The sequence below is a fragment of the Mesorhizobium sp. CNPSo 4661 genome (genome assembly GCF_057784215.1).
On sequence record NZ_JBWGIO010000010.1, the window covers coordinates 1 to 57,020 of the forward strand.

Here is a 57,020-nt window from a genome sequence, read left to right on the forward strand (position 1 = left end):
TCGCGCACCAACTGACGTTCCGAGCGCACCCCGAACAGGTAGCCAACAAACAGCGCCTTGAACATCAAGGTCGGGTCCAGCGGCGGGCGCCCATTGTCGGCGCAGTACAACGGCGCCGTCAGATCGTGGATGAAGGAAAAGTCGATCGCGCGATCGATCTTGCGAAGCAGATGATCAGCCGGAACCAGCTGATCCAACGTTACCATCTCAAGCGCGGTCTGTTCGGGGGCGGGTCGCTTCAACATGACCCAGTGAATCAAAAACCCCCGGCTAACGCCAGGGGTTTGTCAGCAGTCTGAGGCGCGGGCTTGGCCCGCGCCTTTTTACTTGGGAGGATGGACCTTACTTCGCGATATCGAAGCGGTCGGCGTTCATCACCTTCGTCCATGCCTTGACGAAGTCCTTGACGAACTTGGCCTTGGCGTCAGTCGAGCCGTAGACCTCGGAGAGCGCGCGCAACTGCGCGTGCGAGCCGAAGATCAGGTCGGCACGGGTGCCTGTCCACTTGACCTGCTTGGTCTTGCGGTCGCGCGCCTCGTAGACCTCGTCCGAGCCGGGCTCGGAGCCGGCCGCCGGATCCCAGACGGTCGCCATCGAAAGCAAGTTGACGAAGAAGTCATTGGTGAGCTGGCCCGGCCTGTCTGTGAAGACGCCGTGCTTGGAGCCGCCGGCATTGGCGCCGAGCACGCGCAGGCCGCCGACCAATACCGTCATCTCCGGCGCCGTCAGCGTCAACAGCTGGGCGCGGTCGACCAGCATGGCTTCAACCGACATCGGCAGCTTGCCGCGGGCATAATTGCGGAAGCCATCGACTTTCGGTTCCAGCGCGGCAAAGGAGGCGACATCGGTCTGCTCCTGCGAAGCGTCCATGCGGCCTGGTGTGAAGGGCACCTTCACCTCATTGCCGCCATCCTTGGCCGCCTTCTCGACCGCGGCGACGCCGCCGAGCACGATGAGATCGGCCAGCGAGACCTTCTTGTCGCCGGTCTGGGCCGCGTTGAACTCCTTCTGGATGGCTTCCAGTTTGGCCAGAACCTTGGCGAGCTGGGCCGGCTGGTTGACCTCCCAGTCCTTCTGCGGCGCAAGGCGGATACGGCCGCCATTGGCGCCGCCGCGCTTGTCCGAGCCGCGGAAGGTCGAGGCGGAAGCCCAGGCGGTCGAGACCAGCTCGGAGACCGAGAGGCCGGAAGCCAGGATCTTGGCCTTGAGCGAAGCGATGTCGGCCTCGCTCACAAGCTCATGGTCGACCGCCGGGATCGGATCCTGCCAGATCAGCTCTTCCTTCGGCACGAGCGGGCCGAGATAGCGCACGAGCGGGCCCATATCGCGGTGGGTAAGCTTGAACCAGGCGCGGGCGAAGGCGTCGGCAAACTCACCCGGATGCTGGTGGAAGCGGCGCGAGATCTTCTCGTAGGCCGGGTCGAAACGCAGCGCCAGGTCGGTGGTGAGCATGGCCGGCGCGTGACGCTTGGAGGGGTTGTGCGCGTCCGGCACGGTGCCGGCGCCTGCGCCGCCCTTCGGCGTCCACTGATGCGCGCCGGCCGGGCTCTTCGTCAGCTCCCATTCGTAGTTGAAGAGGTTGTCGAAGAAATTGTTGCTCCATTTGGTCGGCGTCGTCGTCCAGGTCACTTCCAGACCCGAAGTGATGGCGTCGCCGGCGATGCCGGAGGCATATTTGCTCGACCAGCCGAGGCCCTGCGCCTCGATGCCCGCACCTTCGGGCTCGGCACCCACGAGCGAGGCGTCACCGGCGCCATGGGTCTTGCCGAAGGTGTGGCCACCGGCGATCAGCGCCACGGTTTCCTCGTCGTTCATCGCCATGCGGCCGAAGGTCTCGCGGATGTCGCGCGCGGCGGCGATCGGGTCAGGCTTGCCGTTCGGGCCTTCGGGGTTGACGTAGATGAGGCCCATCTGCACGGCGCCGAGATGGCCGCGAAGCTCACGGTCGCCCGAATAACGCTCGTCGCCAAGCCACTTGGCTTCGGAACCCCAATCCACGTCCTGCTCCGGCTCCCAAACATCGGCGCGGCCGCCGGCGAAACCGAAGGTCTTGAAGCCCATCGATTCCAGCGCGACGTTGCCGGTGAGGATCAGGAGGTCGGCCCAGGAGATCTTGCGGCCGTATTTCTGCTTGACAGGCCACAGCAGCCGGCGCGCCTTGTCGAGATTGGCGTTGTCCGGCCAGCTGTTCAGCGGCGCGAAGCGCTGCTGGCCCGCACCGGCGCCGCCGCGGCCGTCGCCGATGCGATAGGTGCCGGCGCTGTGCCAGGCCATGCGGATGAAGAGCGGCCCGTAATGGCCGAAGTCGGCAGGCCACCAGTCCTGCGAATCCGTCATGACCTTGTGCAGGTCCTTGACCACCGCATCGAGATCGAGGCTTGCGAACTCCTTGGCGTAGTCGAAATCCTCGCCCATCGGGTCCGACAGGTTCGACTGCTGATGCAGGACGGCAAGGTCGAGCTGGTTCGGCCACCAGTCACGGTTGGTCCGGCCGGCGGGTCCATGCGCCACGGGGCACTTGCCAGCGCTGTTGTCGTCGGTTTTGGCGTCCATCTTAGTCTCCGATTCTGCCGAGTTTTTTGCCGAGGTTGAATTTTGCCGAGGTTCCCGAGTTTCGGGAGGCAGCCATTGGCCGCGCCAATCTGGAATGATTCCAGACTAGGCCGGCCAGACGATAAAGACAAATTGCCTTTCCTGTTTCATTTGATAGGATTTTCTTATGATTGGCCTCACTGTCCGGCAGATGCAATATTTCGACGCGCTGGCGCAGACGCTGCATTTCGGCCGCGCCGCGAAGCTTGCCGGCGTCAGCCAGCCGGCCCTTTCCGCGCAGATCGCCGAAATGGAAGAGCGGCTGAACTGCCTGTTGTTCGAGCGCGGCGGCAAGACAGTGCGCATGACCGACGAGGCGCTTGCCCTGCAGCCGCGTATCGAACGCATTCTGGCCGACATACGTGACGTCGAGACGACTGCCCGGCGCGGCCGCCCGACCATGGAGGGACGCTTCCGGCTGGGCATCATCCCGACCGTCGCGCCCTACCTCCTGCCGCACGTGTTGCCGGAGTTGAAAAAGCACTACCCGTCCCTGCAGCTCGTACTGCGCGAGGCGGTGACCGCGTCGCTGGTCGAGGACGCGACGTCCGGCCGGCTCGACGCCTTCATCGCGGCCTTGCCGCTCGATCAGCCGGCGATCGTCACCGAAGGGCTTTTCCCCGACCGCTTCTTCCTCGCCGTTCCCGCCGGCGATCCGGCCTTCGCCTCGCCGCCGGTACCGCCCGAGAGCCCGGCGCTGGAGCGGCTCATGCTTCTGGAGGAAGGCCACTGCCTGCGCGAGCAGGCCTTGGCCGTCTGCGGCAATGTGCGGCCGGTGGCGATGGCAAGCTATGGCGCGACCAGCCTGACGACACTCCTCCAGATGGTGGCGCATGGGCTCGGCGTCACGCTGGTGCCGGAAATGGCGGCAAGTGCCGCCGGCGTCATGCCGGACCTGAGGATCGTGCCGTTCCAGGAGCCGATGCCGCAGCGCATGATCTGCATGGCCTGGCGGAAGAACAAGGTGCGGCAGGACGAGTGCGTGGAGCTGGCAAGGATCATACGCGGACTGGATCGGGCGGTGCTGGCGGCGTGAAGCCGACATCGGGCCGAAATCAAAGCACCCGAGACAGGAATTCGCGCGTGCGGGGCGACTGCGGATCGGCGATCATCTGGCGCGGCGCGCCGCGCTCGACGATGACGCCGCCGTCCATGAAGACAAGCTGGTCGCCGATCTCGCGGGCAAAACCGATCTCATGGGTGACGACGACCATGGTCATGCCGCTCTCGGCCAGGTCGCGCATGACCTGCAGAACCTCGCCGACGAGCTCGGGGTCGAGCGCCGAGGTCGGCTCGTCGAAGAGCAACACCTTCGGCTTCATCGCCATGGCGCGGGCGATCGCCACACGCTGCTGCTGGCCGCCGGACAATTCGCGCGGGTAGCGGTCGATCTTGTCGAGCAGGCCGACGCGCTTGAGCAGGATTTCCGCCTCGGCCTTGGCCTGGTCGGGCGCGATGCGCCGCACCTGCGTCGGCGCCTCGATGAGGTTCTCCATCACGGTCATGTGCGAGAACAGGTTGAAGGATTGGAACAGCATGCCGATCTCGGCGCGCCGCTGGCAGAGCAGATCGTCCTTGACTTCGTAGAGCTTGTCGTCCCGGAGGTCGTAGCCGACGAACTGGCCGTCGACGAGCAGGAGGCCGCCGCTGATCTTCTCCAGATGGTTGATGCAGCGCAGGAAGGTGCTCTTGCCGGAGCCGGACGGGCCGATGATGCAAGCAACGGAGCCTGCCGGAACATCGAGATCGATGCCCTTGAGCACTTCCAGCTGGCTGTAGGATTTGCGCACGCCGCGCGCAAACACCATGGAATCGGCGGGCACGCCGAAGCGGGCGCGGTTCTCGGACTTCACATCGCTCATCGGGCAATGCCGCGCAGGCTGATGGCGTTGCGTAGCGTGCGCATCGAGAGCGGCTCGCGGCGCGTGTCGCTGCGGCCGAAATGACGCTCGAGGAAATGCTGGCCGACCGACATGATGCTGACCACCGCAAGGTACCAGAACGCCACCACGATCAGCAGCGGGATCGTCTCGAAGGTACGCGCGTAGATGCTCTGGGCCGAATAGAACAGATCGTCGACCGCGATGAAGGTCACCAGCGATGTCATCTTGAGCAGGTTGATGGCCTCGTTGCCAGTCGGCGGCAGCACGAAACGCATGGCCTGCGGCAGCGTGATGCGTTTCAGGATCATTCGATAGGGCATGCCGAGCGCGCTCGCCGCCTCCGCCTGGCCCGACGGCACCGACTTGATGCCGGCGCGGATGATCTCGGCCATATAGCCCGCCTCGCAGAGCGAAAGCGCGACGACGGCCGAGAAGAAGGGCGTCATGAAATCGTTGGTGCGAACGGAAAAAAGCGTGCCCAGGAACGGAACGGTCAGCGAGACCTCGCGCACCAGCAGCGACAGGTTGAACCAGAAGATGAGCTGGATCAGCGCCGGCACGCCGCGGAAGAACCAGACATACACGCCGGCAAAGCCGCGCAGCACCGCGCTCGGCGACACGCGCATGATGGCGATCACGGTGCCGATGACGATCGCCAGCGCCATGATCACCACGGTGAGGATCAGGGTGTTGGCGAGGCCGCGCATGATCGAAGGATGGAAGAGATAGCCCCCGGCCGTGCCCCAGGCGAAGGCCGGGTTGCTGGCGAAGGCCCTGACGACGAGGAAAGCCAGCAGCAAGGCGAGCGCCGTGCCGACCCAAATGCCATAGCGGCGCTGCGGCACGACGGTGAGCCGGGCCACCGCGGCGGCGGCGCCTTGCTCGATGCTCATCTCGGTCGGGTGGGCCGCGCCCATCGCTCAACTCCTGATCATGTCAGGCATCCGGCTGACCGGATGCCGATGTCCCGTTCAAACGCCGGCGCGCCCTGCCGGGCGCAAACACGTTGTGCTGATTTTGCGCATGGTCCTTCGCGAAAATCGATTCCGATTTCGGATCGATTGCCTTAGTCCGCGCGCAGCGCATCCATGCTGTTGACGAAATAGGGTTCCTTGATTGCGTAGGCGCCCATGCCGTATTTCTCGAGAATGGTCTTGTAGGTACCGTTCTTGAACAGCTCGGAAAGCGCGGCGACCATCATGTCGGCGGTGCCCTTGTCGTCCTTGGCGATTGCCATGCCGAGCGGGGCAACCTCATAGAGCTTCGGCAACACGACGAGCTGGCCCTTGCTGGTCACCTCGAAGTAGCTCGACGCGGTCGCGTCGTCCATACGGGCGTCGATGCGGTCGGAGAGCGTCGCCTGGGTGCTGTCGGCGGTCGAGTTGAACAGCGACTTCTGGATCGCCGCCTGCCCTTTGTCGGTGCAGTCCTTGCTCAGCTTGTCGATCAGGAAGTCCGAAGCGCTGCCGCCGGTGGCGCCGATGCGCTTGCCGCACAGGCCGTTGTCGGCGGACAGGCTGTCCTTCTTGTCGGGCGTCGTCGAAACGGCGATGCCGGCCTTGAGGAACATGATGAAGTCGACCTGCTTCAAGCGCTCGGGCGTCGCCGAGAAGGTCTCCCAGGCGATCTTGAAGCGGCCGGCGGCGAGGCCGGGGATCATCGATGGGAACGGAATGCGCTGGACGTCCAGCTTGGCGTCGAGGGCTTTCGCCACCTCGCCGGCGAGGTCGATGATGATGCCGGTTTGCTTGCCGTCGGCGTCGAGATATTCGAACGGCGCGAAGTCGACCGTGTTGGCGACGGTGAGCGCGCCCGACTGCTTGACCTCATCCGACTTCGGAATTTCGGCGGCCTTGGAAAGGCCGCTCCAGGCCGTGGCGAAAGCAGCCAGCGCAAGGCCGGCCATGCGTAGATTTGTTCTCATTTTCGTTCCCCTGTTGCTCATTCTTCATTGCCCCGGCGCGCCATGAACAGGTCGACGCAGGGGCGGACCGTCCGATCGCCTACGCGCTCGCCGCCTCCGCGGTCTTCTTCTTGCGGTAGTGATAGTTCTTGTCGATGCGCTCCATCAGGTAGTCGCCATAGAGCACCGGTTCGTATTTTGGGCTGGCGCCGGCGGGCACGCAGACGGGCAATGCCGCGATCGTCTCGTCCATCGACGGGTCGAAGAAGAAGGGCTGCGAGTAGCGCTCGCGCCCCGACCGGTTGATGACGCGATGCGGCGTCGAGACGAACTGGTCGTTCGACCAGCGCGCCAGGATGTCGCCGACATTCATGACGAAGGAATCCGGGATCGGCGGCGCCGGCACCCATTCGCCAGCCTTGTTCTTGACCTCCAGGCCGCCCACGTCATCCTGCGCAAGCAAGGTGATGAAACCATAATCGGTATGCGGGGCGGAGCCGAACAGCCCCTCCTCGTGCGGCTGCGTCGGATAGTGCAGCAGCCTGAGGAAGGTTGTCGGCTGATCGAAATAGCGATCGAGGCTACCGGCCGGAAGGCCGAGCGACAGCGCGATGGCGCCGACCATCTTGCGGGCAAGCGTGCTCATCTCGCCGACATAGTTCTCGATCGTTTCCCGGAAGCCGCCCAGCGCGGCCTCGTCCGGCCACTGGTTGGGACCTTGCAGCGGCTTTTCGGCGAGAGCCCGAGGATCATCTTCGCCGACCTCATGCATGAAGAAAATCGACTCGCTCTGGTTGGGCTTGCTGACGGTCGCGACCGACGAGGTGACGATGGTCGAACCGGCGAAGGGCAGATAGCCGCGGAAATTCCGGTCGATCTTGAGCTTGAGCTTTTCATCCTCCGGCAAGGCAAAGAAGCGCTTGCTTGCCTCGCGCACCGCCTCGACATCGGCGCGCGGGATCGGATGGCCGACGACGTATAGGAAGCCGACCGTCTCGAGATAGCGGCGCAGCGTCGCCGCCGTCGCCCGGATCGCATCCTGGTCGGCGCCGTAGAGAGCCGACACGTCGAGGATCGGAATTTCGGAAAAGTCGCCGCGCTCTCGTTCGCCCATTTTCGATCATCCTGTCTTGAACATAAGATACAGTACTGTATTTCTACACATCCAGACGGGCTCATCAATAGGCTTTCGAAAGCAGGCACGACATGGCACCACGCAAGATCATCATCGACACCGATCCCGGCCAGGACGATGCCTTCGCCATTCTGTTCGCGCTCGGCTCGCCGGCCGAGATCGAGGTGGTGGGCATCACCACCGTCGGCGGCAATGTGCCGCTGCCGCTGACGTCGAAGAATGCGCTGAAAGTGGTCGAGCTTGCCGGGCGGCCCGACGTGCCGGTTTACGCCGGCTGTCCGGGGCCGATGGTGAAGAAGCTGATGACCGCCGAATATGTGCACGGCAAGACCGGGCTCGACGGCGCCGATCTCCCCGAGCCGGTAACGCCGCTGCAGAGCGAGCATGGCGTCAATTATCTCGTCCGGGCGATCATGGACGCGCCGGAAGGCGAGCTGACCGTCTGCACGCTCGGACCAATGACCAATCTGGCGATGGCCATGACCATGGAGCCCAGGATCATCCCGCGCCTGCGCGAAGTGGTACTGATGGGCGGCGGCTTCTTCGAGGGCGGCAATGCGACACCCGCCGCCGAGTTCAATATCTTCGTCGACCCGCACGCGGCGCACAAGGTGTTCGACAGCGGCGTGCCGCTGACGATGGCGGGCATCGACTGCACCTACACGGCGATAATGACGCTGGAGTGGCTCGACCGCCTGCGCGCCACCGGCAGCAGGGCGGCGATGGAGGCTGCCAACCTCGCCGACTTCTACCGCCAGTATGGCAGCCACAAATTCGGCACCCCGGGGCGGCCGATCCACGATGCCTGCGTAACCGGCTATCTGCTGGCGCCGGAGATCTACGAAAAGCGCCAATGCGCGGTGACGGTGGACATCGTCTCGCCCGAGACGATCGGCATGACCGTGGTCGACTGGTGGCATGTCACCGGACGGCGCAAGAATTGCAACGTGCTGCGCCGCATCGAGCCGGCGCCGTTCTTCGAGCTCATGCTGCAGCGGATCAGCGCATTGCCCTGAGCCCAGAAAGCATGGCGGTTTCGCTCGAGAACGACATGCATGGGCCAGGAGAGACAGCGTTCCACGGTGGACGGCGACGGTTGCGGGTTGCGAAGCGGGCAAACATCGGATTGATCAGGGATGGCCGGGCGAATTGCCACCGGCCGCCACGGAGGCCTGGAAGCAGTTGAAAGCGGATGCCGCCTCGGCGAAGACCAAACGATCGTCCCGGGCGCGCAGCGGATCAGCAGCACGGCAGACGCTGAGCCGCGAGGCGTGGATCGCAGCGGCGCGCAAGGTGCTGGAAAAGCGCGGCATCGCCGAGGTCAAGATCGACCGCCTGTCCAAGCAGCTCAAGGTCACGCGCGGCAGCTTCTATTTCCACTTCACCAGCCTCGCCGACCTCCGCGACGGGCTGCTGCAGGAATGGCGCGACATCAACTGCGCGCCGTTCTGGGCGATGCAAGAGACGCATGACGTGGACGGCCTGCGGTTCTTCACCGACATCGTGCATGTCTGGGTCGACGAGGCGCCCTTCAGTCCCCTGCTCGATCTTGCCGTGCGCGACTGGTCACGGACATCGCGGAAGCTGGCGCAGGAAGTGAAGGACATGGACGATTTGCGCATCGCGCTGCTCGACCGCTCCTTCCGTGCGATGGGCTATTCGCCCGACGAAAGCCTGGTCAGGGCGCGCATCACCTATTTCCACCAGATTGGCCAATACGCGCTGTCCTTCAAGGAGGATCCGGCCGTACGCCGCAGCTATCAGCCGCTGTTCGGCGAAGTGCTGCTCGGTCCGCTCGTCCAGGAACCAGGCTCGGCGCCAAGGCCGTCAGAGATGAAGGCAGGCCGGCGATCGTAGAGCGGCCATGCGTCGGGTTACCTGCCAGCCGTATCTATCCTTGCCGGCTTCCACCAAGCCTTCACGGCACAAAGATCAGAAACACAGAGAGCACCTGTCACGGGCATCCTTGCCCGCCAAGCCGGTCGGTCAAAATACGATTGAGGACTGGGCGCGATTTCTAGCGTCGAATACATCAATGGCCTTGCGAACCGCCCCACAGAATCTTTCCAGAAGCTCCGGCTCGTTCCCCAGCCGACGGCGCAGCGACAGGGGCACTTCCAGCTGTGCGCCTTTCCCCGTCAGTCCTCGGTTAACGATGTTCGAATCCTGGATACCTGGAAACGGATGATTGTCCTTTTTCGTCTGGAAGCCGGTCTCCTGCAGACGCCATGCGATCTCTGAAACCAACGCGGCGTCCTTGCCGCCCAGGTAGACTGTCGCGGGATCGTCCCGATCCTGGCGGCCGTGGATGGTGACGACAGTGGACTTCGTCCGCAACAGTTCCAGCGCGGTTGCCTCGTCGAAATTCCTGGACGTTATGTGCAGCTCCCGGTTGCTTTCCGGCATGAGCCCTTCAAAGCAATACATATCGAGATCGCGCCCCGCTATCGTCTCGGTGATCAGGGAGGTGCGGGGCTCGATCTTGCCGCCATGCGGGGCCATGACGATCGCGCCGCCGGTTCGCTCGCCGCGCCGGACGACTATGCGATAATCCATGTTTTCGATTTTGGCGGCTTTCAGCGCCGCGAAATTTGGAAACTCGTTGTCCATAAATGCCGTTTCAAGCCGTTTTCTGCGCCACCAATCCCAATTCCTCCACCATCGCCTCGCGCATCAGGAATTTCTGCGGCTTGCCGGTCACCGTCATCGGCAGCTCGGCGCGGAAACGGATGTGGCGCGGCACCTTGTAATGCGCGATCTGGCCGGCGCAGAAGGCCTTGATCTCCTCGGCGGTGGCGATCTGGCCGGGCTTCAGGACGATCCAGGCGCAGAGCTCTTCGCCATATTTGTCGTCCGGAATGCCGAAGACCTGCACTTCCTTGATCTTGGGATGGCGGTAGAGGAATTCCTCGACTTCGCGCGGATAGACGTTCTCGCCGCCGCGGATGACCATGTCCTTCACCCGGCCGACGATGTTGCAATAGCCCTCGGCGTCGATCGTCGCGAGGTCGCCGGTGTGCATCCAGCCGTCGGCGTCGATCGCCTCGCGGGTCTTGTCGGCGTCGTCCCAATAGCCCTTCATCACCGAATAGCCACGCGTGCAGAGCTCGCCAGGTTCCCCGACCGCGACGGTGGCGCCGTCGGCGCCGGCCGCCTTGACCTCGACATGCGGGTGGATGCGGCCGACGGTGGAGACGCGCTTTTCCAGTGGGTCGTCGACGCTGCTCTGGAAGGAGACGGGGCTGGTCTCCGTCATGCCATAGGCGATGGTCACTTGCGACATATGCATGAGCGAGACGACCTTCTTCATCACCTCGATCGGGCATGGCGAGCCGGCCATGATGCCGGTGCGCAGGCTGGAGAGATCGAAGCTGGAAAAATCGGCGTGATCGAGCATGGCGACGAACATGGTCGGCACGCCATAGAGCCCGGTGCAGCGCTCCTGCGCGACCGCTTTCAGCGTCGCGCCGGCATCGAAGCCTTCGCCCGGGAAAACCATGGTGGCGCCCTTGGAGACGCAGCCCATCGTGCCCATCGACATGCCGAAGCAATGGTAGAGCGGCACCGGGATGCAGAGCCGGTCGTCGACAGTGAGCCGGATCGCCGAAGTGACGAAATTGCCGTTGTTGACGATGTTGGAATGCGTCAGCGTCGCGCCCTTCGGCGCGCCGGTCGTGCCTGAGGTGAACTGGATGTTGATGGCATCGCCGGGCTTCAGGCCTTCGGAGATGCGGTCGAGGCTGTCATGCTCGTCGCGGCCGGCCATGGCCAGAACATCGCCGAAATTGAACATGCCGGGCGAGTTGTCTTCGCCCATGCGGATGACGATTTCGAGCGCCGGCAGTTTCTTCGCCTTGAGCTTGCCGGGCTCCGCCTTGGCGAGCTCCGGCGCCAGCGTCTCGATCATCCCGAGATAGTCGGAGGTCTTGAACTGCGCGGCGGTGACCAGCGCCTTGCAGCCCACCTTGTTGAGAGCGTATTCCAATTCGGTCAACCGGTAGGCCGGGTTGATGTTGACCAAGATCAGGCCGATGCGCGCGGTGGCAAACTGCGTCACCAGCCATTCCCAACGGTTCGGCGACCAGATGCCGACGCGGTCGCCTTTTTCCAGCCCGAGCGCCAGGAAGCCAGCAGCCAGCGCGTCGACCGTGTCCGACAGCTCGCTCCAGGTGAAGCGCTTGTCCTGTCCTACGAAGACGGCGGCGTCGAGCGTGGCGTATCTGCTCACCGTGTCGGAAAACAGCTCCGGAATGGTCTTGTCGAGCAGGGGCACCGAGCGGTCGCCCGACACATGCGCCTTGCCGCCAAGCGGAGCGACGAAGGCGCCGCTGGCGCCGCGCCGGCGCAGATTGGTGGCGTTCATGAGTTCGTCGAGTTTGATCGCCATCGCCGTCTCCTCCCGGGATGGGCCCAGCCTATCAGCCTGTCGGGATGGTGGAAACCCGCCGAAGGTATGGGGGTTTACGCGACCAGCCCGGCCATCTTCGCGGCGATTTCCCGCAACCCCGCCTCGTCCGCGGCATCGCGCTGCTTCTTCGAAGCGACGAGGCAGGCCTGCGACTTCAGGATCGTACCGTCGCCCAGCACCTTGAGATGGTTGGCGCGCAGCGTCGAGCCGGTGGTGGTGATGTCGACGATGACGTCCGCCAGGCCGGCAGCCGGGGCGCCCTCGGTGGCGCCGAGGCTTTCGACGATGCGGTAGACCTGGATGCCGTGCTTGAGCGAAAAGAACTGCTGCGTCAGCCGCCAGTATTTGGTGGCGATCCTGAGCCGCCGGCCGTGACGCTGGCGGAAATCGGCGGCGACATCGTCGAGGTCGGCCATGCTGTCGACGTCGAGCCAGATGTCGGGCACGGCGACCACGACATCGGCATGGCCGAAGCCAAGGCGGGCGACGATCTCGGCGCGCGCTTCCCAATCGGCAAGATTCTCGCGCAAAAGGTCCTCGCCGGTGATGCCGAGATCGACCGCACCCTGGCCGATCTCGCCGGCGATCTCGGACGCGGACAGGAAGGCCACCTCGACATTGTCGAGGCCGTCGATGCAGGCGCGGTATTTGCGATCGTCCTCAGGCAAGGTGACGGCCAGGCCGGCCTTGGCCAGCACTTCGAGGGACTGCTCCTTGAGACGGCCTTTCGATGGGATCGCCAGCGTGATCATCGCGCGCCCTCCCGCAAAGCCTCGATACGGTCGAGCCAGACTGAAAAGCCGACGCCGGGGATAGGCTTTTTCGCGCCGAGCAGCGTCAGCAGCCGATCGTAGCGGCCGCCGCCGGCCAGCGGACGGTCGCCGTCACCCGCGGCAATCTCGAAGACCAGGCCGGTGTAGTAATCGAGCGGGCGGCCGAAGGCGGCGTCGTAGCGGATTTGCGCCGAGGACAGGCCATGCGCCTCGATCGCCTTGGCGCGGGCGGCAAAATTCTCCAGCGCCGGTCCCAGCGACAGGCCGGCATCGGCGGCAAATTTTTCCAGCGCCGCGGTCGCGCCGTCGAGCGCCACGTCAATCTCGAGAAAACCCTTGAGCGCCGAAAAGGCGTCGTCGGACAGCCGCACGCTGCGCAGTTGCGCTTTCTCGATCAGCCGGCGGGCGATATCGGCCGGGGCGCGGCCGGACGACGCCGACAGCCCCGCCTCCTCCATGCCTTCGGCAATATGCGCGGCAAGGCCTTCCGCATCGCCGTCGAGCGCCAGCAGGGCGACTGGACCGGCAAGCTGGCTGTTGCGCGGCGGATTGGCGAGATCGGCAAGGGCTGCTTCCAGCATCGGCGCCGAGCCGAAGGCGCGGGCAAGACGCATGCGCCACCCCCGCGGCAGGCCGAGCGCCGCCAGCACCGCCTCGAACAGGGTCTGGTCGCCGAGCGTGACGGCAAGTGGCTGGCCGGGCAGCACCAGCGAAAGCAGCGCATGCGCGTCGGCCAGTGAACGGGCGTCGGCGGCGGCCGTATCGCGATCGCCAAGATCCTCGATACCGGCCTGGAAGAACTCGTTGCCGCCGTCGCGGCGCTGGCGGAACACCTCGCCCAGATAGGAATAGCGGCGCGGCGTGCCGGCCTGGCTGGCGATGTGGTCGAGGCAGACCGGGATGGTGAATTCGGGCCGCAGGCACAGCGTCTTGCCGGTCTCGCTCTCGGTGAGGAAGATGCGGCGGCGCAGGTCCTCGCCGGCCATGTCGAGGAATGGATCGGCCGGCTGCAGCACGGCGACCTCGACCGCGTGGGTGTCGCGGGTGGCGAAGAGTTTGACGATGTCGACGGCGATGTCGGGGCGGGTGGTCATTGATAGGTCGGGCGCGAGGCCCCCCTCTCTGTCCTGCCGGACATCTCCCCCACAAGGGGGGAGATCAGCAGCTCGAAGCGCGGCGCCTTTCTTTCGGCGCTGGAGATTGGCGAAAGCGTGCGCGACGTCCAATCTCCCCCCTTGAGGGGGAGATGGCCGGCAGGCCGGAGAGGGGGGCTCAAGCGCCACCCTTCGTGCGATCGGCTGCCTGCGCCGCAAGTATCTTCTTCACCTCGCCAACCAGCTCGCTCTCCGCCACCGTCACCTGGGCAGGCCTTGCAGCGCGCCATTCGGCATTGTCGGTGATCTCGGCCGACATACGCGCGCCTTCGATCAGGTCCTTGATCTGCAGCTCGCCCCTGGCGCGCTCGTCGCCGCCCTGGATGATGGCGACCGGGCTGCCGCGGCGGTCGGCATATTTCAGCTGCGCCTTCATGCCGGCGCCGCCGAGATACATTTCGGAGCGGATGCCGGCGGCGCGCAGGTCGGCGACCATCTTCTGGTAGCGGCCGAGGCTTTCCGTATCCTTGTCCATCACCAGTACCACGACCGGCGCGATGACATCCGAGGCGTCGAGCTTGCCGAGATTCTTCAGCGCCGTCATCAGCCGGGAGACACCTATGGAGAAGCCGGTCGCCGGCACCGGCTCGCCGCGGAAGCGCGACACCAGCCCGTCATAGCGCCCACCGCCGCCGACCGAGCCGAAACGCACGATCTGGCCTTCGTCATTGGGGATCTCGGCGAGCAGTTCGGCCTCGAAGACCGGGCCGGTGTAGTACTCGAGGCCGCGCACGACGGAGGTGTCGATGAGCACGCGGCCCGCGTAACCGGCGGCATCCACCATAGCCGCAATCGCCGCCAATTCCTCGACGCCTTCGCGGCCGGTGTCAGCGAAATAGTCCAATGTCTTCAACCAGCGGATCTGGGCTGCGTTCGGCGAGATGTCGGTTGCCACCTCCAGCTTGCGCCATTCGCCGGCCGCCGAACCCGGTTCGTAATTCATGAAATAGAGAACCGTCTCGATCGCCTTGCGTTCGAGACCGGCGCCTTTGGTGAAGTCGCCGCTTTCGTCCTTGCGGCCGGCGCCAAGCAGCTGCGCGATGCCTTCGGGGCCGATCTTGTCGAGCTTGTCGATGGCGCGCAGCACCGTCAGCCGGCGCCCGGCATTCTCGTCGCCGCCGAGGCCGATCGCCTCCAACACGCCGTCCAGCACCTTGCGGTTGTTGACGCGGATGATGTAGTCGCCGCGCTTGATGCCGAGCGCCTCCATGACATCGGCCATCATCGTCGCCATCTCGGCGTCGGCGGCGACGCCCGCCACGCCGTTCGGCGTGCCGATCGTGTCGGCGTCGAACTGCATGAACTGGCGAAAGCGACCGGGACCGGGCTTCTCGTTACGGAACACCCAGCCGGAGCGGTAGCTGCGATAGGGCTTCGGCAGCTTGTCGTAATTCTCGGCGACGAAACGCGCCGTAGGCGCGGTCAGGTCGTAGCGCAGCGACAGCCACTGGTCGTCATCGTCCTGAAAGGAAAAGACGCCCTCGTTCGGCCGGTCCTGGTCAGGCAGGAACTTGCCCAGAGCATCGGTGTATTCGATCATCGGCTGGTCGGCCGGCTCGAAGCCGTAAAGCTCATAGACCGAGCGGATCGTCGCCATCATCTTCTCGACGGCGCGAATGTCTTCGGCGCTGCGGTCGGCAAAACCGCGCGGCAGCCGCGCTTTCGTCTTTTCCGATTTGTCGGCCATGGGATGATCTTCTCTGGTAATGGGCGCGCGTTTCCTAAACGATGCGGCTTGGAGCAGCAAGGGTTAGCAGGCTCTGCTTCTCCCTTCGCGGGAGAAGGAGAGGCGCGCCTGAAACAAAACCGCGCCAAAAACGAAACAATTCCGCCATCGGCGCGGCATGCTGCCGACACAATCGGCGACCATAAAGCGCACCGAAACAAGGGGTTCGGGGCCATGACGACGGCTAACGACATCATCGAGAGCGGCAGATCGGCCAGGCTGCGGCCCGCCGGCAACGCCGCCGTCAAGCCGGCGCAGCAGCCGGCCGGGCCGTTTGAGGTTGCGGCGGCCAAGCCGAGTGCGCGCGACGCGCTGGTGACGGGGCTTCTGGTCATCTACCCGGCCTTCGCCGCGGTGGCGGCGATCCTCGCCGGACTGTTCCTGGCCGGCGCCAGCAGCGTTTGATCGTGCACCCTTGCCTTCTCCCCTTGTGGGAGAAGGTGGATCGGCGCGGTAGCGCCGAGACGGATGAGGGGTGTTCCAGCGGAGTGAGACGTTGGCAAACTTGCCGTCTCGTCCGGCGGTGCCAAGCTGGAGCACCCCTCATCCGACCGAGCTTCGCTCGGCCACCTTCTCCCACAAGGGGAGAAGGAAGAAGGCGCCTACTTCGGCCTTTTGAGCTTCTTTCGCTCCTTCTCCACCTCCGCCCTGCAGTAGCAGCCTTCGAGATGGTCGTTGACCAGGCCCATGGCCTGCATGAAGGCGTAGACCGTGGTCGGGCCGACAAAGCTCCAGCCGCGCTTCTTCAATTCCTTCGATATCCTGACCGACACCGCCGTGGTCGGATTGGCGCGCAGATGCGCCAGGTCGACGATTTCGGGCCGCTCTTGCGGACCCGGCTCGAACCTCCAGAACCAGGCGGCCAGGGAGCCGAACTCGTCCACCATCTCGCGGGCGCGCTTGGCGTTGTTGATGGTCGAGACGATCTTGCCGCGATGGCGGATGATGCCGGCATTGCCGAGCAGGCGCTCGACATCCGCGTCGGTGAACGCCGCCACCTTGTCGAAATCGAAACCGGCAAAGGCCTCGCGGAAATTCTCGCGCTTGCGCAGGATGGTCAGCCACGACAGACCCGACTGGAAGCCTTCCAGGCAGATCTTTTCGAACAGCCGGCGATCATCCGTTACCGGCCGGCCCCATTCATGGTCGTGATAGTGGAGATAGTCCGGCAGGTTGCCGTGCCAGAAGCAGCGCGCCTTGCCGTCGGGGCCGTCGAGAATACCGGCATTTTCAGTCGCCATCGCTCGCAAATCCATTCGTTAATGCGCTTCAGCGCCGCTTTTACCGTGGCTTTACCAGATTCCTGAACCGGCCGGTAACCACACCAAAAGGTTTACTGACAAAGCGGCATTTTACGCATTCCGATTCATGTTTTGCTTGCCGCTCCGCGCCAAGGATCGCGAAACCGAGGGCGTCCTCTCCGCCCCGGGTGAGTTCGACGATCAAGGTGCGTTCCGATGAAGACAGCGTTTTGCTCCCTGCTAGGTGCTGCGGCGATCCTTGCCGCCGGCGCCACGACCTCCCTTGCCAATGACCGTTATGCTGACCGGCCGCCGGTGATGGTGAGCCCCGACCTTTCGGCGCCCTGGGTGCTGCAGCTTGGCCAGGCACCGGGCATCGTCAAGCCCGCTCGCCAGGCAACGCAGCAGCCGCTGCGCCGCCTGTTCCAGGCGCAACCCGACGGGCAGCGCACGGCCACCGTGCAGCAGCCGGCCAAGCGCATGGTGATGCGGCCGCAGATCAATCCGGTCTACCTGCCGCAGGAAGTCGCCTATGACGGGCCGGCGAAGCCAGGCACCATCGTCATCGACACGCACCAGAACTTCCTCTTCCTGGTCGAGAAGAACGGCAAGGCGAGGCGCTACGGCGTCGGCACCGGCAAGCCCGGCTTCGAATGGTCGGGCACCCACAAGATCACCGACAAGAAGGTCTGGCCGGACTGGCGCCCACCGGCGGAGATGATCAAGCGCGAGGCGGCCAAGGGCCGTTACCTGCCGACCTATCTTGCGGGCGGCATGGAGAACCCGCTCGGGGCGCGCGCGCTCTATATCGGCACCACCGAATACCGCATCCACGGCACCAACCAGCCCTGGACGATCGGCGGCGCGGTGTCATCCGGCTGCATCCGCATGCGCAACGAGGACGTCGTCGACCTTTACGAACGCGTGAATGTCGGAACCACGGTCGAGGTGATATAGTCACAGCGAATCAGCCGGTTAGACGGCGCAACACTTTTAGTCTCCTGCTGTTGCAGCCAAGTCATAGTGCGATCCCACGGGATGTGCTTAAACCGGTGACAGAGTTTACGGGGGACGGGCCGTGTGGGGATACGGTCGGTCACGAAAGGGCAGCGCGGGCAACCGCGCTGCCCTTTTCAATTTGATTTTTCCTTTGATGCATGGCGCGGCAAGTCGCCCGGGAAGCAGACGGTTTCGCTTTCGGGGCTGATTTCCCGGCGATCCTCTGCTATTGCACTGCACAAAATCTCAGTTGTTTCGCAATTCCAGACAGAAAGCCGCTCCCGCGCCTGTCCCCTGAATTGCTCCTGAAGGCAGAGGTGCCAGCCATGACCCGGACCGACGACAGCCGCTACCTGAAAGGCGGCCCGGTCGCCCAGCGCATCATCGCTTCGGTGCACGAAGACGCGGCGATCGCTACGGCCGAAGGCTTTCCGCCGAAGCTGGTTTCAATCACCGTCGGCGATATAGCGGCGGTCGACGTCTATGTGCGCAACCAGCGCGCCAAGGCGGCTCTTGCCGGCATAGGTTTCGAGGAGCGGCGCTTCGCCGCCGACATCACCGCCGGCGAGCTGGAAGCGGCGATCCACGGCCTCAACGCCGACCCGCGCGCCACCGGCATCATCATCCAGCGTCCGGTGCCGGCGCATATCCCGATCAAGACGCTGCAGGCGGCGGTGCATCCGCTGAAGGACGTCGAAGGCATGCATCCGGCCTCGATCGGCAACATCGTCTACAACCAGCTCGACCTGGCGCCCTGCACGGCAGCGGCCTCGGTCGAACTGCTGAAAGAGACCGGCCTTGAGCTCAAGGGGCTCGAAGTGGTCGTCGTCGGCCATTCCGAGATCGTCGGCAAGCCGATCGCCTTCCTGCTGATGAGCGAGGGCGCGACGGTGACGGTGTGCCACCACATGACGCGCTCGCTGGCCGCCCATGCGCGCCGCGCCGACGCGCTGTTCGTCGCCGTCGGCAAGCCGCGGCTGATCAAGGCCGACATGGTGAAGCCCGGCGCCGCCGTCATCGACATCGGCATCAATTCCGAGATCGGGCCTGACGGCGAAACCCGCATCGTCGGCGATGTCGATACCGACAGTGTCAAGGAAGTGGCCTCCTGGATCACGCCGGTGCCCGGCGGCGTCGGCCCGCTCACGGTGGCGATCCTCTTGCGCAACACCATGGTGGCGCTCAACCGCCAGCGCGCGCTCTACCGCGCCACCTACGGCGTGCCGGATCAGATCGCGGCGGAATAGTCATTCGGCAGCGATCAAACCGCTGTCGGAAACGCCTTCCGGCCTCGGACCGCCATAGGCCCAGTCGAGCAGCTTGATCGTGTGCACGACCGGCAGCCTGGCGGCGGACGCGATCTGCGTGATGCAGCCGATATTGCCGGTGGCGACGATTTCGGCGCCTGTCGCCTCGATGTTCTTCACCTTGCGGTCGCGCAGCTTGGCCGAGATCTCCGGCTGCAGGATGTTGTAGGTGCCGGCCGAGCCGCAGCACAGATGCCCTTCGCGCGGCTCGCGCACGACGAAGCCCGCCTTGGCCAGCAACTCCTTCGGCTGGCGCGTGATCTTCTGGCCATGCTGCATGGAGCAAGCGGAATGATAGGCGACAATCGTGCCCGGCTTGCGCACCGGCTCGGGCAGGTTGAGGGCGGCGAGATATTCGGTGACGTCCCTGGCCAGGGCAGAGACGCGCGCGGCTTTTTCGGCATAGGCCGGATCGAGACGCAGCATGAAGCCGTAATCCTTGATTGTGGTGCCGCAGCCGGACGCGGTGATGATGATGGCATCGAGCCCGCCCTGCTCGATGGCGCGTGTCCAGGCGTCGACATTCTGCCTGGCCGAAGCAAGGGCGGCCGCCTCGCGGCCCATATGGTGGACAAGCGCACCGCAGCAGCCTTCGCCCTCCGGCACCACGACCTCGACGCCGAGCCTGGTCAGCAGCGAGATGGTCGTGTCGTTGATGGCTGGATCGAGCACCGACTGCGCGCAGCCGGTGAGGATGGCGACGCGACCACGCTTCGCGCCCTGCCCGACATGCGTGCCGGGTTTCGCCATTGGCGATGCCAACGGGATCGAGGATGGCGCGAGCTTCAGCATGGCGGCGACCGGCTTCAGCACCGCCAATTTCTCGAACAGGCCGATGAACGGCCGGCCAAGCCCGGCCAATTTCAGCGCGGTGCGGAAGCGGTTCGGATAAGGCAGCACGAAGGCCAACATGGCGCGCGTCAGCCGGTCGAGCAGCGGCCGCTTGTAGGTCTCCTGGATATGGGCGCGGGCATGGTCGACCAGATGCATATAGTTCACGCCCGAGGGGCAGGTCGTCATGCAGGCAAGGCAGGACAGGCAGCGGTCGATATGGGTGACGATCTCCTTGTCGGCCGGCCGGCCATTCTCCAGCATGTCCTTGATGAGGTAGATGCGGCCGCGCGGCGAATCCAGCTCGTTACCAAGCGTCACATAGGTCGGACAGGTTGCGGTGCAGAAGCCGCAATGCACGCATTTGCGCAGGATCTTTTCCGATTCCGCGACATGCGGGTCGGCAAGCTGGGCAAGGGAGAAATTGGTCTGCACGCAAAAATCCTTACTGTCCCAGAAACCAGCTTTGCGGGTTCCTGACCGGCTCGCCGCGTTGCAATGTCTGCAGGCCCAGGATGCAACGGGCGATGAACCAGACGGCGACGGCGAACATCAGCAGGAAGCCGATCGCCAGCATCATCAGGACCACCGAGATCAACGCGTAGAGAAGGCCTATCCAGAACGTCCTGATCAGGAATGTATAGTGGCTTTCGACGAAGCCGCCTGCCTTGCCGCGGTTGATGTAGGCCAGCACGATGCCCACAATGCCGGTGACGCCGATGACCAGGCTGGCGAGGTAAAGAACATAGATGACCAGCGCGTTGGTCTGGCCCGGCTCGAGCCAGCGGTCGGTTTGGCGCGGTGGGCTGCCAGGTCCTTGATCGGTATTGCTCATGATGCTGCTCCCTCCGTTGATCGGGCAAGAGTAGCAGAGCCGGCATCCGGCGCCATGCGGCCAGGGTTGAGAATCCGCTTCGGGTCGAACTCGGCCTTGAGCCGCGCCGACAGCGCCGCCAGATGCGGCGGCTGCGGTTCGAAGACTGGCACCGCCGCGCGATGCGAGGGCGAGGCGCGCACCAGCGTCGCGTGGCCGCCACCATGCTTGCTGATCAGCCCACGCAGCAGCTCGGCTTCGGGATCGTCCTCGCGCATCGACAGCCACACCAGGCCGCCCTGCCAGTCGTAAAAGGCGTCGACCGCCGCGTGCATGCGCAGCGCCATCACCATGTGATGCGCCTCGGACGGCGCCATCGACACGCGCCAGACCGGCCGCGCGCCGCCATCGGCGAAAGGCACACAATCGCGGATCTCGCGCCAGATCGTCTTCGACGCCTCGCCTGCGATCTCTTGGAGCGCGCCGGCCTTGCCGAGCAGCTGCTTCAATGCCTCGATGCGATAGACGACCGACGGGCCGAAACCTTCGACGCGCAGCAGCGTGGCGGCATGGCTGCCGTGCCTGCCACCGGCGACGCGCGCGGCGATCCGCTGCGGCAGATGCGCGGCGCTCGACACTTCAGCGCTGGAGCCGAGCGCCAGGCTCATCGCGGCGACGGCGGCATCGTCGAGCAGGCCGCGAATGGCCAAGGTCACTTCCGTTTCGGCGGCCGGCAGGACCTTGAAGGTGACATCGGTCAGAACGGCAAGCGTGCCCCAACTGTTGGCCATCAGCTTGGAGAGGTCATAGCCGGTGACGTTCTTGACCACGCGGCCGCCCGACTTGAACGCCTCGCCGCGTCCGGAGACCGCGGCAACGCCAAGGATGTGGTCGCGCGCAGCACCCGCCTTGAGCCGGCGCGGGCCGGACAGGTTCGAGGCCAGCACGCCGCCGATCGTGCCTCTGCCCGCCTCGCCGCTGAGCAGCGGGCCATAGTCCATCGGCTCGAAGGCGAATTGCTGGCCGTTTTCGGCGAGCAGCTTTTCGATTTCGGCGAGCGGCGTCCCGGCGCGCGCCGACAGCACCAGTTCGGCCGGCTCGTAGAGGGTAACGCCGGTGAGCTTCGACAGGTCGAGCGTATGCTCGGTCTGGAGCGGGCGGCCGATGCCGCGCTTCGAGCCGTGGCCGAGGATTTCGACGGGCGTTTCTTCCGCCGCAGCCCATTGGACGGTGGAGAGGACTTCGGCCGAGGTGGATGGGGTGAAGGTGGTCATAGGAACACCTGGTTCCTCGCCCCCGCAAAGCGGGGGAGAGGTGGCTCGGGCGAAGCCCGAGACGGAGAGGGGGCCATCATAGAGCGCTATCTCCCGTCTTCTGGGCGGCGAAAACGAACCTGAGGTCGGCAGCAGCCACATCTTCAGCAAGCCGTCCTTCAAGGGCTGCGAGGATCGTCTCGCAAACACTTTTCTTGTTCTTCAAAACATCGAAGTTCCAGAACCGCAGCACCGAGAAGCCTTCGCCACGCATGAATTCGTCACGTCGCCTGTCGTATGAACTCTCCGCGTGCTGGCTGCCATCCAGCTCTACGATCAGCTTTTGGTTCCTGCACGCAAAATCCGCGAAATATGGACCGATGGGCATTTGGCGAACGAATTTGTAGCCGCCTAGCTTTCTCGCTTTTAGCTCGTTCCAGAGAGTCGCTTCCGCCTGATTGTCTCCGTGACGAAGCTCGCGCGCACGGGCGATCTTTTCCGGCGAGCGGCGGCTTGGTTGAGAGGCCGCCCCCCTCTCCGTCTCGGGCTTCGCCCGAGCCACCTCTTCCCCGCTTTGCGGGGGCGAGGAACTTTGATCCCAAGCCCCCATCAAAACCTCGGAATATCCGGAAACGCCACCTGGCCGCGGTGCACGTGCATCCTCCCCAGTTCGGCGCAGCGGCGCAGTTGCGGAAACACTTTTCCCGGGTTGAGCAGATGGTTGGGATCGAAGGCGCATTTGACGCGCATCTGTTGGTCGAGGTCGATCTGGTTGAACATCTCGGGCATCAGGTCGCGCTTCTCGACGCCGACGCCGTGCTCGCCGGTCAGCACGCCGCCGACCTCGACGCAAAGCCGCAAGATATCGGCGCCGAAACTCTCGGCCTTGTCCAGTTCGCCCGGCACATTGGCGTCGTAGAGGATCAGCGGGTGCAGATTGCCGTCGCCGGCGTGGAAGACATTGGCGACGCCGAGACCGTATTTCTCGGAGAGATCGCGCATGCCGGCCAGCACGCGCGGCAGTTCCTTGCGCGGGATGGTGCCGTCCATGCAGTAGTAGTCCGGCGAGATGCGGCCGACCGCCGGGAAAGCCGCCTTGCGCCCGGCCCAAAAACTCAGCCGCTCCTGCTCCGACTGCGAGATGCGGCAGGTGGTCGAGCCGTTCTTGTAAGCAATCGCCTCGACGAGGCCGATCAGGTGGTCGACCTCGACGCCTGGACCATCGAGCTCGACGATCAAGAGCGCCTCGACATCGAGCGGATAGCCGGCATGGACGAAATCCTCCGCCGCGTGGATCGCCGGGCGGTCCATCATCTCCATGCCGCCGGGGATTATGCCGGCACCGATGATGTCGGCGACGCATTGGCCGCCCTGTTCGCTGGTCGGGAAGCCGATCAAGAGCGCGCGCGCGGTCTCCGGCTTCTTGAGGATCCGCACCGTGACCTCGGTGACGACGCCGAGCAATCCTTCCGAGCCGGTCATGACGCCGAGCAAATCGTAGCCTTCCTGGTCGAGGTGGCTGCCGCCGAGCCGAACCACCTCGCCATTCATCAGCACCATCTCGATGCCGAGCACATTGTTGGCGGTGAGCCCGTATTTCAGGCAGTGCACGCCGCCGGAATTCTCCGCGACATTGCCGCCGATCGAGCAGGCGATCTGGGAGGATGGATCGGGGGCGTAGTAAAAGCCCTCCTGCTCGACGGCGGTGGTGATGCCGAGATTGGTGACGCCCGGCTGGGCGACGACGACGCGATCGGGATAGTCGATCTGAAGAATGCGGTTGAAGCGGCTCATGACCAGCAGCACCGCATCCTCGAGCGGCAGCGCGCCGCCTGACAGCGAGGTGCCGGAACCGCGCGGCACGACGCGGATGTTGCGCTCGTTGCAGTATTTCAGGACGCGGGAGACCTGCGCCACCGTTTCCGGCAGCACCACGACCAGCGGCAGTTGCCTGTAGGCGGTCAGGCCGTCGCTTTCGAAGGCGCGCATTTCATTGGCCGCGTCCACGACGCCCTCGCCCGGCACGATGATGCGCATGTCGGCGATGATCTCGGCGCGCCGGCGCAGCGTCCCGGCATCTGGCTTGGGCATGGCTAGGCCGGACATCGGGCGGGCCTCATCTCGATTGACTGGTCAAAATCTTTTACCAGCCTGACGGTTTTGTTGCAAACGCTGCTTTGGTCCCACGCGACGGCGAGCGTAATGCCAGGCTTCCGCAGCGGCAATCTGCCGCTGGCCTCGCAACCCATCGAGGAGGAAGGTTATTCGCCCGGATGCTTCGCCGGCTCGGAATGCATTTTCCGCACCCGGCGCACGCCCCACCAGACCAGCAGTATGGCGACCGGCACGGACGCCGCGGTGACGACCTCGGGCGCAAAGGCGTGACCAAAGATCGAGGCGCCCTTGGCGACATAGCCGATGAGGCCGACGACATAATAGGATACGGCGGCCACCGACAGGCCTTCAACGGTCTGCTGCAGGCGCAGTTGCAGCCGGGCGCGATTGTTCATCGACGCCAGCAGGTCACGGTTCTGCTTCTCGACCTCGACATCGACCCAGGTGCGCAGCAGCGTGGTGGCGCGCGTGAGTTTTCGCGACAGGTTGGCCTGGCGCTCCTCGACCGAGCGGCAGGTGCGCATGGCCGGCGCCATGCGCCGCAAGAGGAAGCCCGCCCAGGTGTCAAAACCCTGTACAGGCTCTTCATCCAGCGCTTCGAGCCTTTCGGTGACGATGCCGTCATAGGCGCGGCTGGCGCCGAAGCGATAGAGGCTGGATGCGGCGTCGGCCTCGAGTTCGGCGGCGAGTTCGGTGAGGTCGGCGAGCAGCGTCTGGCTGTCGCGGGTTTCGACCGCCTTCATTTCCAGCGTGGTCTGCGCCAGGCGGTCCTCTATGCGGCGAGCGCGGCCAGACAGCGTCAACGCCAGCGGCAGCCCGAGCATCGCGAGCGTACGATAGGTTTCGATGTCGATCAGCCGCTGCGACAGGGCGCCGGTGCTGGCCGGCGTCAGACCGCGATCGAGCACCAACATGCGGGTCAGACCGTCGCCGTCCTGCCGGAAATCGGTGAGGATGGCGGCGGCGCCCCGCTCGACGAGCGAATAGCACAGGCTGGTTGGGTCGAAGCCGGCGATCAGCTTTTCGCTCGCCTGCGTCCATTTGCGGATCTCCAGGCGGATGCCGGAAATCACCGTGCCGGGTGGCGAGAAGCCATTGCCGAACGGCGAATCCTCCTGCCCCCGGCCGTTTTCGGCCAGTGGCCCTTCCCAGAGATAGGTCGAGAATTCCGTATGCCGCTCCCAGCGCAGCGTGCCCTTGCCCCATTTCATGGCATGGTGACGGGCTTGGCGGTCGGGCGCCGCGATGCCGAGGCGGCGCGACAGTTCGGACAGCACGGCATGATCGACGGCAGCGCCGCCTTCGGTCATGAAGGAAAGCTGGATGAGCACGCGCGGTTTTTCGATCAGCGGGTGCGGACGGGCATGGACCTCGCCCAACGCGCCAGGCCGCCCCTCATGCGCCGGGAAGCCCATGACACTGCCTTGGGCGCGCGGCTGGAACTCGATGTTGGACGTCTCGTCCGACACGGCTGGCCCCCTTGGTTTCGACCTTTCGTGCAATCGAGCCCTCTTGCGGCAATCGCCAACGCACGTAAACAGCAAATATTAGCGCTCGGGGATGGTGACGCATGACGGGTAATGCGACCGGGTCGGACGAATTGGATAAATAATTTGACCAGTTGGCGACAGACGCTTTAATCTGGACCACATCCGTCCCGTTCCCCAGGCGTCCCTTTGAGCGACATTTTCTCCAGGATCGAGCATTCGCGCACCGCCGACGAGGTTGTGCAGCAGATCGAGAGCCTGATCCTCGAAGGCGTGCTGCGCACCGGCGACCGGCTGCCGGGGGAGCGCGAACTGGCGCGCCAGTTCGACGTGTCGCGGCCGATCCTGCGCGATGCGCTGAAGGCGCTCGAAGGCCGAGGACTGCTGACGACCAAGGCCGGCGGCGGCACCCATGTCGCCGACGTCATCGGCCAGCTCTTCACCAAGCCTGTCACCGACCTCATCTCGACGCACCGCAAGGCGGTGACCGACTATCTGGAGTACCGGCGCGAGATCGAGGCGGTGGCGGCCGAATATGCGGCGCGGCGGGCGACGCCGGAAGACCTCGCGCTGCTCGACCGCATCATGGCGCGCATGGACGAAGCGCACCGGAACGGCGATTTCGACGACGAGGCGGAAATCGACGTCGAGTTCCATCATGCGGTCTGCGAGTGCGCGCACAACATCATCCTCCTGCACACGCTGCGCTCCTGCTACCGGCTGCTCTCCGAAGGCGTGTTCCAGAACAGGCTGCTGGTGTTCAGCGTGCCCGGCGCGCGCGAGGCGCTGCTCGAACAGCACCGGGCGATACATACAGCAATCAAGGCGGCAGACCCGATCGCGGCGCGCAAGGCCGCGATGGACCACATCACCTATGTCGAGCGCTCGATGGCGGAAGCCGAGCGCAGCGGCGACTGGCAGCGCGTGTCCAGGCTGCGCCTCAGGCAACGCTCGGACGACATCGAACCCACACGCAAACGCTCCTAGCCATCAGCGGGGAACCCATCATGAGCGAAATCCTCACCATCGCCGACCTCAAGGACCTGGCACGCCGCAGGGTGCCGAAGATGTTCTTCGACTATGCCGATTCCGGCGCCTGGACGGAGAGCACCTACCGGGCCAATGAAGAGGACTTCGCCAAGATAAAATTCCGCCAGCGCGTGCTGGTCGACATGAGCAACCGCTCGCTGGAAACGACCATGATCGGCGAGAAGGTGGCGATGCCGGTGGCGCTCGCGCCCACCGGGCTGACCGGCATGCAGCATGCCGACGGCGAGATGCTGGCGGCGCAGGCGGCGGAAGCGTTCGGCGTGCCGTTCACGCTGTCGACCATGAGCATCTGCTCGATCGAGGATGTCGCCTCGGCGACCAAGAAGCCGTTCTGGTTCCAGCTCTACGTGCTGCGCGACAAGGATTTCGTGCTCAACCTGATCGACCGCGCCAAGGCGGCGAAATGCTCGGCGCTGGTACTGACGCTCGACCTGCAGATCCTGGGACAGCGCCACAAGGATATCCGCAACGGGCTTTCGGCGCCGCCCAAGATGACGCTGGCCAACATCGTCGACCTGGCGCTGAAGCCGCGCTGGTGCCTGGGGATTGCCGCTACCCCGCGCCGCACATTCCGCAACATCGTCGGCCACGCCAAGGGCGTCGGCGACGTCTCTTCGCTGTCGTCCTGGACGACGGAGCAGTTCGATCCGCAGTTGTCATGGAAGGACGTCGCCTGGATCAAGGAGCGCTGGGGTGGCAAGCTCATCCTGAAAGGCATCCTCGACAAGGAAGACGCGCTGATGGCGGCCAAGACCGGGGCGGACGCGATCGTGGTCTCCAACCACGGCGGGCGTCAGCTCGACGGCGCCGCCTCCTCGATCTCGGTGCTGGAAGAAATCGCCGATGCGGTCGGCGACAAGATCGAAGTCCATATGGACGGCGGCATCCGCTCCGGCCAGGACGTACTCAAGGCGCTCTGCCTTGGCGCCAAGGGCACCTATATCGGCCGACCATTCCTCTACGGCCTCGGCGCGATGGGCAAGGACGGCGTCACCAAGGCGCTCGAAATCATCCGCAAGGAAATGGACGTCACCCTGGCGCTCTGCGGCAAGCGCCTCGTCACCGACATGGGCAAGGAGCAGCTCCGGCGGTAGGGTACAGCAAGCGCCACTATCGCCAACAGGGGGCAAGGACCGACTCCGCCGCTAGGGCGATGTTCACAGATCGGCGTTAGGTTCGGTCACAGCCTCGTCCCGGAAAACGCCACCTTGACCGAAACCGGCATCCATTACCTCGACGCGCGCGGGCCTGACGGCATGCGGCTCTACGCCATTGGCGACGTGCATGGGCGCCACGACCTGCTTGCCGCCATGCACCGGCGCATCGAGAGCGAACTGGAACACGCGCCCGGGTCGGACTGGCGCATCATCCATCTCGGCGACTATGTCGATCGCGGGCCGGATTCAAAGAGTGTCATCGATTTCCTGATCGAGTCGCAAAAGCGCGATCCGCGCAACATCATGCTCGCCGGCAACCACGATATCGGCATGCTCGAATTCCTCGCCGATGCCGAGCCGGACGGCCTGTTCATGAATTATGGCGGCGTCCAGACGGCGCAGTCATATGGCGTGGATTTCACGCGGGACATGCATTGGTTCGGCAAGGCGGAGGCCATCGCGCGGGGGCACATGGCCCTGGTGAAGGCGGTGCCGCCCAGCCATGTCGACTTCCTGCGGTCGCTGCCGTTCTCGGTCAGTTTCGGCGATTTCTTTTTCTGCCACGCAGGGATCCGCCCCGGTGTGCCGCTCGACAGCCAAAGCCGGCAGGACCTGATCTGGATCCGCGACGCGTTTCACGACCACCCTGGGCTTTATCCCAAAGTGATCGTGCACGGACACACGCCCGTGCCCGAAGCCGAGGTGAAGGCCAACCGCGTCAATGTCGACACGCTCGCCTGGAAATCGGGGACGCTGAGCGCGTTCGCCGTCAACGGCAGCGACAAGCAGATCATCGACGTGCAAGGCAAAGCGCTCTAAGGCGCATTGATATTCAGGTGAGGCCGGCCTGCGAATGACAGCTTTCTGCGCTTCCGGTGCTCACGTACTTCAGTACGCTCCGCTCCGGCCTTCGCCGGCCGAAGCTCTCACAAGTGTATTCGCTCTATGAAGGCTACGGCCGGCGTAGGCCGGTTCTCGAGAGCCGTCATTCTCGACTCGGCCTGACCTGAATCTCAACACACCTTCGGCGCGATCCCGGCTCGGACGTGCTGCCGATTTTGATGGAGGCTTAGTTCAGCGAGGCGGTGACGCCGTAGCCGTCGACGGCCCGGTGGTTGGTCGCTGCGTCGGCGGCATAGATACCCAAGCCGCAGAGCACGATGGCAGACAGCATGACAAAAGACAGGAGAGCTGCTTTCACGGACGTCATCTCTGGTTAAGCTTTCTGCATCTGGGCACGAGGCGGTTACCAATGCGTTGAAACGATAAAATGCGTCTCAATGTTTCGACGATTTCGCGCTTCTAAGCAGATTCTGTATCGCCGGTGTGTCGGCTGGATCACACAAAAGGTTCATGGCGGTTGCACCGGCGATACAAAGCGCGCCCTCTTAGGCGAGCAGCCGGACACAAACCAAGGAAGAAGAATGTTGTCCCCAAGCAGAAGCCCGCAGGCGTGCCAATTATGCCACGCTGCGTGCCAGGGCCGGCGCCGCTTAGGTGTGTTGAGGCCAGGCCGGCATCACCTGAGTATCGGCAAGCCTTTAGATCGTCGCCACCCAGGCGCGGGCGATCGCCAGCCCGGCGGCGTCGGCGTCTGCGCCATTGCGGGCCAGTTCGTCGTCGAGCCGGTCGTTCCAGTCGGGATGGCGCTCGGCGATCATTGCCGCGAAGGACGTGCTCCAATCGCGCACCATCGGCGTATCCGCCTCGAAGTGGAACTGGAAGCCGTAGACGGCGCGGCCGAGGCGGAAGGCCTGGTTTTCGGCTACCGCGCTTCCGGCCAGCCGCACGGCGTTTTCCGGCAGGCCGAACGTGTCGTCATGCCATTCGAAGATCGGGAATTTCTCGGGCAGCGCCGCCAGGACCGGGTCCGATTTGGCGGCCGGCGTCAGCGACACCTTATGCCAGCCGAACTCGGTGGCGCCACCGATCTGGTTGGTGCCGCCGAAGGCGCGCGCCACAAGCTGGCTGCCGAGGCATATGCCGAGCACCGCGCGATCCTTGTCGGCGAAATCGCGGGTCAGGTCCAGCAAGGCGGGGAAGTAGGGGCAGATTTCGTCGTCGAGCGCGTTCTGGGCGCCGCCCAGCATGACCATGGCGTCATGCTCGCTGCTGTCCTGCGGCAGCGTTTCGCCGTGGTAAGGCTTGCGCAGATCGATATCGGCGCCGGCCTCCACCAGCGCCGCGCCGATCTGGCCAAGGCCCTCATTATCGAAATTCTGGACGACCAAAACCCGCATCGAAAACCTGCTGACATGAAAATGCTGGGGCGAGCGATATCATGCGGCTCGCATTCCAGCCAAGATACGCAGCGGAGAGAAAGCTATGCCACTGCAGAACCGGGTCGATCCCTTCGGCGCCATCCATGCGGTGCCGGAACGTGGCTTGTTCACCGGCAATCGCGGCATCATCCACGATCCAGAGACCAGGACGCTGCTGAAGAAGCGCTGGGCCTTGCCGGCCTGGATCATCTGCGTGTGCCAGTTCCGCGATGTGCGGCGCGAGCCGATGGGCCGCAACCGGCCGGGCGGCAAGGCGGGCTGGACGGAATTGTTCTTCCTCGACGAGGTGAGCGCCTTAGCCGCCGGCCACCGGCCCTGCTTCTTCTGCCGGCGCGAACGGGCGACCGATTTCGTCGGCCGCTTCGGCGAGGCGTTCGGTATTGACGCGCCGCGCGCGCCGATGGTCGACAAGCGGCTGCACAAGGAGCGACTGGCTTCGGGCGGGAGGCCGCCTAGTGCGCACGTGGAAGACCTCGACAGCTTGCCAGACGGCTCCATGATTGCCAGTGGCGATACCGCCTATGCGATCCGCGCCGGCAAGGCACTCGAATGGTCGTTCGCGGGCTACGCCGCTCCCCTCACCTTCGAGCGCCTGGCAGGACAGAAGCTGCGGATGCTGACACCGGCGACCAGCGTTTCCGTATTGAAGCATGGTTTCACGCCGGTCTGGCATCCCAGCGCCGATACTTGACGCAGCCCGTCGCCTCACTCATTCCTCAGCGATGCGCGCCAACTATAAAATGCAGCGGCTGTTCGTGCCGGATGATCTTGAACCCGGCCTCGAATTCGACGCCGGACAGCAGCAGAGCCATTATCTCGCCCATGTGCTGCGGCTCGGCGAAGGCGCCGAGGTTCTGCTTTTCAACGGCCGCGACGGCGAGTGGTCGGCTGCGATCGCCGCAAAGTCCAAGAAGGCGGTCCGGCTGAAGGTGCTCGAGTTGCAGCGGCCGCAGCCGCCGTTGCCGGACCTCGTCTATTGCTTCGCGCCGCTGAAGCAAGGCCGGCTCGATTACCTGGTGCAAAAAGCGGTCGAGATGGGGGCCGGTGTGCTGCAGCCGGTCATCACCCAGCACACGCAGGTGGCAAAACCCGGCATCGAGCGGCTGCGCGCCAACGTCGTCGAGGCGGCCGAGCAATGCGGCATCCTGGCGGTGCCCGAGGTGCGCGAGGCGGAGAAACTGGAACGGCTGCTTGCCAATTGGGACAAGGAGCGGCGGCTGATCTTCTGCGACGAAGATGCCTCGACCAACAATCCACTGCCGGCCCTGCAAGCGGTCAAAGAGAAGAAACTTGCGCTTCTGGTCGGTCCGGAAGGCGGATTTTCCGACGACGAGCGCAAGATGCTGCGGGCCTTGCCTTTCGTCACCGCCATCCCGCTCGGGCCACGCATCCTGCGCGCCGACACAGCGGCGGTGGCAGCGCTTGCCGCGATCCAGGCGACGATCGGCGACTGGTGATCAAATCCTGTTGAGGCCTGGCTCAGGATTTTTTGCTTGATCGGCTGCTAACATTTCGTCCATCTAGCGCCGGCGGCCGTCCGGCCACTGCAGCACCGCGCCTCCTTTTCGTGGAGCAAGGGCCGCTGTAAAATTTAAAGTCTTGCGCAGGACCTCCAGCGGAAATCGATGCCGGTTTTCGGGGATCATGCGCACGGAGGGGCGAGATGGCGCGCGACACAACCGATACCCAGCCCATCGAAGGCATCGACGAACTCGTCGACTATCTGGCCGCGGGAAACAAGCCGCGCGAAAAATGGCGCATCGGCACCGAGCACGAAAAATTCCCCTTCTATGTCGACGGCAACGCGCCGGTGCCCTATGGCGGCGAGCGCGGCATCCGCGCCATCCTGGAAGGCATGCAGCAAAAACTCGGCTGGGATCCTATCATGGATGCCGGCCGCATCATCGGCCTCGTCGAGCCGACCGGCCAGGGCGCGATCTCGCTGGAGCCCGGCGGCCAGTTCGAGCTTTCCGGGGCGCCGCTGGAGTCGATCCATCAGACCTGCCGCGAGGGCAACGCGCATCTGGCGCAGGTGCGCGAGATCGCCGAGCCTATGGGGATCCGCTTCCTCGGCCTCGGCGGCAGCCCGAAATGGTCGCTGGCCGACACTCCGAAAATGCCGAAGTCGCGCTACGAGATCATGACGCGCTACATGCCGAAGGTTGGCACCAAGGGCCTCGACATGATGTACCGCACCTGCACGATCCAGGTGAATCTCGACTTCGAGAGCGAAACCGACATGCGCCGCAAGATGCAGGTGTCGCTGAAGCTGCAGCCGCTTTCGACGGCGCTGTTTGCCAATTCGCCCTTCACCGAGAGCCGGCCGAACGGCCTGCAGAGCTGGCGCGGCGACATCTGGCGCGATACCGACAACCAGCGCTCAGGCATGCTCGAATTCTGCTTCTCGCCCGATTTCGGCTTTGCCGACTATGTCGAATGGGCGCTCGACGTGCCGATGTATTTCGTCATTCGCGACGGCCACTATCACGACATGACGCGCTACACCTTCCGCCAGTTCATGGCGGGCGCGGCCCGCCACGAAGTCCCCGACGGCCTGCCGACGATGGGCGACTGGGCGAACCACCTCTCGACCCTGTTCCCCGACGTGCGCCTGAAGCGTTTCCTCGAAATGCGCGGCGCCGACGGCGGGCCGTGGCGGCGCATCTGCGCCCTGCCCGCCTTCTGGGTCGGGCTGCTCTATGACGAGCAGGCGCTTGACGCCGCCGAGACGCTAACCGCGAGTTGGACCTACGAGGAAGCGCTGGCAATGCGCAACGCCGTGCCGGAGCTGGGCATCGCCGCGCCGTTCCGCAACGCCACCTTGCGCGATGTCGCCCGCGACGTGCTCGCCATCTCGCGCACGGGCCTGAAGAACCGGGCCAGGAAGAACCGCGACGGCTATGACGAGACGTCCTTCCTCAACACGCTCGACGAGGTCGTGGCGCGCGGCACCACCAGCGCCGAGGAGATGCTGTCGGCCTACCACACGCGCTGGGGCGGTTCGATCGAGCCTGTGTTCATGGAATATGCCTATTAACCCGTCCGGCATGCGCCGAGCGGTTGGGCAGCAAATGCCGCTTCAATCGGTGATGGAAACGAACTAGGCTCTCCGACGAGGATATTGTCGGAGGAGAATCCAATGCCGTCCCTGTTCGACATTTTCGCCCAGGCCCAGAACGGCGCCGGCATGCAGGCGATGGCCCAGCAATACGGGCTTTCGATGCAGCAGACGCAGGCAGCGGTCCAGGCGCTGCTGCCGGCGTTTTCGCAAGGACTGCAGCGCAACACCGCCGATCCCTACGGAATGGGCGCCTTCATGACGGCGATGGCAAGCGGCCAGCACGCCAAATATTTCGAGGACGCCACCAGAGCCTTTTCGCCGCAAGGCATCGATGAGGGCAACGGCATTCTCGGCCATCTGTTCGGCTCGAAGGACCTGTCGCGCGCCGTGGCAGCCCAAGCCGCGCAGGCGACGGGACTGAGCCAGCAGGTGCTGCAGCAGATGCTGCCGGCAATGGCTTCGATGATGATGGGCGGGCTGTTCAAGCAGACCAACAATCAACTGAGTGGGGGGCAGATGCAGGCCGCCGGCGGCTTCGGTGGCGGCGGCAATCCACTCGGCGAGATCATCGGGGAGATGATGCGGCAAGGCGGCCTCGCGCCGACGCCGCAGACACGCCAGGCGCCGCAGCCGGCGCCCAATCCTTATGGCGAAAATCCACTCGGCAAAGTGCTGCAGGACATGTTCGGCGGCGGCGCGGCGCAGCAGGAGCCGCAGAGCCAACCCCGGCAGACGCCCAATCCCTACGGCGAAAACCCGCTTGGCAAAGTGCTGCAGGACATGTTCGGCGGCAGTGCGGCGCGGCAGCAGACTCAACCGCAACAGACGCAAAGCCCGTATAGCGACAATCCGCTCGGCAAGATCTTCGAGGAGATGCTGCGCCAGGGCGGCGGCGGTTTCGGCCTGCCTGGCGGACAGCCGGCGCCGCAGCCGCAACAGCGGCAACCGCAGCAAAGCGCGCCGCAACAGCCGCAGACCAACCCGAGCGGCCGGCCGCGAAACCCGTTCGACGACATCTTCGGCAAGATGTTCGAGACCGGCGCGCAACAGCGCGACGACTACCAGAAGGGCGTGGAATCGATCTTCGACCAGTTCAAGCGCGACATGGACCGGCGTTAGGTCTCAAACACCTCAGAGCGCCTTCCGTAAAGCATGACGGACAAGCTTGAATACCCTGTCGTCATCGCACCACTCTCGACTGAGGACGGTGGCGGGTTCTCCGCTTATGTCCCGGATCTTCCCGGTTGCATGAGCGATGGCGAAACTCCCGAGGAGGCCATCGCGAATGTTCAAGATGCTATCGCGGCTTGGATAGAAGCGGCGAACGAGCTTGGTCGATCGGTGCCAAGACCATCGAGAAAACTGGCTTTCGCCTGATCCCCTGAAGCAATACTCGAAAAAGGCACAGCCTAAAAAAATGCCCGTCCTGGAGGAGGAACCGGGCAATGTGCAGGCTGGCCGGCGGGGAACCGGCAGGGAGTGTGGGAGCCTGCATGAGACTTGGTCGCGCCGAGCCGTGAAAAGGTTCAACGCGACCGGAAATCCAGAGCAACGCGGCCGTTCAGGCGACCTGACGAGCAAGATCCTCGATCGTGTCGGCGCGCTCGCTGGCGATCGCGCGCAGCTTCACGGTCGGGTCGCGGCCGAAAGGAATGGCGACAGCGACATGAAGGTCGGCGCGGGTCAGACCGATATCGGCAAGCTCGGCATCCGACATCTCGCCCAGGCGATAGAAGGCGCGGCGATTTTTCCAGGCGACATAGGTATTGGCGAGAGCATTGAGCACGCGCGTCGCAACGGCCGGACGCGTGGTGATGCGCGGGGTCTCGGAAGCGAATTCAATCGTGGTCATGTCAGTCTCTCCTTCCAGGAGTCGAGCGGACGAAACCATGCAACCGGCGCCTTGGGAGAACCGCCGTTCCGGTTTCGATACTGTTAAAGTGATGCATGTCGTTGTCCCCAAAACCGGGGCCACTTTTGGGCGACATGCATTGCCTTCATGTGGACAGTGCCAATTTGCCATCACGCGATTGATTAATCCAACGAATGTTTTTAATCTCTAGCATCAACATCAATGATGGGTTGGACCGATGAAAGCGCCGCTCGACCTCGATCAGTTGCAGACCTTCATCTCGATTGCCGATACGGGAAGCTTCACTCGCGCCGCCGAAGAGGTGCACCGGACGCAGTCGGCCGTGTCGATGCAGATGCGGCGGCTGGAGGAGCGGATCGGCAAGCCGCTGTTCGAAAAGGACGGCCGCACCAACAAGCTGACCGAGGAGGGGGACAGGCTGCTTTCCTATGCGCGGCGGCTGATCTTTCTCAACCGCGAGACGCTGGCCGCCTTCGACGACCAGCGGCTCGAAGGCACCATCCGCATCGGCACGCCTGACGATTATGCCGACCGCTTCCTGCCCGAGATCATGGCGCGCTTCTCGCGCTCCAACCCGCGCGTCGAGCTGACGGTGGTCTGCGAGCCGACGCCGGGGCTGGTCGAGCACATCAAGCGCGGCAATCTCGACCTGGCGTTGGTGACGCATAACGACACGCGCGGCCAGTCGGAAGTGGTACGGCGCGAACCGCTTTTGTGGGTTACCTCGGCCAACCACGCCACGCATGAACAGGAAACCCTGCCGATGGCGTTCGGCCGGCCGAACTGCATCTGGCGGCGCGCCGCGGTCGATGTGCTCGACCGGCAGGGCCGCGACTACCGCGTGCTGTTCTCCAGCTTCTCGGCTACCGTGATCACCGCGGCGGTGCTCTCCGGCCTGGCGGTCTCGGTGCTGCCGGAATGCGCGCTGCGGCCAGGCATGCGCGTGCTCGGCGAGGCCGATGGTTTCGGCCAGTTGCCGGACTGCCGCATCGGCATCATGCGCGGCCAGACCTCGCAGCCGGAGATCGTCGATGCCTTGGCCCGTCACATCGCCGAGAGCCTCGACAACATTTCCGTGCCGGTCAGCGAGGAGGCGGGAAGTTTCGACTTCGCCGCGCTCGCCTTCGCCAAGATGAAGCGGGTCAAGGCGAACCAGATCATGCCCGGCTGGTAGACGTCAGGCGCGGGCCACGGAACGTTCCCGGTCGGCGGACGAGAGACCCGGCAGCGCAAGCAATTGGCCGGGCTCCAGCGGCGGCGACAGCAGATAGCCCTGCAACTGGTGGCAGCCCATGCCGACCAGCAGGGCCTTTTGCGTGTCGGTCTCGACGCCCTCGGCGGTCACCTCGACCTTGAGCGCCAGCGCCAGCTCGATCAGCGTCTTGGCGATTGCGCGGGCGCTTTGGTCCTCGTCGAGCAGACGCACGAAGGACCGGTCGATCTTCAACTTGTCGATTGCCCGACGGCGCAGATAGCTGAGCGAGGAATAGCCGGTGCCGAAATCGTCGAGCACGATGCGCACGCCGGACTGGCGCAGCGCGGCAATCACCGCGCCGATCGTGTCATTGTGCTCGAGCAGCACGCTTTCGGTGGTTTCGAGCTGCAGGCGGGACGGGTCGAGCCCGGTTTCTCTCAGGATCGCGGCGACCTCTTCGGCAAAGCCGACGTCACGCAGCTGCATCGGCGAAATGTTGACGGCGATCCACGGCAATTCGGTCGCGACGGCAAAGCGGCAAGCCTCGCTCAGCGCCCATTTGCCGAGCTCGCCGATGAGGCCACGCTCTTCGGCGATCGCGATGAATTGCGCCGCCGGCAAGGCGCCATGCACTTCATGCCCCCAGCGGATCAGCGCTTCGGCGCCCAGTATGCCGCGGCCGTCGGCGGCGAAAACCGGCTGATATGCGAGCTTTATGCCACCTTCGCCCTCCAGCGCCTTGCGGAGCTCGGATTCGACCTTGCGCTTGCGCAACAGGAGATCGTCCATGTCGCCGGCAAACACCTCGTAGCGGCCGCGACCGTTCTTCTTGGCCTCGTAAAGCGCGATGTCGGCCTTGCGCAACAGGTCGTCCGCGTCGGTATCCGATCCAGACGACAGCGCGATGCCGACGCTGGCGCTGACGAAGACCTGGTCGTCGATCAGCCGGAACGGCTCGCGCAGCTTCAAGAGCAGCCTTTCGGCGATGTCCTCGGCACTGCCGACGTCGGGAACGTCGAGCAGGATGATGGCGAACTCGTCGCCGCCGAGCCGCGCGACGGTGTCGACTTCGCGGATCGTGTGCTTGAGCCGCGCCGCCGTCTGGCGCACGAGCTCGTCGCCGGCCGGATGGCCGAGCGTGTCGTTGATGTGCTTGAAGCGATCGAGGTCGAGGTAGAGCAGCGCGACGCGCGTTCCCTCCTGGCTGGCGAAGAGCAGCATGCGCCGCAAGCGGTCTTCGAACAGCGCCCGGTTGGGCAGGCCGGTGAGCGTGTCGTGGAAGGCAAGATATTGCGCCTGGTCCTGGCTGGTTTGCAACGCGGCCGAGGCGCGACGCAATCTGCGCAGCAGGAACATCAGGACGCCACCTCCCAGAAGCAGCGCGATCGCCAAGGCCGGCGCAGTCTGACGCACCAAAGTGAGGCCGGGCCTCAACTGGTCCCAGCTGATGTATCCGAGGATGACGCCGCGGGAATCGATCAGCGGTACGGCTGCGGCGCCCGTCGGCTGCGACAGCGGTACCAGCCGCGCCCCCTCGAGCAGGTATTTTCCGGCGATCCTGCCGATGACGGCATCATTGATGAACTCGGCCGAGACATGCAGATATTCTGTGCCAGTCGCCTGGGTGACACGATCCGTGCTCGGCACGAGCGGCATGATGCTCAGGATCGCGGGCTTCCCCTGGAGCGAGACAAGATCCTGCGCGACCATCTTGGCCGACTGCCCGGAGACGCCGGCCTTGGGCGGCTCAGCCAACATGTGGCGCAGCCTCTCTATGGTCGGCCGCAATTCCGGCTCGTCCTCGCCGAAAGCCGACGCCTCGACGACCTTGCCTTCCCGCATCGCATGGATCGCATTGTTGGCTGCGTCGAGAATGTAGACCCGGTTGTGGCCGTAGTAGGTGTACATCCACGTGCTGAGGTTTTCCTCGATCCAGGCCTGATTGCCCGCCCTCACATTGGTTACTGAATCATCCCAGACGGTCACGCTTTCCTGTTCGCGCTGGACCGCAGCGATCTGGTCCTTCAGGCCATCGGCTATGAAAATCTTCTGTCGTTCGAGCGAGGCCTCATCAGCCTGATTGGCGGCGTAGAAGCCGAAGCCGACGACGATGGCCAAAGCGAAAGCGGCGAGCGTCAGCACGGTCAGCGTGACCTGACGCGTCAACGGGCTGCTGTTGTGGCGTGCGCTCATCACGTCCCCGGCCGGCTCTCCTGGCGCGCCAGTCAAAGCAAATCGGGCTTAAAATCGCGTTATAATATTAGCGAGGTTTGTCCCGGCTTGACGGGCGCCGATAAGCGTTCCCCAATCGCCAAATGAGTGAAACAGCAACCGAATCACGCAGCAACGCCACCGAATACACGGTGAGCGAGATTTCCGGCGCGCTGAAGCGCACTGTCGAGGACGCCTTCGGCAATGTACGGGTGCGTGGCGAGATTTCCGGCTATCGCGGCCCGCATTCGTCCGGCCACGCCTACTTCGCATTGAAGGACGACCGTGCGCGGATCGATGCCGTGGTCTGGAAGACCACGATGGCGCGGCTGAAATTCCGTCCCGAGGAAGGCATGGAGGTGATCGCCAGCGGCAAGCTGACGACCTATCCCGGCAAGTCCAACTACCAGATCGTCATCGACAATCTGGAACCGGCGGGCGCCGGCGCGCTGATGGCGCTGCTTGAGGAGCGCAAGCGCCGGCTGCAGGCCGAAGGCCTTTTCGATGCCGGCCGCAAGCGGCGGCTGCCGTTCATGCCTCAGGTCATCGGCGTCGTCACCTCGCCGACCGGCTCGGTGATCCGCGACATCATCCACCGCATCAAGGACCGGTTTCCGCTTCATGTGCTGGTTTGGCCGGTGAGGGTGCAGGGCGACACGACGGCCAAAGAAGTGACCGCGGCCGTCAACGGTTTCAACGCGTTGACATGGGACGGACCCATCCGCCAGCCAGACGTTCTGATCGTGGCGCGCGGCGGCGGCAGCCTCGAAGACCTCTGGGGTTTCAACGACGAAGGACTTGCGCGCGCCGTTGCGGCGTCCGGCATCCCGGTGATCTCGGCCGTCGGGCACGAGACCGATACGACTTTGATCGACTTTGTTGCCGACATGCGCGCGCCCACGCCGACGGGCGCGGCCGAGATCGCCGTGCCGGTCAGGGCGGACCTGGAGGCCACCTTGGCCAGCCTCGGCGCGCGGCTCAACGCCTGCGCCTCGCGGCATCTGGAGCGCAAACGCCAGGCAGTGCGCGCCGCGGCGCGCGCGCTCCCCTCGCCCGACCAGTTGCTGGCGCTGCCGCGCCGCCGCTTCGACGATGCGACAAGCCGGCTGGGCCGCGGGCTGACGGTGAATATCGAGCGCAAGCGGGCAACGCTGGAACGGCAAAGGCTGACGCCGGCGACGCTGTCGCGGCGCCTCAACGAAGCGCGCACTCTGACCGGCCGCGACATTGCCCGGGCGCGAGCCGCGTTCTTCGCCATCGTGCGCGAGCGACGCACGCGCTTCCAGCGCACATCGACGCGCCTGTCGCCGGCGCCGATCGTGCGGCGCCAGAAGCAGCAGGCCGACATGCTGGCCGCGCTGACACGCCGGCAGGACCAGGCGACGGCGCGGCGGCTCGACCGGCTGCGCGCGGCGCTGACCCAGGCGGACCGGCTGCTGTCGACGCTGTCGCACAAAGCCGTTCTGGCGCGCGGCTTCGCGCTGGTCAAGGACGCCGACGGCACCGTCATCAAGCGGGTCGCGGAGCTGGCGCCGGGTGCCGCGCTGCAGCTGGAATTCGCCGACGGCAATGCCGAAGCCATCGCCACCGGCGGCGGCGCGCGGCCGAAGCTGGCCGCTAAGTCTACAGCGAAGGCCAAGGAGCCGGGCAATCAGGGCTCGTTGTTCTGAGGTTTCCATGAGCAATCACGACCCGCATCTTCGCACCCCTTCGGGCAAGCCGCGCCTTCGTTCATTCGGTATCGCGCCGGACGGCACGCCTGGACGCTTCAATGCGATCACCGACGTTCCGGGCGTGTCGGTGGGCTATACGACGCTGATTTCAGGCGACGGTCCCTTGCAGGTCGGCATCGGCCCGGTGCGCACCGGCGTCACCGCCATCCTGCCGAGGCCGGTTCAAGACCTCGCCACGCCGGTGTTCGCCGGGGTGTTCAGCCAGAACGGCAATGGCGAGCTGACCGGGACGCATATCATCGAGGAAACCGGCGCCTTCAATTTTCCGGTCACCATCACCAACACGCATTCCTGCGGCGTCACCCGCGACGCCACGCTGCGCTGGATGCACAAGGCGCTGCCAGCCGCGCTCGACAGCGCCTGGGGCCTGCCGGTGGCGGCAGAGACCTATGACGGCTTCCTCAACGACATCAACGGCCATCATGTCGGCTTCGAGCATGTCGCCGCAGCGCTCGAGAACGCCGGTGGCGGGGCCATCGAGGAAGGCAGCGTCGGCGGCGGCACCGGCATGATAACCTTCGGCTTCAAGGCCGGATCCGGCACCGCCTCGCGCATCGTCGAATGGCAGGACAGGCGTTATACGCTTGGCGTGTTCGTGCAGTCGAATTTCGGCAAAAGGCAGAATTTCACCATTCGTGGCCGGCGCATCGGGCCGGAGCTTGCCGACCCGGCGATCCGCGAGGCCACGGCCCGCGCCGAAAAGGGTTCAATCATCGCTGTCGTCGCCACCGACGCGCCATTCCTGCCGCATCAGATGAAGCGGCTCGCCCGGCGCGTGCCGCTCGGCATCGCCATGACCGGCGGCTTTGGCTACCACAGTTCGGGCGACATTTTTCTCGCCTTCTCGACCGCCAATCCGGAGGCCGCGCTGGGAGCTTCCGGTCGCATCGCCAGCGCGCAGTTCATCCCAGACGTCGACATCGACCCGTTCTTCGACGCGGTCGTGCAAGGCGTAGAAGAGGCGATCCTCAACGCATTGGTGGCGAATGAGGATATGACCGGACGCGACGGCAACTTCGTGCCGGCGCTGCCGAAGAAATGGCTGAAGGAAAAATTCGGATAGAAATGACCGCCGGCCTGTCGCAGGCGGGTATTTATTCCGCCGGCTTGTCGGGCTTCGCTTCGCCGGTGCTCTCTTCGGCGGCTTCCTCGAGGCGCGACGCGATCAACTCCTGGATGTCGCCGACCTCTTCCTGGATGTCTTCCAGGAGAATGCCTGCCTCGGCAGCCTTGGCGCAGCACTCCTTGGCGAGGGTCTCGGCCTGCTCGATCTTGATCGGCGAATGCTGGCATTGGACTTTCTCGCCAATCCATCCGCGCAAGAACTCGATCGCATGTTCACTCATACTGCTTCTTCCCTGGCGGCTAAGCCGGTTGGTAGCTATGAACGTCCACATCCCGCAAAGGATGCATGCCCCATTCGAACCGAGTCGGCCTCGACCGGCAAGACGTCTTGCCCGCGGGACAAGAGATCTTGCCCGTTGTACGCGAAACCGAAGGAATGGAAGGGTTCAAGGTGCACGTTCAGATCGTTGAGAATGATGAGATCGTTGACTGGGGTCGATAGAAGGGCCGCTGTTGTTTTTGCTTGCTTTTTTCTATCTCTGACAACGCATTTGTATCACAAACCGTATCATGGCTTCCCGGTCAACGTTGCCCCGGCCTCAGCCTGAGCAGGCGCTATATAGTGATATCCTGATGCAATGTCGACTCGGGGTCCGACATCCGGGCGATTACCTCCCCAGAAGATTGCGCTCGACCGTCCTCAGATGCGTCAGCATCGCGTTGCTGGCGCCTTCGGAGTCGCGCGCCAGCAGCGCATCCAGAACGACCTGGTGCTAGCTGCAATAGGTGGCGCGGCGTTCCTCCGAGAAGGTACGCTTCTTCATCTCGAACCACGGCCGCTGATTGCGCAGGATGCGCATGAGATTGTGGATCTCCTTGAGGACAGGCGATCTTGTGCGCCTCGCGCACGGCGTTCAATTCGCCGGCGCTTGCATTGGTCGCGGCGCAATCGAAATCGCAATTTACGGCGATAAACCAGCAATCCAAATCGATGGTACCGTTGGCTGGGATCGAACCAGCGACCTCCGGATCCACAATCCGGCGCTCTAACCAGCTGAGCTACAACGGCACGCTTGCCTGAGCTTGATCGAGGATGCTTCCTTCTCCGTGATCCGCTCTGTCGTTCGGCGATGCGTCAAATACGGGCTATCGGATTCTAATTCAAGGGCTTTGATAAGGGAAAGGACGGGTTTCCTCATCCGCCTGCGTCAAGGCAAAAGAAAAGGCCGGCGGGAGGAGGTGCCGGCCTTTTCCTGTTACGAGCCAGCGGGAGGAGGTGCTGGCTGGTCACCCCGGAAACGGAGGGAGGAGGTTCCATTTCCGGGTATCTGGTTGTTCAAACCATCGCATCTCTATTTGTCTGATGAAATGCGGCGTTTTGATGCAGCGCAAAATTGAGCGCTGAAATTAGGCAGCCTTGACGTCCTTCATCGCCTTCTCGAAGGCGCTCTTGACCGGCTTGGAGACGTCCTCGACCGCCTTGGTGGCAACGGTCTGGAACTCCTTGGCCTGCTCGACGGCCATTTCAACGCGCTTGCGCAGGAAGGAGGTCTGCAGCTCGACGACTTCCGAAAGGGTCTTGGCACCGACCAAGGCTTCGAGGTGCGAGAAGCCGGCCTCGGCATTGGCGCGCAACGCGGCGATGGCCTTCAGCGAAACGTCGCTGGAAACGGTCTTGGCGGTCTCGTAGGTCGACTCCAGAACCTTCTGGGTCTCCTCGGCGCCGGTCTTCAGCTTGGCATAGGCTTCCTTCGACTGCTCGACGCCCTTCTCGGCGAAGGCGCGGATCTGGTCGGTGGCCTTGGAAGCGTCGAAGCTCGGGAATTCAACGTTTTCGATGGTCTCTGCGGTCTTGGTGGTGGTCTTGGACATTTTCCAACCTTTCGGGGCAGCGGCTTTGACAGAAAGCCGTCTCGTTCATGTATGATGGCAATATAAAGGATTTTTTGTGCATTGCAATATCTTTGTTGCACTGCACCATAAAAATCTTCCCATACGTTAGGTACCAAGGCGTTAGCCACAGGGCCGTTAACCAAGAGCCCAGAGATTTCGACCGATGCAAGCCCAGGCTTGTGGACCTTGGGGCCACAGGCTTTTATTAACAAAGCGTTAACTGAAAAATGCCCGCTCCGGAGGGTTGGCCAGCGCATGCCGCCTGAAAACTACTCCTTCCTCGACGTCGCCGTGCTCGACGCGGTGCGCCAGCGCTTTGCCGCGGGCGATGCCTTGGCCATCCTGTCGGTCGACCTCGAACAGGTGATCTGGGCGAACGGCCCGGGGGCGTCGGCGTTCGGCTATCCGGATATCGAGGCCATCATCGGCGCCTCGGCGCGGCTGCCGCTGATCGCCCGGCGGCAGATCATGGCGACCAGCGGGTTTCCGGACATCGGCAGCGACCGCGCCATCACGGTGAGGCTGGCCACCGGCATGGTGAGCCGCGCCGTCGGCTTCCTGGCCAGCGCCGTGACGATGCCGGATGGCGAGAAGGCAATTCTGCTCGCGTTACCGGCGGCGCGGACCAGTTCGCGCAGCGCCGGCGAAATCGCCAGCCGCGCCATCGGCGGCTTTACCGAGACGGGGCATTTCATCGCCTTCGTCGACGCGCAAGGCGATGTCGAGGCAGCCTCGGACGGCTTTGCGGCGCTCGGTATCGAGCCGCGGACGCTGGCCGCCCTGGTCGCGGATGTGGCAATCAGCGGCGACCGCGTCGTCAAGCGCCTGGTGCCGGGCACCAATACCTCCTACCCGGCCGGTTTTGCGCAGCTCACCGACACGCGCCATCTGCTGGTGGTGATCGACGAAAACCAACTCGACGATTCGGATGGCGGGCAAGACGATCGGCCGGCCGCCGAGCTGGACGATCAGGCCGGCGACCAACAGGGTGCAGCGCCAGAGGCCGTTGTCGCTACGCCGCCGGGTGAAAGCCCGGTCGCGCCCGCACCCCAGTCCGCGCCGGAGAACCCGGTGCCGGTCGTGGCGGCTGGCGAAGAGGCCGAGCCAGTCCAGGAGGCTCCCGACGGCGATGCACCGCCTGACGCGGAGACCTTGGCCGACCAGCAGCCCACCCGGACCGAGCATCAGGCAAACGCCGCCGACTCCAGCAGGCAGGCCGCCGATGCGGGCGCCGGCCAGCACGACCATTGGTACTTCAATGCCGGCAACGAAGATGCCGCGCATGCTCAACCGGCAGCGCCGGCGAAGGGCGTGCCGGAGGGGGAAGCCACGGCTGAAGGCCAGGATGGCCGCGACGTGGCCGCACGCGAAACCACCACATCGGCCCAGCCGGCCCCGCCCCGCGACATCGACCGCTCCGCGCCGCCGCTGCGCTTCGTCTGGCGCACCGACGCCGAAGGCCGGTTCAGCGCGCTGTCGCCCGAATTCGCCGACATCGTCGGCCAGCCTGCCGCCGATGTGATCGGCCGCCGCTTCAGGGACGTCGCAGCCACGTTCGGCCTCGACGCCTCGGGCGAGATCGCCGGCCTGCTCGACCGACGCGATACCTGGTCCGGCCGCTCGGTGCTGTGGCCGGTGGCCGGAACCAGACTGAAGATCCCGGTCGATCTGGCGGCGCTGCCCGTCTATGGCCGCAGCCGCGCCTTCGAGGGTTTTCGCGGCTTCGGCGTCGCGCGCAGTGCCGACGCCGTGGTCGATCCGGAGGCGCTTGGCATGGCCCTGGTGCCGAATGCCGCGCCTGCCGGGGCCGAGCCGCCAGCCGAACAGCCACGCTCCGAGCAGACGGCGCCGGAACAGCCAACGTCTGAAGACCCCTTCCAGGGCGAAGTGCCGGCATTGACGATCGTGCCGAAGCCGGAGCGGCGCTTCGCCGACAAGGTGATAAGGCTGGCCGAGCATCGCCAGCCGGCCAACGACAAGCAGCCGGGAAGCGACACGCCGGCAAATCAAAGGAGCCTGTCGATCCTCGAGCGCAGCGCGTTCCGCGAGATCGGCGAGCGGCTGCGCAAGGACAGCGCCACGCCTGCCGAGGAACGCGCCGCCGAAGCCGACAAGCAGCCCGACGCGGCGGAGCACGACGGTTCGGTGAGGGAAGCGAGCCCGGCATCCGCAGCGCAAGCCCCGGAAGCCGATGACGCAAAGGCCGATGCGGAGGCCGTGGAAGCGGAGACCGAGGCGGAAGGCCAGGAAGATCTGGCGCGACTCGACGGCATCGACGATGCCCCCGAGACGGCCGACACCGGCCAGGCCGAGACCTCGGCCGTTTCCGGCTCGCTGCTCAGCTATGCCGACGGCGAAGAACCCACGGAAGAAGCCGGCATCGCGGCCGTTTCCGAGAGCGAGCAAGCGGAGGGCGCCCGGCAGGCCGCCGAACCTGCCGCCACGGAACCGCAGCAGCCGGTCGAACAGCCTGCGGCGGGGCCGGTAGCGGCCACGCAGTCCGCCCCTGGCGGGACGGCCGACGACGACGACATGACGGCGGACGATTTCCGCGACGCGCAAGACAATGAGGATTGGGCAGGCTCCGACGCGGATGCCACCGCGGCCGCGGAAGAACAGCCGGAAGAAGCGCCGGCGCGGCCACGCCTCGACGTGCCGCCGCTCAAACTCTCGGGTTTCGTGCCGTCCGCTCTTTCGACCGGAGAGGAAGCCAAGGCGCCCGATACGTCCATCCTCGCCAGGCTGCCGGTGCCGCTGCTCATCCATTCGGGCGACGTACTGCATTATGCCAACGAAGCCTTCCTCGAACTCACCGGCTACGATGCGGTGGACGACCTCGCGGATGCGGGCGGCCTGGGCGCGCTCTTCGCCGACCCATATGCCGAGGACACAGCGACGGACGAAAGCGACCACTCGCTGAAGCTCAAGACCCGCAACGGCCAGGAATTCCCGATCGACGCGCTGCTGCGCTCCGTGCCGTGGCTCGGCGGCAAGGCGCTGATGCTGGTGGTGCGGCGTTCCGGCGAGGACGACGGGGCGCATTTCACCGCCGCCAACGACGAACCGGCGCTGCAGCCGGACGTGCCGGAACTGAAGTCGCGCATCGCGGAGATGCGCACCATCATCGACACCGCCACCGACGGCGTCGTGCTGATCGGCCGCGACGGCAACATCCGCTCGATCAGCCGGCCGGCGGAAGCACTGTTCGGTTTCGACAGCGACGAGGTCGCCGGCAAGCCCTTTGCCTCGCTGTTTGCCATAGAAAGCCAGCGCGCGGCGCGCGACTATCTCGCCGGCCTTTCGGAGCCGGGCGTGGCGAGCGTCTTGAATGACGGTCGCGAGGTCATCGGCCGCGAGGCGCAGGGACGTTTCATCCCGCTGTTCATGACCATCGGCCGGCTGCCCAACGACAGCGGCTTCTGCGCCGTGGTGCGCGACATCACGCAATGGAAACGGGCTGAGGAAGACCTGACGCAGGCGCGCGCGGTGGCCGAGCGCGCCTCCTCGCAGAAGACGGATTTCCTGGCCCGCATCAGCCACGAGATCCGCACGCCGCTCAATGCCATCATCGGCTTTTCCGAGCTGATGGTGGACGAGAAATTCGGCCCGATCACCAACGACCGCTATCGCGATTACCTGCGCGACATCAACCGGTCGGGCAACCATGTGCTCGACCTCGTCAACGACCTGCTCGACATCTCGAAGATCGAGGCCGGCCAGCAGGAGATGGATTACGAAGCGGTGTCGCTCAACGACACGCTGGCCGAGACGGTGGCAATGATGCAGCCGCAGGCCAATCGCGAGCGCGTCATCATCCGCTCCAGCTTCGCCTCGCGGTTGCCGGAAGTGGTGGCAGATCTGAGAAGCGTGCGCCAGATCGCCCTCAACATCCTGTCCAACGCCATCCGCTACACCCAGGCCGGCGGCCAGGTGATCGTCTCGACCGCTTACGAAGCCTCGGGCGATGTCGTCATGCGCGTGCGCGACACCGGCATCGGCATGACCCCGGCCGAGATCGAGCAGGCGCTGAAGCCGTTCAAGCAGATCAATGCGTTGAAGCGCGGACGCGGCGACGGCACCGGCCTCGGCCTGCCGCTGACCAAGGCCATGGTGGAGGCGAACCGCGCGCGTTTCGCCATCACCTCGACGCCTGGCGAAGGAACCCTGGTCGAGGTCGCCTTCCCCTCGACCCGCGTGCTTGCCGAATAAACATCGCAGGACAAGGCGCGGCCAAAGAAAAAGGCGTCCAAGAGGACGCCTTGAGAAATGGGATGCTGTCACAACGGGGGCTTGAGCTGAACCTCAGGGGACGAGGAACGGGATTTCTCCCTCAAGTTACACGCGACTATCGGGGTCGTCCCTTAACAAGTCCTTACCGGGCCGCCAAAAAATTTACGAATGTGTACCACCCGTGAAATCTAGGTAAATTCACCGGACAGATTTCGTTAGCCATGTCGGGGTTCCATCTCGAACGGCTAGCTGGCCAGTTGCGGCAGGTCGCGAAACAGCTCCAGCGCTTCCGGGTTCGCGAGCGCTTCCTTGTTCTTCACGGCGCGGCCGTGGACCACGTCGCGTACCGCGAGCTCGGTGATCTTGCCGGACTTGGTGCGCGGGATATCGGTGACGGCGACGATCCTGGCCGGCACATGACGCGGGCTGGCGCCGGTGCGGATCCTGGCGCGGATGCGCTTTTCCAGATCCTCGTCCAGTCTCACGCCGGCGGCCAGCCGCACGAACAGCACGACACGGACGTCATTGTCGAAATCCTGGCCGATGCAGAGCGCCTCGAGGATTTCCGGCATCTGCTCGACCTGGTTGTAGATCTCGGCGGTGCCGATCCTCACGCCACCCGGATTGAGCGTGGTGTCTGAGCGGCCATGGATGATCATGCCGTCATGGGCCGTCCACTCGGCGAAGTCGCCATGGCACCAGACATTGTCTAAACGCTCGAAATAGGCCGCGTGATACTTCTTGCCTTCAGGATCGTTCCAGAAGCCGATCGGCATCGACGGGAAGGCTTTGGTGCAGACGAGCTCGCCCTTCTCCTGCCGGACGGGCTTGCCGTCGTCGTCCCAGACGTCGACCGCCAGGCCAAGGCCGGCGCCCTGGATCTCGCCGGTCCAGACCGGCTCGGTCGGCACGCCGAGCACGAAGCAGGAGACGATGTCGGTGCCGCCCGAGATCGAGGCCAGATGCACGTCCTTCTTGATGCCCTCATAGACGAAGCGGAAATCCTCCGGCGAAAGCGGCGAGCCGGTGGAGGAGATGGTGCGCACGCTCGACAGATCGTGGCTCGCGATCGGCTTCAGGCCGGCCTTGCGAACCGAATCGATGAACTTGGCCGAGGTGCCGAAATAGGTCATCTTCTCGGCATCGGCAAAATCGAACAACACATTGCCGTCGGGATAGAATGGCGAGCCGTCATAGAGCAAAAGCGTCGCGCCGGAGGCGAGGCCCGAGACCAGCCAGTTCCACATCATCCAGCCGCAGGTGGTGAAATAAAACAGCCGATCGCCGTCGAGCAGGCCGGCATGCAGCCGGTGCTCCTTGACGTGCTGGATCAGCGTGCCGCCGGCCGAATGCACGATGCATTTCGGGATGCCGGTCGTGCCCGAGGAGAACAGGATGTAGAGCGGATGGGCGAAGGGCAGCCGCTCGAAGCTGACAGTTCTCGCGGCAAAGGGCGAGAGCGCCTCTTCGAGCGCGGCCGCCTTGTCGATGGTGGCGGCGACATCGCCCGAGGTGCCGAGATAGTCGACGATCAGCACCTTGCGCACGCTCGCGAGCTTCTCCGCCACGGCGTGCACCTTGTCGGCCACCTCGATCGCCTTGCCGTTGTACCAATAGCCGTCCGGCGCAATGAAGACGACCGGCTCGATCTGGCCGAAGCGGTCGAGCACGCCCTGCTCGCCGAAATCGGGAGAGCATGACGACCAGACGGCGCCGATCGAGCTTGCCGCCAGCATCGCCGCGATCGTCTCGGGCATATTCGGCATCATGGCGGCGATGCGGTCGCCGGCCTTGACGCCGAGCGACAGGAAGAGCTGCTGCAGCCGCGACGTCAGCGCATGGAGCTCGTTCCAGGAGAGCCGCCGCTCGACCTTGTCCTCGCCGCGGAAGATGATGGCCTCGCCGGCCCCGGTCTTGTGCAAAAGGTTCTCGGCGAAATTGAGCCTGGCGTCGGGAAAGAAGCTGGCGCCGGGCATCTTCTCGCCGTCGACGAGGTGCCGCTCGCCCTTGTCGCCGACAAGCCCGCAGAAATCCCAGACCAGGCTCCAGAAGGCTTCGCGGTCGTCGATCGACCAGCGATGGAGGTCCCCGTAGCCGGAGAAAGAAAGCGTGGCCTTTGCTTCAGCCGCCTTCATGAACGCGGTTAGGGGCGCTGCATCGATCCGATCCTGCGTCGGGGTCCACAAAGGTGTGTCGGCGGCCATGATCGCTCCTCCCAAAGCGCGTCGCGTTCGAGCCAGTTAAGCTCAACCTCGCCCATGCCATCGTCCCAGAAACGGCGCGCGATTGCGGATCGGGATCGTGCAGACCGCTTATGCATATTGCAGCGCAGCAGAGCAAGATTTTGTTCGGGCGACCCATGGCCGCCGCTGCGCAAATGCCATCGCAAGGCCATAAAGACTTGAAAAGCGTCGGCGCTCGGTTACACCCGTCGGGCGATTTTGTCGGCAATGAAAGCATACGGGGCGAAATGCCATCATCTTTGATCCGGCGCGGGGTGTGGGCGATCGGCGTTGCCGTGCTCATTGTCGCGCTCGCGGTCGCGGCGCTGCCGCTGATTGCCTCGACCCGCATCGTGCGCGACCGCATCGCGTGGGAATTGAGCGCCTGGAGCGGTTTCAGGGTGACGATCGACGGCTCGCCGCGCATCGAGGTGTGGCCGAAGTTCCGGGCGATCCTCAGCGACGTGACGCTGTCGCAGTGGACAGAGACCGATGCGCCGCCGGTGGTCGAGGCTGATCGCGTGGAAGTCGATCTCTCCGCCATGGCGGCTTTGCAGGGCAACGTCGCCTTCTCGACCGCACGGCTGGTGCGCCCGACGATCAGGGTCCAGCGCATGGCGAGCGGCTTTTATCTGCCGCCGCTTCCGACCGGGGGGCGCATCACGCGCTCGATCGATACCGCGCGCGGCGTTGTCACCGCCAATCCGCAGAAGCCCGATCTCGGCAGATTGCCTTCCGATCCGTTCGGCACCGTCGAATTCCGCGATGGTCGGGTGGTGACTTCGGTCGACGGCAAGGATAGCGAAGTCCTGAGCAGCCTGAGCGGCCAGGTGAACTGGGAAGCGATGAACAGCGAAGCATCGCTGACCGCAAGCGGGATCTGGCGCGGCGAAAGCGTGCAGCTCGATTTCTCCTCGGCGAAACCGCTGGTGCTTTTTGCCGGGGGAGCCGCGCCGGTCACCCTTTCCTTCAAGGCCGCTCCCGCGACATTCTCCTTCGACGGAACGGCCTCGATGTCGGACAACGCCTACCTGGACGGCCAGGCAAAGTTTGCCGCGCCGTCGCTGCGGCGCGTGCTGGAGTGGTCGCAGGCAAGCATCGCGCCGGGTGCCGCGATCGGCGCGGTCTCGATCGCCAGCAAGGTGAACGCCTCGGCGGGGCGTGCGAAATTGGAGAACACCACCGTCACGCTCAACAACAATCCGGGCATGGGAGCGCTGGATTTCTCCTTCGCCGACGGCAGCCCGGTAATTGCCGGCACGCTCGCCTTCGACACGCTGGACCTGAGATCCTTCCTGTCGGCCTTCACGCCTGTCGCGCCCGCCGGCGAGGCCGGCCCCGGCGACATCGACACCAGCTTCCCCGACCGCATCAACCTCGACCTCAGGCTGTCGGCGGCCCATGCCACGGTGGGACCGGTCCAGCTCGCCGACGTCGCGGCCACAGCGCAGGTCAAGAACGGCCTTGCCGTCTTCGACATATCCGACGCGTCGGCCTTCAACGGCAACATCCAGAGCAGCCTGCGCTTCGACCGCAAGCCGGAAGGCACGCAGGTCGAGATGCGGCTCCTGGCATCGGACGTGGATACGGGAGCCTTTGCGACGGCGGCGGGAATGACGCGACTGGTGCCGGCCGGCACCGGGACGGTGTCGGTCATCCTCAAGGGGCCGGGCAAGGCCTGGAACTCCATCTTCGAGAATGCCGACGGATCGTTCTCGGCGACTTTCGGGCCGGGCGCGCTCAACGGGCTCGACCTGCCGGCCTTCCTCAAGCGCAACCAGCAAGGCGGCTTCTTCGCGCTCGACGACGTCGCCAATGGTTCGCTGCCGATCGAGGGCGCCGAGATCAAGGCGAGCATTTCGAAGGGTGTGGCGCGCCTCGACAAGGCCGAGATCAATTCGCAGAAATACAAGATCTGGCTATCCGGCATCGCGTCCTATGCCGGACGCGGGCTGGCGCTTTCGGGCGGCGTGGTGCCCAACGGCCAGCCGGCGCAGCAGCCCCAGACCAACGGTCAGGCGGCCAGCCCGACTGCCACGCCGCCGAGCCAGTCGCTGTTCTTCGTCGGCGGCAACTGGAGCGCGCCGTTCATATCGCCGATCGCTCCCGGCGTTTCAGGCCAGTAAGTGCGGGGGCGCAAGGCCCCCACCGCTTAACCGCGCTGCGCGGCCTGCTCGTCGAGCTGACGCTGGATCTCGCGACGCTTGTTGGCGATCGAGGCGATGATGACGCCGACCGCCACCACCGCGATCAGGATCGTGCAGGCAGCGTTGATTTCCGGCGTCACGCCGAGACGCACCTGGCTGTAGATCTTCATCGGCAGCGTGGTGGCGCCGGGACCCGAGGTGAAGCTCGCGATGACCAGATCGTCCAGCGAGAGCGTGAAAGCCAGCATCCAGCCGGAGATGATCGCCGGCAGGATGACCGGCAAGGTGATCTGGAAGAAGGTCTTCACCGGCGGCGCGCCGAGATCCATCGCCGCCTCCTCCAGCGATCGGTCGAACGTGACCAGCCGCGACTGCACGACGACGGCAACAAAGCACATGGTGAAGGTGATGTGCGCGAGCGTCACCGTGAGGAAGCCGCGGTCGAGCCCGACGGCGACGAAGAGCAGCAGCAGCGAGAGGCCCGTTATGACTTCCGGCATGACCAGCGGCGCGAAGACCATGCCCGAGAAGAGCACCCGCCCCTTAAAGCGCGTGTAGCGCGTTAGCGCGAGGGCGCCGAGCGTGCCCAGCACGGTCGCGACCGTGGCCGAGATGACGCCGACGCACGCCGTCACCCAGGTGGCGTCCATCAGGCCCTGATTGTGGAACAGCGACACGTACCATTTGGTCGAGAAGCCGCCCCAGACGGTTACGAGCTTGGATTCGTTGAAGGAAAAGACGATCAAAAGCACGATCGGCAAATAGAGAAAGGCAAAGCCCAGCACGATCGAGGTGATGTTGAAGCGGCTCCAGGTGGCGTTCATTTGCCCTCCTCCTGCGCGCGTGCCTGCGCCTGCTGGAAGAACATGATCGGAATGGTCAGCACCAGGAGCAGGATAACGGCCACCGCCGACGAGACCGGCCAGTCACGGTTGGAGAAGAATTCGTTCCAGAGCGTCTTGCCGATCATCAGCGTCTGCGAGCCGCCGAGGAGGTCGGGAATGACGAACTCGCCGACGGCCGGGATGAAGACGAGCAGGCAGCCGGCGACGACACCGGGCAGCGACAGCGGGAAGGTGATCTTCCAGAAGGCGCTGGTCGGCGGGCAGCCGAGGTCCTTGGCCGCCTCGATCAGCGTATAGTCCATCTTTTCCAGCGACGAATAGAGCGGCAGCACCATGAAGGGCAGGTAGGAATAGACGATGCCTATGAAGATCGCGGTGTAGGTGTTGAGGATGACCAGCGGCTGGCTGATCAGGCCCGTGGCGAGAAGAACCTGATTGAGCAGCCCCTCGGGCTTCAGGATGCCTATCCAGGCATAGACGCGGATCAGGAACGAGGTCCAGAAGGGCAGGATCACCAGCATCAGCAAGGTCGGGCGGATCGTGGCCGGCGCCCGCGCCATGCCATAGGCGATCGGATAGCCGACGATCAGGGTGAGTATCGTCGAGATCCCCGCGATGATCAGGCTCGTCACATAGGCGTTGAAATAGAGCGCGTCCTGGGTGAGCCAGGTGTAGTTGTCGAAGTTGAGCTCGCGGACGCCGGCGAGGAATCCAGAGACGCCGTCGGTGAAGTCGAGCACCGGCGTATAGGGCGGCATCGAGATCGCCGTCTGCGACAGCGAAATCTTGAACACGATGATGAAGGGGACGAGGAAGAAGAACAGCAGCCAGAGATAGGGGATGATGATGACGAGGCGGTTGACGAAGCCTTTTGCCAGCCTCGCCGGCAGTGTTGTGGCTTCAGTCGATGGGGCGGCAATCGCGGCGATATCCGTCATCTCAGCCTCCTACCTGGCCAACACGACGCCGGCATCGGGCCGGAAGGAGACCCAGGCGCGGTCGTTCCAGGTGAGCGGATCCTCGGTGACGCGCAAGGCGTTCAACGCGCTTGCCCGCACGATCTGACCGTCGTCGAGCTTGATATGATAGACGGTCATGTCGCCGAGATAGGCGACGTCGTAGACCTCGCCTTCGAGCGCGTTGACGGCATCGGCCGGCTTTTTGGAGGAAACCCTGATCTTCTCCGGCCGGATCGCGAAGACGATGTCGGAGCCGGCAGCGGCGTTGCCGCCATTGTCGACGACGATCTGCGCTCCAGTCGCGCCGGTGATGCGTGTGGTGCTTGCCGTACGCTCGGCAACCTTGCCCTCGAACATGTTCACATTGCCGACGAAATGCGCCACGAAGCGCGAGGTCGGCGCCTCGTAGATCTCGGCAGGCGTCGCGACCTGCATCACCTCGCCCTTGTCCATGATGGCGATGCGGTCGGCCATGGTCATGGCCTCTTCCTGGTCATGCGTGACGACGACGAAGGTGAGGCCGAGCTCCTGCTGCAGGTCCATCAGCTCGAACTGCGTTTCCTCGCGCAGCTTCTTGTCGAGCGCGCCGAGCGGCTCGTCGAGGAGCAGAACCTTCGGCCGCTTGGCGACCGAGCGGGCAAGCGCCACGCGCTGGCGCTGGCCGCCCGAGAGCTGGTGCGGCTTGCGCTTGGCGAACTGCTCGAGCTTGACGAGCTTCAGCATCTCGGCGACGCGCTTTTCGATATCGGCTCCCGGCATGCCTTCCTGCTTGAGGCCGAAGGCGATGTTCTTTTCCACCGTCATATGCGGAAACAGCGCGTAGGATTGGAACATCATGTTGACCGGCCGCTTGTAGGGCGGGATGCCGCGCAGATCCTGCCCGTCAAGCAGGATGCGGCCCGCGGACGGCTCCTCGAAGCCGGCGAGCATCCTGAGCAGGGTCGACTTGCCGCAGCCGGAAGCGCCGAGCAGGGCGAAGAATTCGCGCTCGAAGATGGTCAGCGACAGGTTGTTGACGGCGGTGAAGTCACCGAACTTCTTGGTCACCTTGTCGAACTGGATATACGGCTTGGCGTTCGGGTCGTTCCATGGCGCGAAATCCCTGCGGATGCTGCCAAGCGATTTCATGGTCCCCACTCCGTTACTTTTTAGAAATTCCCCAAAAGAAAGCGACCCCGGCAGCTGGCTGCCGGGGTCGTGTCGCAATGCTCACTGGCCGGTGACGATCTTGGTCCAGGTGCGCGTGATGACGCGCTGTGTCTTGGGATCGTACGGCGCAACGGTATAGAGCTTCTTCGTCGTCTCCTCGTCCGGATAGACCGAAGGATCTTCCAGGATCGCCTTGTCGATGAACTGCTGCGAAGCCTTGTTGCCGTTGGCGTAGAGCACGTAGTTCGACGACTTGGCGATGACTTCGGGCGTCATCATGTAGTTGATGAACTCGAGCGCGTCGGCGACATGCGGCGCGTCCGCGGGGATCGCCATCTGGTCAAACCACATCTGGGCGCCTTCCTTCGGCACCGAATAGCCGATCTCGACGCCCTGCTTGGCTTCCGTGGCGCGGTTGCGCGCCTGGAATACGTCGCCCGACCAGCCGATCGCCATGCAGATGTCGCCGTTGGCCAAAGCGTTGATGTATTCCGACGAATGGAACTTGCGGATATAAGGCCGGACTTTCAGCAACGCTTCCTCGGCCTTGGAAATGTCATCGGGCGAAGTGCTGTTGGGGTCGAGGCCGAGATATTTCAGCGCCGCCGGAATGACGTCGGCGGGAGAATCCAGCACATAGACGCCGCAATCCTTCAGCTTGGCAAGCTTCTCAGGATTGAAGAAGGTGTCCCAGCTGTCGATCTTGTCGGTGCCGAGCGCGGCCTGCACCTTCTTGACGTTATAGCCGAGGCCGACCGTGCCCCACATATAGTTGACCGAATATTCGTTGCCCGGATCGTATTTGGCGGTGCGCTCGGAAATGACGTCCCACATGTTGGAGATGTTGGGCAGCTTCGACTTGTCGAGCTTCTGGAACACGCCCGCCTGGATCTGGCGCGCCAGGAAGTTGGCGCTCGGCACGACGACGTCATAACCGCTGCCGCCGGCAAGCAGTTTGGTCTCCAGGATCTCGTTGGAATCGAAGGTGTCGTAGACGACCTTGATGCCGGTCTTCTTGGTGAAGTCGTCGATGATCGAGCTGTCGATGTAGTCCGACCAGTTGTAGACATTGACGACGCGGTCTTCGGCATGGCCGCTTAAGGTGAAAAGCGTCAGAAATGCCGACGTCGCCGAAAGCCATAGAGCTTTGCGGATCATGATGTTCTCCTTTGGTGAGTGTTCCCTTGCCGGCTCGTCGCGATATGGCGGGGCGGCGTTTGGTTCAGATTATTGAGCTTTCCGGAGGGCAACAAGCGCGACCTGTCGGCGCTGCGTCGGGTTGCCGGTCGGCGGTCAAAGACCTCCCGCGGCGTGCCCTTATAGGGTATCCGGGCGGCGTCAGCGGCGTGCGCCGTGGCGTGGGCAGAGATACGACGATGTGGTCCGGCCTTAGTCAGGCCGGCAGAGACACTTGGCAAGATACGCCTGTCTTGTTGTTGCCGTGACCGCAGCCTGCCCGCCCGGCAACTGGGTTGTCAATGGGGGAAGACTCCCAACTTCAATTGGGGGACGGCAAACCGGTGATGCCGGGACGCGCCGGCCGCGTCTGGCGCTTGAACTCCAGGCCGATATGGACGAGCAGCGCCGTGACCACGACCGTGCCGCCGATGATGGTGCGCACCGATGGCACTTCGGAATGGACGAGCCAGACCCAGATCGGCCCAAGGATCGGCTCGAAGGTGCCGAGCAGCGCCGCGATCGCCGCCGGTACCAGCCGCGCGCCCATGGCGAAAAAGGCGAGGCCGACACCAAGGTTGATGACGCCGAAGGCGAAGAGGAAGCCCATGTCTCGCCCCGAAACCGCGAACGCCGAGGCCTGGGAAGCGGCGAAAGCGCCGGCCAGCAGCGCCGCGAGACAATTGGCCGGCACCATGCGCACATGGGCAAAGCGCCGGGTGATCACGGTCGCGACAGAGAACATCACCGCGATCAGCAGCGCCAGGCCGTCGCCGATCGGCGAGACGGCGCCGCCGAGGGATTCGGAGACCATGATGGCGACACCGGCGATGACGGCGGCAATGGCGATCCAGGTCGCGGGGCCGACCCGTTCGCGAAACAGGAGCCAGGCAAGGAGCGCTGCCAGCAGCGGCACGCCGGCCTGCATCAGGAGGATGTTGGCGACGGTCGTGTAGGCAAGCGCCACCACGAAGCTGGTCGAGGCGGTGGCGAAGCAGAAGGCGACGCCGAGGCCGGGCAGGCCCATATGCCGGAAGAGTTTCAGGGTGCCGCGCCAACCGTCGCGCCACAGCATGAAGGCGACGAGAAAGGCCACGGCCCACAGCGAACGCCAGAACACCACGGTCCAGCTGTCGCCGACATGGATGAAA

Annotated in this window: 49 protein-coding genes and 1 tRNA gene (1 of these 50 running past the window's edge); 19 read left to right on the forward strand and 31 right to left on the reverse strand. The window is 64.5% G+C overall.

Annotation, left to right across the window (positions count from 1 at the left end; translation table 11 throughout):
• Together AC0YKC_RS16180 and katG are read right to left on the reverse strand one after the other, a co-directional pair.
• The coding region (locus tag AC0YKC_RS16180) for a transposase (protein WP_488511758.1) at positions 1 to 245 on the reverse strand (245 nt) is incomplete at its 3' end.
• A 97-nt stretch (positions 246 to 342) separates the two neighbouring features.
• Positions 343 to 2,553 carry a catalase/peroxidase HPI gene (gene katG, locus AC0YKC_RS16185; protein WP_488511759.1) on the reverse strand — a complete coding sequence of 737 codons (2,211 nt, stop codon included), beginning with the start codon at positions 2,551 to 2,553 and terminating at the stop codon, positions 343 to 345.
• Positions 2,554 to 2,719: 166 nt separating this feature from the next.
• On the opposite strand from katG, the gene AC0YKC_RS16190 reads away from it, so the two are divergent.
• Positions 2,720 to 3,628 carry a hydrogen peroxide-inducible genes activator gene (locus tag AC0YKC_RS16190; protein WP_488511760.1) on the forward strand — a complete coding sequence of 303 codons (909 nt, stop codon included), beginning with the start codon at positions 2,720 to 2,722 and terminating at the stop codon, positions 3,626 to 3,628.
• 19 nt (positions 3,629 to 3,647) lie between these two features.
• On the opposite strand, the gene AC0YKC_RS16195 is transcribed toward AC0YKC_RS16190, so the two are convergent.
• From AC0YKC_RS16195 to AC0YKC_RS16210, 4 genes are all read right to left on the reverse strand, one after another.
• The gene (locus tag AC0YKC_RS16195; RefSeq protein ID WP_488511761.1) at positions 3,648 to 4,454 is read right to left on the reverse strand and encodes an amino acid ABC transporter ATP-binding protein; all 807 of its coding nucleotides are present in this window, start codon (positions 4,452 to 4,454) and stop codon (positions 3,648 to 3,650) included.
• Positions 4,451 to 5,392 (reverse strand): amino acid ABC transporter permease, encoded by a 942-nt coding sequence (locus AC0YKC_RS16200; protein ID WP_488511762.1) that lies wholly within the window; start codon positions 5,390 to 5,392, stop codon positions 4,451 to 4,453. The genes AC0YKC_RS16195 and AC0YKC_RS16200 overlap by 4 nt, the downstream gene beginning before the upstream one ends.
• 149 nt (positions 5,393 to 5,541) lie before the next feature.
• A complete protein-coding gene (locus AC0YKC_RS16205; RefSeq protein WP_320298516.1) occupies positions 5,542 to 6,399 on the reverse strand; it encodes an ABC transporter substrate-binding protein in 858 nt (285 codons plus the stop codon).
• Between the two features lie 79 nt (positions 6,400 to 6,478).
• Positions 6,479 to 7,492 carry an isopenicillin N synthase family dioxygenase gene (locus AC0YKC_RS16210; RefSeq protein ID WP_488511763.1) on the reverse strand — a complete coding sequence of 338 codons (1,014 nt, stop codon included), beginning with the start codon at positions 7,490 to 7,492 and terminating at the stop codon, positions 6,479 to 6,481.
• A 92-nt stretch (positions 7,493 to 7,584) separates the two neighbouring features.
• Between AC0YKC_RS16210 and AC0YKC_RS16215 the strand changes: the two genes are divergently transcribed.
• Together AC0YKC_RS16215 and AC0YKC_RS16220 are read left to right on the forward strand one after the other, a co-directional pair.
• Positions 7,585 to 8,529 carry a nucleoside hydrolase gene (locus AC0YKC_RS16215; RefSeq protein ID WP_434721454.1) on the forward strand — a complete coding sequence of 315 codons (945 nt, stop codon included), beginning with the start codon at positions 7,585 to 7,587 and terminating at the stop codon, positions 8,527 to 8,529.
• A 166-nt stretch (positions 8,530 to 8,695) separates the two neighbouring features.
• On the forward strand, positions 8,696 to 9,370 hold the full coding sequence (locus AC0YKC_RS16220) for a TetR/AcrR family transcriptional regulator (protein WP_488511915.1): 675 nt from the start codon (positions 8,696 to 8,698) through the stop codon (positions 9,368 to 9,370).
• A gap of 129 nt (positions 9,371 to 9,499) precedes the next feature.
• Here AC0YKC_RS16220 and AC0YKC_RS16225 read toward each other — a convergent pair whose 3' ends face one another.
• The 5 genes from AC0YKC_RS16225 to hisS all read right to left on the reverse strand — a co-directional run bounded on the left by AC0YKC_RS16225 (position 9,500) and on the right by hisS (position 15,535).
• Positions 9,500 to 10,123, reverse strand: coding sequence for a poly-gamma-glutamate hydrolase family protein (locus AC0YKC_RS16225; protein ID WP_488511764.1), 624 nt, complete (start codon positions 10,121 to 10,123; stop codon positions 9,500 to 9,502).
• Positions 10,124 to 10,133: 10 nt separating this feature from the next.
• Positions 10,134 to 11,900 carry an AMP-binding protein gene (locus tag AC0YKC_RS16230; protein WP_488511765.1) on the reverse strand — a complete coding sequence of 589 codons (1,767 nt, stop codon included), beginning with the start codon at positions 11,898 to 11,900 and terminating at the stop codon, positions 10,134 to 10,136.
• Positions 11,901 to 11,974: 74 nt separating this feature from the next.
• Positions 11,975 to 12,673: an ATP phosphoribosyltransferase gene (gene hisG, locus AC0YKC_RS16235; protein WP_320298510.1), complete on the reverse strand. Its 699-nt coding sequence runs from the start codon at positions 12,671 to 12,673 to the stop codon at positions 11,975 to 11,977.
• A complete protein-coding gene (locus AC0YKC_RS16240) occupies positions 12,670 to 13,788 on the reverse strand; it encodes an ATP phosphoribosyltransferase regulatory subunit (protein ID WP_488511766.1) in 1,119 nt (372 codons plus the stop codon). Before AC0YKC_RS16240 ends, hisG begins: the two co-directional genes overlap by 4 nt.
• A gap of 178 nt (positions 13,789 to 13,966) precedes the next feature.
• The gene (gene hisS, locus AC0YKC_RS16245) at positions 13,967 to 15,535 is read right to left on the reverse strand and encodes a histidine--tRNA ligase (protein WP_488511767.1); all 1,569 of its coding nucleotides are present in this window, start codon (positions 15,533 to 15,535) and stop codon (positions 13,967 to 13,969) included.
• Positions 15,536 to 15,748: 213 nt separating this feature from the next.
• On the opposite strand from hisS, the gene AC0YKC_RS16250 reads away from it, so the two are divergent.
• Positions 15,749 to 15,979: a hypothetical protein gene (locus AC0YKC_RS16250; protein ID WP_320298507.1), complete on the forward strand. Its 231-nt coding sequence runs from the start codon at positions 15,749 to 15,751 to the stop codon at positions 15,977 to 15,979.
• Between the two features lie 197 nt (positions 15,980 to 16,176).
• Here AC0YKC_RS16250 and AC0YKC_RS16255 read toward each other — a convergent pair whose 3' ends face one another.
• The gene (locus AC0YKC_RS16255; protein ID WP_488511768.1) at positions 16,177 to 16,815 is read right to left on the reverse strand and encodes a DNA-3-methyladenine glycosylase I; all 639 of its coding nucleotides are present in this window, start codon (positions 16,813 to 16,815) and stop codon (positions 16,177 to 16,179) included.
• A 216-nt stretch (positions 16,816 to 17,031) separates the two neighbouring features.
• Between AC0YKC_RS16255 and AC0YKC_RS16260 the strand changes: the two genes are divergently transcribed.
• Entirely contained in the window at positions 17,032 to 17,772 is a 741-nt protein-coding gene (locus tag AC0YKC_RS16260) for a L,D-transpeptidase (RefSeq protein WP_320298505.1), read from the forward strand.
• A gap of 368 nt (positions 17,773 to 18,140) precedes the next feature.
• The gene (locus AC0YKC_RS16265; RefSeq protein WP_488511769.1) at positions 18,141 to 19,061 is read left to right on the forward strand and encodes a bifunctional 5,10-methylenetetrahydrofolate dehydrogenase/5,10-methenyltetrahydrofolate cyclohydrolase; all 921 of its coding nucleotides are present in this window, start codon (positions 18,141 to 18,143) and stop codon (positions 19,059 to 19,061) included.
• Here the strand turns inward: AC0YKC_RS16265 and glcF are convergent, their stop codons facing one another.
• From glcF to AC0YKC_RS16295, 6 genes are all read right to left on the reverse strand, one after another.
• Positions 19,062 to 20,387, reverse strand: a complete 1,326-nt coding sequence (glcF, locus tag AC0YKC_RS16270; protein ID WP_434721448.1) for a glycolate oxidase subunit GlcF — start codon at positions 20,385 to 20,387, stop codon at positions 19,062 to 19,064. It abuts the gene before it with no gap.
• Between the two features lie 10 nt (positions 20,388 to 20,397).
• The gene (locus AC0YKC_RS16275) at positions 20,398 to 20,787 is read right to left on the reverse strand and encodes a DUF4870 family protein (RefSeq protein ID WP_434721447.1); all 390 of its coding nucleotides are present in this window, start codon (positions 20,785 to 20,787) and stop codon (positions 20,398 to 20,400) included.
• The gene (glcE, locus tag AC0YKC_RS16280; RefSeq protein WP_488511770.1) at positions 20,784 to 22,040 is read right to left on the reverse strand and encodes a glycolate oxidase subunit GlcE; all 1,257 of its coding nucleotides are present in this window, start codon (positions 22,038 to 22,040) and stop codon (positions 20,784 to 20,786) included. Before glcE ends, AC0YKC_RS16275 begins: the two co-directional genes overlap by 4 nt.
• Positions 22,041 to 22,116: 76 nt before the next feature.
• Entirely contained in the window at positions 22,117 to 22,581 is a 465-nt protein-coding gene (locus AC0YKC_RS16285) for an endonuclease domain-containing protein (protein ID WP_488511771.1), read from the reverse strand.
• 47 nt (positions 22,582 to 22,628) lie between these two features.
• Entirely contained in the window at positions 22,629 to 24,125 is a 1,497-nt protein-coding gene (locus tag AC0YKC_RS16290) for an FAD-linked oxidase C-terminal domain-containing protein (RefSeq protein ID WP_488511772.1), read from the reverse strand.
• Between the two features lie 155 nt (positions 24,126 to 24,280).
• On the reverse strand, positions 24,281 to 25,603 hold the full coding sequence (locus AC0YKC_RS16295) for a DUF3422 family protein (RefSeq protein WP_320298499.1): 1,323 nt from the start codon (positions 25,601 to 25,603) through the stop codon (positions 24,281 to 24,283).
• Between the two features lie 207 nt (positions 25,604 to 25,810).
• On the opposite strand from AC0YKC_RS16295, the gene AC0YKC_RS16300 reads away from it, so the two are divergent.
• The 3 genes from AC0YKC_RS16300 to AC0YKC_RS16310 all read left to right on the forward strand — a co-directional run bounded on the left by AC0YKC_RS16300 (position 25,811) and on the right by AC0YKC_RS16310 (position 28,647).
• Positions 25,811 to 26,608, forward strand: coding sequence for an FCD domain-containing protein (locus AC0YKC_RS16300; protein WP_320298498.1), 798 nt, complete (start codon positions 25,811 to 25,813; stop codon positions 26,606 to 26,608).
• A gap of 17 nt (positions 26,609 to 26,625) precedes the next feature.
• The gene (locus AC0YKC_RS16305) at positions 26,626 to 27,765 is read left to right on the forward strand and encodes an alpha-hydroxy acid oxidase (protein WP_320298570.1); all 1,140 of its coding nucleotides are present in this window, start codon (positions 26,626 to 26,628) and stop codon (positions 27,763 to 27,765) included.
• Positions 27,766 to 27,879: 114 nt separating this feature from the next.
• Positions 27,880 to 28,647 carry a metallophosphoesterase gene (locus AC0YKC_RS16310; protein WP_488511773.1) on the forward strand — a complete coding sequence of 256 codons (768 nt, stop codon included), beginning with the start codon at positions 27,880 to 27,882 and terminating at the stop codon, positions 28,645 to 28,647.
• A 250-nt stretch (positions 28,648 to 28,897) separates the two neighbouring features.
• Here the strand turns inward: AC0YKC_RS16310 and AC0YKC_RS16315 are convergent, their stop codons facing one another.
• Both AC0YKC_RS16315 and AC0YKC_RS16320 read right to left on the reverse strand, forming a co-directional pair.
• Positions 28,898 to 29,029, reverse strand: a complete 132-nt coding sequence (locus AC0YKC_RS16315; protein WP_263481599.1) for a hypothetical protein — start codon at positions 29,027 to 29,029, stop codon at positions 28,898 to 28,900.
• A 340-nt stretch (positions 29,030 to 29,369) separates the two neighbouring features.
• Positions 29,370 to 30,068 carry a type 1 glutamine amidotransferase gene (locus AC0YKC_RS16320; protein ID WP_320298496.1) on the reverse strand — a complete coding sequence of 233 codons (699 nt, stop codon included), beginning with the start codon at positions 30,066 to 30,068 and terminating at the stop codon, positions 29,370 to 29,372.
• Between the two features lie 85 nt (positions 30,069 to 30,153).
• Between AC0YKC_RS16320 and AC0YKC_RS16325 the strand changes: the two genes are divergently transcribed.
• The 5 genes from AC0YKC_RS16325 to AC0YKC_RS16345 all read left to right on the forward strand — a co-directional run bounded on the left by AC0YKC_RS16325 (position 30,154) and on the right by AC0YKC_RS16345 (position 34,548).
• Positions 30,154 to 30,801, forward strand: a complete 648-nt coding sequence (locus AC0YKC_RS16325; protein ID WP_488511774.1) for a hypothetical protein — start codon at positions 30,154 to 30,156, stop codon at positions 30,799 to 30,801.
• A gap of 31 nt (positions 30,802 to 30,832) precedes the next feature.
• A complete protein-coding gene (locus tag AC0YKC_RS16330; protein WP_488511775.1) occupies positions 30,833 to 31,567 on the forward strand; it encodes a 16S rRNA (uracil(1498)-N(3))-methyltransferase in 735 nt (244 codons plus the stop codon).
• 206 nt (positions 31,568 to 31,773) lie between these two features.
• The gene (locus AC0YKC_RS16335; RefSeq protein ID WP_488511776.1) at positions 31,774 to 33,147 is read left to right on the forward strand and encodes a glutamate--cysteine ligase; all 1,374 of its coding nucleotides are present in this window, start codon (positions 31,774 to 31,776) and stop codon (positions 33,145 to 33,147) included.
• A gap of 102 nt (positions 33,148 to 33,249) precedes the next feature.
• Positions 33,250 to 34,290: a DUF937 domain-containing protein gene (locus tag AC0YKC_RS16340; RefSeq protein ID WP_488511777.1), complete on the forward strand. Its 1,041-nt coding sequence runs from the start codon at positions 33,250 to 33,252 to the stop codon at positions 34,288 to 34,290.
• 33 nt (positions 34,291 to 34,323) lie between these two features.
• On the forward strand, positions 34,324 to 34,548 hold the full coding sequence (locus AC0YKC_RS16345; RefSeq protein WP_434721439.1) for a type II toxin-antitoxin system HicB family antitoxin: 225 nt from the start codon (positions 34,324 to 34,326) through the stop codon (positions 34,546 to 34,548).
• Between the two features lie 184 nt (positions 34,549 to 34,732).
• Here AC0YKC_RS16345 and AC0YKC_RS16350 read toward each other — a convergent pair whose 3' ends face one another.
• Complete coding sequence (locus AC0YKC_RS16350; protein ID WP_488511778.1) at positions 34,733 to 35,023, reverse strand: DUF1127 domain-containing protein; 291 nt, start codon at positions 35,021 to 35,023, stop codon at positions 34,733 to 34,735.
• 238 nt (positions 35,024 to 35,261) lie between these two features.
• Between AC0YKC_RS16350 and AC0YKC_RS16355 the strand changes: the two genes are divergently transcribed.
• Positions 35,262 to 36,218 carry a LysR substrate-binding domain-containing protein gene (locus AC0YKC_RS16355; RefSeq protein ID WP_434721437.1) on the forward strand — a complete coding sequence of 319 codons (957 nt, stop codon included), beginning with the start codon at positions 35,262 to 35,264 and terminating at the stop codon, positions 36,216 to 36,218.
• Positions 36,219 to 36,221: 3 nt separating this feature from the next.
• Here the strand turns inward: AC0YKC_RS16355 and AC0YKC_RS16360 are convergent, their stop codons facing one another.
• On the reverse strand, positions 36,222 to 38,432 hold the full coding sequence (locus AC0YKC_RS16360) for a bifunctional diguanylate cyclase/phosphodiesterase (RefSeq protein WP_488511779.1): 2,211 nt from the start codon (positions 38,430 to 38,432) through the stop codon (positions 36,222 to 36,224).
• A gap of 122 nt (positions 38,433 to 38,554) precedes the next feature.
• Between AC0YKC_RS16360 and xseA the strand changes: the two genes are divergently transcribed.
• Both xseA and AC0YKC_RS16370 read left to right on the forward strand, forming a co-directional pair.
• On the forward strand, positions 38,555 to 40,120 hold the full coding sequence (gene xseA / locus AC0YKC_RS16365; protein ID WP_488511780.1) for an exodeoxyribonuclease VII large subunit: 1,566 nt from the start codon (positions 38,555 to 38,557) through the stop codon (positions 40,118 to 40,120).
• A gap of 7 nt (positions 40,121 to 40,127) precedes the next feature.
• Complete coding sequence (locus AC0YKC_RS16370; protein ID WP_488511781.1) at positions 40,128 to 41,246, forward strand: DmpA family aminopeptidase; 1,119 nt, start codon at positions 40,128 to 40,130, stop codon at positions 41,244 to 41,246.
• A gap of 31 nt (positions 41,247 to 41,277) precedes the next feature.
• Here AC0YKC_RS16370 and AC0YKC_RS16375 read toward each other — a convergent pair whose 3' ends face one another.
• From AC0YKC_RS16375 to AC0YKC_RS16385, 3 genes are all read right to left on the reverse strand, one after another.
• A complete protein-coding gene (locus tag AC0YKC_RS16375) occupies positions 41,278 to 41,529 on the reverse strand; it encodes a hypothetical protein (RefSeq protein ID WP_320298486.1) in 252 nt (83 codons plus the stop codon).
• 711 nt (positions 41,530 to 42,240) lie between these two features.
• Positions 42,241 to 42,317 (reverse strand) — tRNA-His (locus AC0YKC_RS16380).
• 338 nt (positions 42,318 to 42,655) lie between these two features.
• Entirely contained in the window at positions 42,656 to 43,120 is a 465-nt protein-coding gene (locus AC0YKC_RS16385; RefSeq protein ID WP_320298484.1) for a phasin, read from the reverse strand.
• Between the two features lie 276 nt (positions 43,121 to 43,396).
• Between AC0YKC_RS16385 and AC0YKC_RS16390 the strand changes: the two genes are divergently transcribed.
• Positions 43,397 to 47,350, forward strand: a complete 3,954-nt coding sequence (locus AC0YKC_RS16390; RefSeq protein ID WP_488511782.1) for a PAS domain S-box protein — start codon at positions 43,397 to 43,399, stop codon at positions 47,348 to 47,350.
• A gap of 266 nt (positions 47,351 to 47,616) precedes the next feature.
• On the opposite strand, the gene AC0YKC_RS16395 is transcribed toward AC0YKC_RS16390, so the two are convergent.
• Positions 47,617 to 49,575, reverse strand: coding sequence for an acetoacetate--CoA ligase (locus tag AC0YKC_RS16395; protein ID WP_488511783.1), 1,959 nt, complete (start codon positions 49,573 to 49,575; stop codon positions 47,617 to 47,619).
• A gap of 266 nt (positions 49,576 to 49,841) precedes the next feature.
• On the opposite strand from AC0YKC_RS16395, the gene AC0YKC_RS16400 reads away from it, so the two are divergent.
• Positions 49,842 to 51,719: an AsmA family protein gene (locus AC0YKC_RS16400; protein WP_320298481.1), complete on the forward strand. Its 1,878-nt coding sequence runs from the start codon at positions 49,842 to 49,844 to the stop codon at positions 51,717 to 51,719.
• 26 nt (positions 51,720 to 51,745) lie between these two features.
• Here the strand turns inward: AC0YKC_RS16400 and AC0YKC_RS16405 are convergent, their stop codons facing one another.
• The 5 genes from AC0YKC_RS16405 to AC0YKC_RS16425 form a co-directional block, all read right to left on the reverse strand.
• Entirely contained in the window at positions 51,746 to 52,564 is an 819-nt protein-coding gene (locus AC0YKC_RS16405) for an ABC transporter permease (RefSeq protein WP_488511784.1), read from the reverse strand.
• Complete coding sequence (locus tag AC0YKC_RS16410) at positions 52,561 to 53,523, reverse strand: ABC transporter permease subunit (RefSeq protein WP_434721273.1); 963 nt, start codon at positions 53,521 to 53,523, stop codon at positions 52,561 to 52,563. Before AC0YKC_RS16410 ends, AC0YKC_RS16405 begins: the two co-directional genes overlap by 4 nt.
• A gap of 9 nt (positions 53,524 to 53,532) precedes the next feature.
• Entirely contained in the window at positions 53,533 to 54,672 is a 1,140-nt protein-coding gene (locus AC0YKC_RS16415; protein WP_320298478.1) for an ABC transporter ATP-binding protein, read from the reverse strand.
• Positions 54,673 to 54,753: 81 nt separating this feature from the next.
• Complete coding sequence (locus AC0YKC_RS16420) at positions 54,754 to 55,851, reverse strand: polyamine ABC transporter substrate-binding protein (protein WP_320298477.1); 1,098 nt, start codon at positions 55,849 to 55,851, stop codon at positions 54,754 to 54,756.
• Between the two features lie 340 nt (positions 55,852 to 56,191).
• Positions 56,192 to 57,020 carry the 3' portion of a DMT family transporter gene (locus tag AC0YKC_RS16425; protein ID WP_320298476.1) on the reverse strand. The gene runs 137 nt beyond the window's last position, so 829 of the gene's 966 nt are visible here — the last part of the coding sequence; the start codon falls outside the window, past its right edge — the gene reads right to left on this strand; its stop codon occupies positions 56,192 to 56,194.

Coding starts and splice junctions, on each gene's coding strand:
- katG (WP_488511759.1), bottom strand. CDS start 2,553: ATGGACGCCAAAACCGACGACAACAGCGCTGGCAAGTGCCCCGTGGCG.
- AC0YKC_RS16190 (WP_488511760.1), top strand. CDS start 2,720: ATGATTGGCCTCACTGTCCGGCAGATGCAATATTTCGACGCGCTGGCG.
- AC0YKC_RS16195 (WP_488511761.1), bottom strand. CDS start 4,454: ATGAGCGATGTGAAGTCCGAGAACCGCGCCCGCTTCGGCGTGCCCGCC.
- AC0YKC_RS16200 (WP_488511762.1), bottom strand. CDS start 5,392: ATGGGCGCGGCCCACCCGACCGAGATGAGCATCGAGCAAGGCGCCGCC.
- AC0YKC_RS16205 (WP_320298516.1), bottom strand. CDS start 6,399: ATGAGAACAAATCTACGCATGGCCGGCCTTGCGCTGGCTGCTTTCGCC.
- AC0YKC_RS16210 (WP_488511763.1), bottom strand. CDS start 7,492: ATGGGCGAACGAGAGCGCGGCGACTTTTCCGAAATTCCGATCCTCGAC.
- AC0YKC_RS16215 (WP_434721454.1), top strand. CDS start 7,585: ATGGCACCACGCAAGATCATCATCGACACCGATCCCGGCCAGGACGAT.
- AC0YKC_RS16225 (WP_488511764.1), bottom strand. CDS start 10,123: ATGGACAACGAGTTTCCAAATTTCGCGGCGCTGAAAGCCGCCAAAATC.
- AC0YKC_RS16230 (WP_488511765.1), bottom strand. CDS start 11,900: ATGGCGATCAAACTCGACGAACTCATGAACGCCACCAATCTGCGCCGG.
- hisG (WP_320298510.1), bottom strand. CDS start 12,673: ATGATCACGCTGGCGATCCCATCGAAAGGCCGTCTCAAGGAGCAGTCC.
- AC0YKC_RS16240 (WP_488511766.1), bottom strand. CDS start 13,788: ATGACCACCCGCCCCGACATCGCCGTCGACATCGTCAAACTCTTCGCC.
- hisS (WP_488511767.1), bottom strand. CDS start 15,535: ATGGCCGACAAATCGGAAAAGACGAAAGCGCGGCTGCCGCGCGGTTTT.
- AC0YKC_RS16250 (WP_320298507.1), top strand. CDS start 15,749: ATGACGACGGCTAACGACATCATCGAGAGCGGCAGATCGGCCAGGCTG.
- AC0YKC_RS16255 (WP_488511768.1), bottom strand. CDS start 16,815: ATGGCGACTGAAAATGCCGGTATTCTCGACGGCCCCGACGGCAAGGCG.
- AC0YKC_RS16260 (WP_320298505.1), top strand. CDS start 17,032: ATGAAGACAGCGTTTTGCTCCCTGCTAGGTGCTGCGGCGATCCTTGCC.
- AC0YKC_RS16265 (WP_488511769.1), top strand. CDS start 18,141: ATGACCCGGACCGACGACAGCCGCTACCTGAAAGGCGGCCCGGTCGCC.
- AC0YKC_RS16275 (WP_434721447.1), bottom strand. CDS start 20,787: ATGAGCAATACCGATCAAGGACCTGGCAGCCCACCGCGCCAAACCGAC.
- glcE (WP_488511770.1), bottom strand. CDS start 22,040: ATGACCACCTTCACCCCATCCACCTCGGCCGAAGTCCTCTCCACCGTC.
- AC0YKC_RS16290 (WP_488511772.1), bottom strand. CDS start 24,125: ATGTCCGGCCTAGCCATGCCCAAGCCAGATGCCGGGACGCTGCGCCGG.
- AC0YKC_RS16320 (WP_320298496.1), bottom strand. CDS start 30,068: ATGCGGGTTTTGGTCGTCCAGAATTTCGATAATGAGGGCCTTGGCCAG.
- AC0YKC_RS16325 (WP_488511774.1), top strand. CDS start 30,154: ATGCCACTGCAGAACCGGGTCGATCCCTTCGGCGCCATCCATGCGGTG.
- AC0YKC_RS16330 (WP_488511775.1), top strand. CDS start 30,833: ATGCGCGCCAACTATAAAATGCAGCGGCTGTTCGTGCCGGATGATCTT.
- AC0YKC_RS16335 (WP_488511776.1), top strand. CDS start 31,774: ATGGCGCGCGACACAACCGATACCCAGCCCATCGAAGGCATCGACGAA.
- AC0YKC_RS16340 (WP_488511777.1), top strand. CDS start 33,250: ATGCCGTCCCTGTTCGACATTTTCGCCCAGGCCCAGAACGGCGCCGGC.
- AC0YKC_RS16345 (WP_434721439.1), top strand. CDS start 34,324: ATGACGGACAAGCTTGAATACCCTGTCGTCATCGCACCACTCTCGACT.
- AC0YKC_RS16350 (WP_488511778.1), bottom strand. CDS start 35,023: ATGACCACGATTGAATTCGCTTCCGAGACCCCGCGCATCACCACGCGT.
- AC0YKC_RS16355 (WP_434721437.1), top strand. CDS start 35,262: ATGAAAGCGCCGCTCGACCTCGATCAGTTGCAGACCTTCATCTCGATT.
- AC0YKC_RS16360 (WP_488511779.1), bottom strand. CDS start 38,432: ATGAGCGCACGCCACAACAGCAGCCCGTTGACGCGTCAGGTCACGCTG.
- xseA (WP_488511780.1), top strand. CDS start 38,555: ATGAGTGAAACAGCAACCGAATCACGCAGCAACGCCACCGAATACACG.
- AC0YKC_RS16370 (WP_488511781.1), top strand. CDS start 40,128: ATGAGCAATCACGACCCGCATCTTCGCACCCCTTCGGGCAAGCCGCGC.
- AC0YKC_RS16375 (WP_320298486.1), bottom strand. CDS start 41,529: ATGAGTGAACATGCGATCGAGTTCTTGCGCGGATGGATTGGCGAGAAA.
- AC0YKC_RS16385 (WP_320298484.1), bottom strand. CDS start 43,120: ATGTCCAAGACCACCACCAAGACCGCAGAGACCATCGAAAACGTTGAA.
- AC0YKC_RS16390 (WP_488511782.1), top strand. CDS start 43,397: ATGCCGCCTGAAAACTACTCCTTCCTCGACGTCGCCGTGCTCGACGCG.
- AC0YKC_RS16395 (WP_488511783.1), bottom strand. CDS start 49,575: ATGGCCGCCGACACACCTTTGTGGACCCCGACGCAGGATCGGATCGAT.
- AC0YKC_RS16400 (WP_320298481.1), top strand. CDS start 49,842: ATGCCATCATCTTTGATCCGGCGCGGGGTGTGGGCGATCGGCGTTGCC.
- AC0YKC_RS16405 (WP_488511784.1), bottom strand. CDS start 52,564: ATGAACGCCACCTGGAGCCGCTTCAACATCACCTCGATCGTGCTGGGC.
- AC0YKC_RS16410 (WP_434721273.1), bottom strand. CDS start 53,523: ATGACGGATATCGCCGCGATTGCCGCCCCATCGACTGAAGCCACAACA.
- AC0YKC_RS16415 (WP_320298478.1), bottom strand. CDS start 54,672: ATGAAATCGCTTGGCAGCATCCGCAGGGATTTCGCGCCATGGAACGAC.
- AC0YKC_RS16420 (WP_320298477.1), bottom strand. CDS start 55,851: ATGATCCGCAAAGCTCTATGGCTTTCGGCGACGTCGGCATTTCTGACG.